Source organism: uncultured Gilvimarinus sp. (assembly GCF_963972205.1).
Taxonomy (GTDB): domain Bacteria; phylum Pseudomonadota; class Gammaproteobacteria; order Pseudomonadales; family Cellvibrionaceae; genus Gilvimarinus; species Gilvimarinus japonicus.
On record NZ_CAXAUC010000001.1, the window covers coordinates 922,742 to 980,412 of the forward strand.

The 57,671-nt window shown below is 53.8% G+C and carries 56 protein-coding genes (2 of these 56 running past the window's edge); 18 read left to right on the forward strand and 38 right to left on the reverse strand.

Going from position 1 to position 57,671, the window contains the following annotated elements; translation table 11 throughout:
- Positions 1 to 556, forward strand: the 3' portion of a protein-coding gene (locus AACY82_RS04060) for a CsiV family protein (protein WP_339615482.1). Its footprint begins 305 nt before the window's first position; the window shows 556 of its 861 coding nt (coding positions 306-861); its start codon lies beyond the left edge, outside the window; the stop codon is at positions 554 to 556.
- Positions 557 to 602: 46 nt separating this feature from the next.
- Here AACY82_RS04060 and AACY82_RS04065 read toward each other — a convergent pair whose 3' ends face one another.
- The 3 genes from AACY82_RS04065 to AACY82_RS04075 all read right to left on the reverse strand — a co-directional run bounded on the left by AACY82_RS04065 (position 603) and on the right by AACY82_RS04075 (position 2,704).
- Entirely contained in the window at positions 603 to 815 is a 213-nt protein-coding gene (locus tag AACY82_RS04065; protein WP_339615483.1) for a cold shock domain-containing protein, read from the reverse strand.
- Between the two features lie 204 nt (positions 816 to 1,019).
- Positions 1,020 to 1,577, reverse strand: coding sequence for a hypoxanthine-guanine phosphoribosyltransferase (locus AACY82_RS04070; RefSeq protein WP_339615484.1), 558 nt, complete (start codon positions 1,575 to 1,577; stop codon positions 1,020 to 1,022).
- Positions 1,574 to 2,704 carry a mechanosensitive ion channel family protein gene (locus AACY82_RS04075; protein ID WP_339615485.1) on the reverse strand — a complete coding sequence of 377 codons (1,131 nt, stop codon included), beginning with the start codon at positions 2,702 to 2,704 and terminating at the stop codon, positions 1,574 to 1,576. Before AACY82_RS04075 ends, AACY82_RS04070 begins: the two co-directional genes overlap by 4 nt.
- 237 nt (positions 2,705 to 2,941) lie before the next feature.
- On the opposite strand from AACY82_RS04075, the gene lexA reads away from it, so the two are divergent.
- Positions 2,942 to 3,544, forward strand: coding sequence for a transcriptional repressor LexA (lexA, locus tag AACY82_RS04080; RefSeq protein WP_339615486.1), 603 nt, complete (start codon positions 2,942 to 2,944; stop codon positions 3,542 to 3,544).
- Positions 3,537 to 3,947, forward strand: coding sequence for a hypothetical protein (locus AACY82_RS04085; RefSeq protein ID WP_339615487.1), 411 nt, complete (start codon positions 3,537 to 3,539; stop codon positions 3,945 to 3,947). The genes lexA and AACY82_RS04085 overlap by 8 nt, the downstream gene beginning before the upstream one ends.
- Before the next feature lie 148 nt (positions 3,948 to 4,095).
- Here the strand turns inward: AACY82_RS04085 and AACY82_RS04090 are convergent, their stop codons facing one another.
- The 4 genes from AACY82_RS04090 to AACY82_RS04105 all read right to left on the reverse strand — a co-directional run bounded on the left by AACY82_RS04090 (position 4,096) and on the right by AACY82_RS04105 (position 8,621).
- Complete coding sequence (locus tag AACY82_RS04090; RefSeq protein WP_339615488.1) at positions 4,096 to 4,356, reverse strand: hypothetical protein; 261 nt, start codon at positions 4,354 to 4,356, stop codon at positions 4,096 to 4,098.
- 247 nt (positions 4,357 to 4,603) lie between these two features.
- Entirely contained in the window at positions 4,604 to 5,089 is a 486-nt protein-coding gene (locus AACY82_RS04095) for a DUF6586 family protein (protein WP_339615489.1), read from the reverse strand.
- Between the two features lie 24 nt (positions 5,090 to 5,113).
- Complete coding sequence (gene topA, locus AACY82_RS04100) at positions 5,114 to 7,738, reverse strand: type I DNA topoisomerase (RefSeq protein ID WP_339615490.1); 2,625 nt, start codon at positions 7,736 to 7,738, stop codon at positions 5,114 to 5,116.
- Positions 7,739 to 8,210: 472 nt separating this feature from the next.
- Positions 8,211 to 8,621 carry a hypothetical protein gene (locus AACY82_RS04105; RefSeq protein ID WP_339615491.1) on the reverse strand — a complete coding sequence of 137 codons (411 nt, stop codon included), beginning with the start codon at positions 8,619 to 8,621 and terminating at the stop codon, positions 8,211 to 8,213.
- Between the two features lie 142 nt (positions 8,622 to 8,763).
- Between AACY82_RS04105 and AACY82_RS04110 the strand changes: the two genes are divergently transcribed.
- The gene (locus tag AACY82_RS04110; protein WP_339615492.1) at positions 8,764 to 9,207 is read left to right on the forward strand and encodes a universal stress protein; all 444 of its coding nucleotides are present in this window, start codon (positions 8,764 to 8,766) and stop codon (positions 9,205 to 9,207) included.
- Positions 9,208 to 9,251: 44 nt separating this feature from the next.
- On the opposite strand, the gene AACY82_RS04115 is transcribed toward AACY82_RS04110, so the two are convergent.
- On the reverse strand, positions 9,252 to 11,201 hold the full coding sequence (locus AACY82_RS04115) for an ATP-binding cassette domain-containing protein (RefSeq protein ID WP_339615493.1): 1,950 nt from the start codon (positions 11,199 to 11,201) through the stop codon (positions 9,252 to 9,254).
- A 343-nt stretch (positions 11,202 to 11,544) separates the two neighbouring features.
- On the opposite strand from AACY82_RS04115, the gene AACY82_RS04120 reads away from it, so the two are divergent.
- The gene (locus AACY82_RS04120) at positions 11,545 to 13,545 is read left to right on the forward strand and encodes a transglycosylase SLT domain-containing protein (protein ID WP_339615494.1); all 2,001 of its coding nucleotides are present in this window, start codon (positions 11,545 to 11,547) and stop codon (positions 13,543 to 13,545) included.
- 179 nt (positions 13,546 to 13,724) lie between these two features.
- Complete coding sequence (locus tag AACY82_RS04125; protein ID WP_339615495.1) at positions 13,725 to 14,957, forward strand: HDOD domain-containing protein; 1,233 nt, start codon at positions 13,725 to 13,727, stop codon at positions 14,955 to 14,957.
- 37 nt (positions 14,958 to 14,994) lie between these two features.
- Here the strand turns inward: AACY82_RS04125 and AACY82_RS04130 are convergent, their stop codons facing one another.
- The 3 genes from AACY82_RS04130 to AACY82_RS04140 all read right to left on the reverse strand — a co-directional run bounded on the left by AACY82_RS04130 (position 14,995) and on the right by AACY82_RS04140 (position 17,953).
- Complete coding sequence (locus tag AACY82_RS04130; protein ID WP_339615496.1) at positions 14,995 to 15,240, reverse strand: glutaredoxin family protein; 246 nt, start codon at positions 15,238 to 15,240, stop codon at positions 14,995 to 14,997.
- Positions 15,241 to 15,272: 32 nt separating this feature from the next.
- Complete coding sequence (locus tag AACY82_RS04135) at positions 15,273 to 16,139, reverse strand: FHA domain-containing protein (RefSeq protein ID WP_339615497.1); 867 nt, start codon at positions 16,137 to 16,139, stop codon at positions 15,273 to 15,275.
- Positions 16,140 to 16,201: 62 nt separating this feature from the next.
- Complete coding sequence (locus tag AACY82_RS04140; protein ID WP_339615498.1) at positions 16,202 to 17,953, reverse strand: bifunctional diguanylate cyclase/phosphodiesterase; 1,752 nt, start codon at positions 17,951 to 17,953, stop codon at positions 16,202 to 16,204.
- A gap of 212 nt (positions 17,954 to 18,165) precedes the next feature.
- Between AACY82_RS04140 and cmoA the strand changes: the two genes are divergently transcribed.
- Together cmoA and cmoB are read left to right on the forward strand one after the other, a co-directional pair.
- On the forward strand, positions 18,166 to 18,900 hold the full coding sequence (gene cmoA / locus AACY82_RS04145; protein WP_339615499.1) for a carboxy-S-adenosyl-L-methionine synthase CmoA: 735 nt from the start codon (positions 18,166 to 18,168) through the stop codon (positions 18,898 to 18,900).
- Entirely contained in the window at positions 18,897 to 19,868 is a 972-nt protein-coding gene (cmoB, locus tag AACY82_RS04150) for a tRNA 5-methoxyuridine(34)/uridine 5-oxyacetic acid(34) synthase CmoB (RefSeq protein ID WP_339615500.1), read from the forward strand. The genes cmoA and cmoB overlap by 4 nt, the downstream gene beginning before the upstream one ends.
- A gap of 34 nt (positions 19,869 to 19,902) precedes the next feature.
- On the opposite strand, the gene AACY82_RS04155 is transcribed toward cmoB, so the two are convergent.
- On the reverse strand, positions 19,903 to 20,436 hold the full coding sequence (locus tag AACY82_RS04155) for a flavodoxin (protein WP_339615501.1): 534 nt from the start codon (positions 20,434 to 20,436) through the stop codon (positions 19,903 to 19,905).
- Positions 20,437 to 20,746: 310 nt separating this feature from the next.
- Here AACY82_RS04155 and AACY82_RS04160 point away from each other — a divergent pair, with 310 nt between their 5' ends.
- The 3 genes from AACY82_RS04160 to AACY82_RS04170 all read left to right on the forward strand — a co-directional run bounded on the left by AACY82_RS04160 (position 20,747) and on the right by AACY82_RS04170 (position 24,105).
- Positions 20,747 to 21,472, forward strand: coding sequence for a response regulator transcription factor (locus AACY82_RS04160; protein WP_339615502.1), 726 nt, complete (start codon positions 20,747 to 20,749; stop codon positions 21,470 to 21,472).
- Positions 21,469 to 22,878 carry an ATP-binding protein gene (locus AACY82_RS04165; RefSeq protein ID WP_339615503.1) on the forward strand — a complete coding sequence of 470 codons (1,410 nt, stop codon included), beginning with the start codon at positions 21,469 to 21,471 and terminating at the stop codon, positions 22,876 to 22,878. The genes AACY82_RS04160 and AACY82_RS04165 overlap by 4 nt, the downstream gene beginning before the upstream one ends.
- A 249-nt stretch (positions 22,879 to 23,127) precedes the next feature.
- Complete coding sequence (locus AACY82_RS04170; protein ID WP_339615505.1) at positions 23,128 to 24,105, forward strand: GGDEF domain-containing protein; 978 nt, start codon at positions 23,128 to 23,130, stop codon at positions 24,103 to 24,105.
- On the opposite strand, the gene rluB is transcribed toward AACY82_RS04170, so the two are convergent.
- From rluB to AACY82_RS04195, 5 genes are all read right to left on the reverse strand, one after another.
- Positions 24,102 to 25,043, reverse strand: a complete 942-nt coding sequence (gene rluB / locus AACY82_RS04175; RefSeq protein WP_339615506.1) for a 23S rRNA pseudouridine(2605) synthase RluB — start codon at positions 25,041 to 25,043, stop codon at positions 24,102 to 24,104. The genes AACY82_RS04170 and rluB overlap by 4 nt on opposite strands.
- A 29-nt stretch (positions 25,044 to 25,072) precedes the next feature.
- Positions 25,073 to 26,020, reverse strand: coding sequence for an SMC-Scp complex subunit ScpB (gene scpB / locus AACY82_RS04180; protein WP_339615507.1), 948 nt, complete (start codon positions 26,018 to 26,020; stop codon positions 25,073 to 25,075).
- Entirely contained in the window at positions 26,020 to 26,847 is an 828-nt protein-coding gene (locus AACY82_RS04185) for a ScpA family protein (protein ID WP_339615598.1), read from the reverse strand. Before AACY82_RS04185 ends, scpB begins: the two co-directional genes overlap by 1 nt.
- Positions 26,848 to 27,034: 187 nt before the next feature.
- Entirely contained in the window at positions 27,035 to 27,661 is a 627-nt protein-coding gene (locus tag AACY82_RS04190; protein WP_339615509.1) for an L-threonylcarbamoyladenylate synthase, read from the reverse strand.
- 94 nt (positions 27,662 to 27,755) lie between these two features.
- The gene (locus tag AACY82_RS04195; protein WP_339615511.1) at positions 27,756 to 28,613 is read right to left on the reverse strand and encodes a PHP domain-containing protein; all 858 of its coding nucleotides are present in this window, start codon (positions 28,611 to 28,613) and stop codon (positions 27,756 to 27,758) included.
- A gap of 177 nt (positions 28,614 to 28,790) precedes the next feature.
- Here AACY82_RS04195 and AACY82_RS04200 point away from each other — a divergent pair, with 177 nt between their 5' ends.
- From AACY82_RS04200 to AACY82_RS04230, 7 genes are all read left to right on the forward strand, one after another.
- Complete coding sequence (locus tag AACY82_RS04200) at positions 28,791 to 29,570, forward strand: VC0807 family protein (protein WP_339615512.1); 780 nt, start codon at positions 28,791 to 28,793, stop codon at positions 29,568 to 29,570.
- 28 nt (positions 29,571 to 29,598) lie between these two features.
- Positions 29,599 to 29,898, forward strand: coding sequence for a YciI family protein (locus AACY82_RS04205; RefSeq protein WP_339615513.1), 300 nt, complete (start codon positions 29,599 to 29,601; stop codon positions 29,896 to 29,898).
- Positions 29,899 to 30,003: 105 nt separating this feature from the next.
- A complete protein-coding gene (locus tag AACY82_RS04210) occupies positions 30,004 to 30,705 on the forward strand; it encodes a TIGR04211 family SH3 domain-containing protein (RefSeq protein ID WP_339615514.1) in 702 nt (233 codons plus the stop codon).
- Positions 30,706 to 30,796: 91 nt separating this feature from the next.
- Positions 30,797 to 31,402 carry a peptidylprolyl isomerase gene (locus tag AACY82_RS04215; protein ID WP_339615599.1) on the forward strand — a complete coding sequence of 202 codons (606 nt, stop codon included), beginning with the start codon at positions 30,797 to 30,799 and terminating at the stop codon, positions 31,400 to 31,402.
- On the forward strand, positions 31,399 to 32,157 hold the full coding sequence (locus AACY82_RS04220) for a pyridoxine 5'-phosphate synthase (RefSeq protein WP_339615515.1): 759 nt from the start codon (positions 31,399 to 31,401) through the stop codon (positions 32,155 to 32,157). The genes AACY82_RS04215 and AACY82_RS04220 overlap by 4 nt, the downstream gene beginning before the upstream one ends.
- A 138-nt stretch (positions 32,158 to 32,295) precedes the next feature.
- The gene (locus AACY82_RS04225) at positions 32,296 to 32,712 is read left to right on the forward strand and encodes a CBS domain-containing protein (protein WP_339615516.1); all 417 of its coding nucleotides are present in this window, start codon (positions 32,296 to 32,298) and stop codon (positions 32,710 to 32,712) included.
- A gap of 77 nt (positions 32,713 to 32,789) precedes the next feature.
- Entirely contained in the window at positions 32,790 to 33,554 is a 765-nt protein-coding gene (locus AACY82_RS04230) for an RNA methyltransferase (protein ID WP_339615517.1), read from the forward strand.
- 63 nt (positions 33,555 to 33,617) lie between these two features.
- Here AACY82_RS04230 and AACY82_RS04235 read toward each other — a convergent pair whose 3' ends face one another.
- From AACY82_RS04235 to leuC, 21 genes are all read right to left on the reverse strand, one after another.
- Positions 33,618 to 34,925: an ammonium transporter gene (locus AACY82_RS04235; RefSeq protein ID WP_339615518.1), complete on the reverse strand. Its 1,308-nt coding sequence runs from the start codon at positions 34,923 to 34,925 to the stop codon at positions 33,618 to 33,620.
- A 329-nt stretch (positions 34,926 to 35,254) separates the two neighbouring features.
- Entirely contained in the window at positions 35,255 to 37,252 is a 1,998-nt protein-coding gene (locus AACY82_RS04240) for a DUF3488 and transglutaminase-like domain-containing protein (RefSeq protein WP_339615519.1), read from the reverse strand.
- Positions 37,249 to 38,244: a DUF58 domain-containing protein gene (locus AACY82_RS04245; protein WP_339615520.1), complete on the reverse strand. Its 996-nt coding sequence runs from the start codon at positions 38,242 to 38,244 to the stop codon at positions 37,249 to 37,251. The genes AACY82_RS04240 and AACY82_RS04245 overlap by 4 nt, the downstream gene beginning before the upstream one ends.
- A 45-nt stretch (positions 38,245 to 38,289) precedes the next feature.
- Positions 38,290 to 39,162, reverse strand: coding sequence for a hypothetical protein (locus AACY82_RS04250; RefSeq protein WP_339615521.1), 873 nt, complete (start codon positions 39,160 to 39,162; stop codon positions 38,290 to 38,292).
- Positions 39,163 to 39,277: 115 nt separating this feature from the next.
- Complete coding sequence (locus AACY82_RS04255) at positions 39,278 to 40,207, reverse strand: AAA family ATPase (RefSeq protein WP_339615523.1); 930 nt, start codon at positions 40,205 to 40,207, stop codon at positions 39,278 to 39,280.
- A 12-nt stretch (positions 40,208 to 40,219) separates the two neighbouring features.
- Positions 40,220 to 41,428, reverse strand: a complete 1,209-nt coding sequence (locus AACY82_RS04260) for an O-succinylhomoserine sulfhydrylase (protein WP_339615524.1) — start codon at positions 41,426 to 41,428, stop codon at positions 40,220 to 40,222.
- A 25-nt stretch (positions 41,429 to 41,453) separates the two neighbouring features.
- Entirely contained in the window at positions 41,454 to 42,995 is a 1,542-nt protein-coding gene (purF, locus tag AACY82_RS04265; RefSeq protein WP_339615525.1) for an amidophosphoribosyltransferase, read from the reverse strand.
- Between the two features lie 30 nt (positions 42,996 to 43,025).
- Positions 43,026 to 43,520, reverse strand: a complete 495-nt coding sequence (locus tag AACY82_RS04270) for a CvpA family protein (RefSeq protein WP_339615526.1) — start codon at positions 43,518 to 43,520, stop codon at positions 43,026 to 43,028.
- A gap of 70 nt (positions 43,521 to 43,590) precedes the next feature.
- Positions 43,591 to 44,232, reverse strand: coding sequence for an SPOR domain-containing protein (locus AACY82_RS04275; RefSeq protein WP_339615527.1), 642 nt, complete (start codon positions 44,230 to 44,232; stop codon positions 43,591 to 43,593).
- On the reverse strand, positions 44,229 to 45,560 hold the full coding sequence (gene folC / locus AACY82_RS04280) for a bifunctional tetrahydrofolate synthase/dihydrofolate synthase (protein ID WP_339615528.1): 1,332 nt from the start codon (positions 45,558 to 45,560) through the stop codon (positions 44,229 to 44,231). Before folC ends, AACY82_RS04275 begins: the two co-directional genes overlap by 4 nt.
- A 14-nt stretch (positions 45,561 to 45,574) precedes the next feature.
- The gene (accD, locus tag AACY82_RS04285) at positions 45,575 to 46,441 is read right to left on the reverse strand and encodes an acetyl-CoA carboxylase, carboxyltransferase subunit beta (protein ID WP_339615529.1); all 867 of its coding nucleotides are present in this window, start codon (positions 46,439 to 46,441) and stop codon (positions 45,575 to 45,577) included.
- Positions 46,442 to 46,508: 67 nt separating this feature from the next.
- Complete coding sequence (gene trpA / locus AACY82_RS04290; protein WP_339615530.1) at positions 46,509 to 47,318, reverse strand: tryptophan synthase subunit alpha; 810 nt, start codon at positions 47,316 to 47,318, stop codon at positions 46,509 to 46,511.
- Positions 47,319 to 47,343: 25 nt separating this feature from the next.
- Positions 47,344 to 48,570: a tryptophan synthase subunit beta gene (trpB, locus tag AACY82_RS04295; RefSeq protein ID WP_339615531.1), complete on the reverse strand. Its 1,227-nt coding sequence runs from the start codon at positions 48,568 to 48,570 to the stop codon at positions 47,344 to 47,346.
- Between the two features lie 39 nt (positions 48,571 to 48,609).
- A complete protein-coding gene (locus AACY82_RS04300; RefSeq protein WP_339615532.1) occupies positions 48,610 to 49,227 on the reverse strand; it encodes a phosphoribosylanthranilate isomerase in 618 nt (205 codons plus the stop codon).
- A gap of 75 nt (positions 49,228 to 49,302) precedes the next feature.
- Complete coding sequence (truA, locus tag AACY82_RS04305; protein WP_339615533.1) at positions 49,303 to 50,202, reverse strand: tRNA pseudouridine(38-40) synthase TruA; 900 nt, start codon at positions 50,200 to 50,202, stop codon at positions 49,303 to 49,305.
- A 115-nt stretch (positions 50,203 to 50,317) separates the two neighbouring features.
- The gene (locus AACY82_RS04310) at positions 50,318 to 53,440 is read right to left on the reverse strand and encodes a FimV/HubP family polar landmark protein (protein ID WP_339615534.1); all 3,123 of its coding nucleotides are present in this window, start codon (positions 53,438 to 53,440) and stop codon (positions 50,318 to 50,320) included.
- A 341-nt stretch (positions 53,441 to 53,781) separates the two neighbouring features.
- Positions 53,782 to 54,891 carry an aspartate-semialdehyde dehydrogenase gene (asd, locus tag AACY82_RS04315; RefSeq protein WP_339615600.1) on the reverse strand — a complete coding sequence of 370 codons (1,110 nt, stop codon included), beginning with the start codon at positions 54,889 to 54,891 and terminating at the stop codon, positions 53,782 to 53,784.
- A gap of 111 nt (positions 54,892 to 55,002) precedes the next feature.
- Positions 55,003 to 56,085, reverse strand: coding sequence for a 3-isopropylmalate dehydrogenase (gene leuB / locus AACY82_RS04320; protein ID WP_339615535.1), 1,083 nt, complete (start codon positions 56,083 to 56,085; stop codon positions 55,003 to 55,005).
- 37 nt (positions 56,086 to 56,122) lie between these two features.
- Positions 56,123 to 56,434: a hypothetical protein gene (locus AACY82_RS04325; protein ID WP_339615536.1), complete on the reverse strand. Its 312-nt coding sequence runs from the start codon at positions 56,432 to 56,434 to the stop codon at positions 56,123 to 56,125.
- A gap of 34 nt (positions 56,435 to 56,468) precedes the next feature.
- Positions 56,469 to 57,119 (reverse strand): 3-isopropylmalate dehydratase small subunit, encoded by a 651-nt coding sequence (gene leuD / locus AACY82_RS04330; RefSeq protein WP_339615537.1) that lies wholly within the window; start codon positions 57,117 to 57,119, stop codon positions 56,469 to 56,471.
- 12 nt (positions 57,120 to 57,131) lie between these two features.
- Positions 57,132 to 57,671 carry the 3' end of a 3-isopropylmalate dehydratase large subunit gene (gene leuC, locus AACY82_RS04335; RefSeq protein WP_339615538.1) on the reverse strand. It continues 888 nt past the right edge of the window, so the window shows 540 of its 1,428 coding nt (coding positions 889-1,428); its start codon lies beyond the right edge, outside the window; the stop codon is at positions 57,132 to 57,134.

Genomic DNA, 57,671 nt, shown 5'->3' on the forward strand with positions numbered 1-57,671 from the left:
GGGATTTAAAGTGTTGTTTCACGAGGCGTGGCGGCAAATCGTTGTCGATGAAAACAACTCGCCATCGATACTGGTGTTTGGCGGTAAAGAATTTGGCGAGCACAGCGAGCTAGAAGGCAGCGTCAATATAAACGTATCTCGCTACCTGCACATCAAGACCAACCTGTGGCTAAGCGAGTTTCAAACCAACGCAGGACAAAGCCGCAACCAGTGGCCAGTGCTGCCGCAACAACCACAAAAGCGGTTAGCGCAACAGACGAATAACACCGAGAGCCAATATTTACTGGATAGCAGTCACTCGCCGAGTAACGCAAACTCGTTTAGCTTTAGTGACAAAGACGTAAACTCCGCTTTAAGCGATTTTCTCGCCGCACCCTATGTGCCTCGCGAGATTATCACCATGACCCAAGCACGCCGAATGCGCAGCGACGAACTGCACTATTTGGATCACCCAAGAATGGGCGTACTGATTAAGATACTGCCCTACACGCCACCTAAAAAAGCGCCTCAACGAACAGCTCCGGCGACCCCGCCGACCAGCAACAGCGCCCCCTGATCGGCGGTGAGTCGTGCGGCGACTGCAAAAGCCGCCGCACAGAGCATCAGCACAACTCGACGTCGTTTGCCTGCAGGCCTTTCTCGCCCTGCTGCACCGCAAACAACACACTCTGGCCCTCGGCCAAAGAGCGATAACCCTCACCGCGAATGCTGCGATAGTGAACAAAGACATCTTCACTGCCCTCGCCCCGAGTGATAAAGCCGTAACCACGAGCGTTGTTAAACCACTTTACCGTACCCGATAATCGTTCTGACATAGCTAACCTCTCTTATTTTTATGTCTTGTCAATCTTCAGCACCAGCACCCATTGGGCTACTAGCGGGCAACCCCCACAGCTGCCCTGCTCTTTTGTACGCGACTGGTCGGTTATTGTCCACATCCGGCGGTAAATGTTGTGAAACAAAGCAAGTGAGGCGCGGCTTAAAACACACCAAAGAGAAAACATTAGAGCCCTAGGCGACTAAGGCAGAGCAAAAATTCCGGGGGCGTTGCGCAACCGGCCGCGATAATCCATCCCCCAGCCATAAACGTAGCGATCGGGTATATCAAAAGCGACGTAATCGGCCGCCACAACAGCGGGGGTCGCTGTGTGCTTATGCAATAACACGGCCGAGCGCACGCGCGCTGCACCAAGCTCCAGGCAGCGCTGCGTAACAGCGGCGAGTGTGGCACCGGCATCTAAAATATCATCCACCAATAACACCTCGCGAGCGCGCACCGACTCTGGTGGCTGCCGCTGCCAAATCAGCGCATCAGTGGCCCGGTCATCGCGATAGCGACTGGCGTGAACGTAATCGAGTTCAATATCTACGGCTAGGGCCGGTAATAAATCACCACCAAACACAACCGCGCCATTCATAATAAACAGCACCACCAAGGGTTCCGATAAGTCATTGTAATCGGCGCTAATACGCGCACCGAGTGCCGCAGTAGCCTCGCGTATGGTCGCCGCGTCCAGCAGACACTCGGCACCGTCAACAGCCCAAGGGTAACCACTGGCGTTTAGGGCATTGCTCAACGCTCTGCCCCGGCGTTAAGCGATGCCTCGTTAGCCGCCTCTTGCGCCACCATCTGCACTTGATCCGGAATATGCAGCGTACGGGTTGGAAAGGCACACTCTGCACCGTGGCGCTCAACAATTGCCATAATCTGCAACAGTACATCTTGTTTAACCGAGTGAAAGTGCACCCAGTTAACCGTCTTGGTAAAGGTATAGACAAAGAAATTCAGTGACGAATTGGCAAACTCATCAAAATTAACGATCAGGGTCTGGCTTGCGTCAATCTCGTCATGGGCTTCCAGCATCGCTTTCACATCAGCGACAATGGCGGCGACTTTATCGCCATCTTCGTAACGCACGCCAATGGTTTCGTATATACGGCGATTAAACATACGCGACGGGTTTTCAACCGAGATTTGCGTGAAGGTTTGATTGGGGACATACAGCGGCCTTTTATCAAAGGTACGAATACGGGTTAGACGCAGACCAATCTCCTCTACCGTGCCTTCAATGTTCTGATCCGGTGAGCGAACCCAATCGCCCACTTTAAAAGGCCGATCCATATAAATCATCAGACCGCCAAAAAAGTTAGCCAGTAAATCTTTCGCCGCAAAACCCACGGCAATGCCGCCGATACCGCCAAACGCCAACACCCCCGATATGCTGTAACCGAGCGACTGCAGCAGCACCAAAGCCGAGGTGATCACAATCGCAATTCGCAACAGCTTACCGACTGCCATCACCGTGGTGGGGTCCGATGGCTTACCCTCGACTGGCTCAAGAAAGTTGCGCTCGCTGTACTTAATCAGACGCACCAAAAACCACGTAAGCAGAACAATCACACCAATGCGCAACACAGTGTCGGCAAACGCCAGCAACGACTCCTCAGTGCCGTTTTGCGCCAGCTCTGCGGCTAGACATAGACCCACCAGCCAGATTAAGCAGCGCAGCGGCTTAAGCGCCGATTCGACCACGGTATCGTCCCAGCGATTGCGTGTTTTACTCGCGTGGCGCATCAAATAATTAAGAATCACTCGCGCCAAGGTCGCCAAAAGCAGCGTTGCCAACACCACCGCAAACACCTTTAACACCCACAGGCGGTCGTCATTAACCAGCCCTTCGTACCAGCCTTGCAACTGCTCCATCGATCTCTCTCCTACTCACGCTGACCCTGAAAGGTCTTTTTCGGGCCGCTAGTATAACCAACCGCCCAGATAATTGTCATTGCCAACAACTGGATGCTTGCACAGTAAAATTAACTGTATATAATCACAGATACTGTACAGCCAAACAGTGCGCGGAACGCCGACGAACACTTCGTGCAATGGCACTTGAGGCCACGCACGCTGTTACCGCCATACATCAACCCAAAGGTAAGGGATATGCAAAACCTAACGGCACGCCAACAACAGGTTCTGGAGTTAATTAAAAGCTACTCCGATGAAACCGGCTACCCACCCACCCGGGCCGAGATTGCCCGCATGCTGGGCTACAAATCGGCCAATGCGGCCGAAGAGCACATTAAAGCGCTCGCCCGCAAAGGCGCAATTGAGCTAATCCCGGGGGCCTCTCGCGGCATTAAGCTACCCGAAGGGCAGCAGGGCTTACCCATTGTAGGGCGCGTTGCGGCGGGCAACCCGATACTTGCACAAGAGCACATCGAGAATTACTGCGATATCCCGCCCAGCTTTTTTCATCCCCAAGCCCACTATCTGCTTAGCGTACAAGGCATGAGCATGAAAGACGCGGGGATTCTCGACGGCGACTTACTGGCCGTACACCGGACCGATCAAGTGCACAACGGCCAAATTGTCGTTGCCCGCATCGAAGATGAGGTGACGGTAAAACGCTTTAAGCGCGAAGGCAACCGCGCACAGGTTGAGCTCTGGCCCGAGAACCCCGACTTTGACGTCATTGTCGTCGATCTGCGCGACCAGAGTTTTAGTATTGAAGGTCTAAGTGTAGGAGTCATTCGCCGTGAATAATGCACCGAGTTTTCCCCAACAGCACTCAACGCAAACAGCGTCCACTAACGCCGGCCTTACCGAGCTGGTGTTAGCTCAAGGTGCCGCCAGCAGCTGGAGCATGATATTGCCCATGGTGGCCCACCTATGCCGCCAAGACAGCCAGCGCTGGCTCACATGGGTAACCTCAGAGCCGCTGCCAGCCGAACTACTCATCAGCTTTGGGATCGACCCACTGCGTTTACGCCAAGTACACTGCCGCGATAGTGATCAGCAACTTTGGGTCACCTGGGATGCACTTGAGCTGGGCAACAGCCATACCGTTATCGCCAGCCCCGGCGCTCTTAGTCAAGGGCAAGAGCGCTACCTAGAGCAAGCGGCCTACGCCGGCAACAGCCAGGCGCTGATTTTACGTTATCGCTAGTCAAGCCCGACAAGTAACGCCAGGGCTGAGTAAACGCCGAATTACTGTATAAGGGACAAGGACCTAAGGAAGGGGGAACAACAGGTTAGCTAAAGGCCGACAGGAGTGTTTTGCAAGCTCGCAAAAAGCAGGCAACCGCCAGCGCACCCTAGTGCAGGGTTCGCTCGCTGTACAATTCTGACTCTGGATCGTCCGAAAGCTCTTCAGGGGGCGTGTCGGCCAGGTCGCCGGCCACTTCCATACCTGCCTCAATCATGGCTTTCGCCACATCAAACTTACCATCGCGCATAAATGACAGCGACTCGGCCGAAAACCGAATACTCACCAAAGGCTCGCCATTTTCATCGGCGCGCTGTAGCACAACATCACCATTGGTTAGCTCGACAATTTCATACAAAGAAGCTGACATGGAGTCTCCACCTGAGCAAAAGACAGGTATTCAGTTTTAACGAAATCGAATGATTCGATCATTCTAGCACTTTTGCCCGCGACGATAAATGCAAAGCCACTCCCCACACTGAGCCCACCCCTTGGATGATGGCAAAAACGCTTCGGGCGCGGCTAACCCTAACGCAAGGCTCAGAGGCCTGAGCCGCTGCAAGTGAATTGACGAAAGCTAAGTGAGCGGTAGCCTCAAAACGCCCGCTGCGGACGTGTTAACACTCAGTCGACGACTGCCGATGGCGCTCTATTGTTGCCTGAAGCTCGTCCAGCCATTGCGTCAGATGGGCACGGCTTAAGTCGACTAAAGGGGTATCATCTAAGCGCTGAACTTGAATCAAATGCTCAGAGTTGGCATCGGACGCCCAGCAGGCTCGGTAGCTGGACAACAGCTGACTCAACCAAGCATCTGGCCGCTGCGCCAACTGGCACAACTCGGTGACTTCCGCCGGTTGCTTACCTAGGCGCTCCAATGCTTGACGGGCATCCACCTCAGTATCAATGGCGGCAATAGAACTAACCCCGTAATAACCGCACAGCTCGCGCAGATAATGTGTATAGCCACAACACAAATGAAACAGCCCCGCCTCAAGTATCGCCTGTTCGGCAAACGGGGTACGCTCCGATGACGTTGCCAGCTCGGCCAGTAACACGCGGGTACTGGCCAGCCGGCGATTAACCTGCGCAGTTAGTGAAGCCACTTGCTCTCCTTATCTCGCGCTGAGCTATTTGTTCGGCACCCATTTGCCGCCCTGGTAAAAGGCTTTCCAGCCACTGGCCTTGCCGTCAACCTCTGACTGCACATACTGCTCTTTGGTTTTACGCGAGAAACGAATCACCGTCGGCACACCATCTGGATCTGCCACGGGCGCTGAGAATAAGAACGTATATTTAGGGTCAATCTCTTTTTTATGGGGCAAAATTTCGGCCACCAACGGCGCTCGCGTCTCGCGGTTTTTGGGGAAACCGCTAGCCGCCAAAAACAGACCGGATGCACCATCACGCAAAATATAGGTATCGTCCACTTTTTGACAAGCAAGTTCGGGCATTGGCACCGGGTCCATTTTGGGTGGTGCCGCCTCACCGCTTTTCAGCAGTTTGCGGGTATTTTTACACTCGTCATTCGTGCAGCCAAAATATTTGCCAAAGCGCCCCGTTTTTAGCTGCATCTCACTGCCGCACTTATCGCACTCTAAGGTCGGGCCTTCGTAACCTTTTAACTTAAAGGTGCCTAGTTCAACCTCGTAGCCTGGGCAATCTGGATTGTTGCCACAGATATGCAATTTGCGTTTTTCATCAAGCAAATAGTTATCCATGGCGGTGTTACAAATTTGGCAGCGGCGCTTAGAGCGCAGCTGGCGCGATTCGGCGTCTTCATCACCGTCGACATCCACAGCCTCATCACCCGAGACAAGATTCATGGTGTGCTTACAGCGCTCTTTGGGGGGCAACCCATAGCCAGAACAGCCTAAAAACACACCTGTAGAGCCCGTGCGAATTTGCATGTCGCGGCCACACTTTTCACACTCAATGTCGGTGTTGGTCGGATCATTGTGGCGCATACCGCCCGACTCTTCACTTTGCGCGCTCTGTAACTGACCGATGAAATCTGCGTAAAACTCATCCAAAAGCTGGCGCCAGTTTTTGCCACCCTCGGCCACCACGTCGAGCGATTGCTCCATATTGGCCGTAAAGCTATAACTCATTAAGTCTGAAAAACTTTCACTTAAACGCTCGGTAACAATATCGCCCATTTTTTCTGCGTAAAAGCGACGGTTCTCTAAGCGCACATAACCGCGATCTTGAATGGTTGAAATAATAGATGCGTACGTCGATGGGCGACCAATACCTTGCTTTTCAAGCTCCTTCACCAAACTCGCCTCAGAAAAGCGCGCGGGGGGCTTGGTAAAGTGTTGAGACGGGTCGAGTTTTTCCAGCGGTAGCTCATCGCCAACTTTGACCTCTGGCAACACGACATCTTCGTCTTTTTTTGCGATTTGCGGCATCACTCGGGTGAAGCCATCAAAACGAATAACCCGACCGCGGGTGCGAAGCTCAAAATCGCCGGCCTCAACCACAATCGAGGTGCTGGTGTATTCGGCATTGCTCATCTGGCAGGCGACAAATTGCGACCAAATTAGTGTGTACAAGCGCTCGGCATCGCGCTCCATTCCCTTTAAATGAGCGGTCAACACCGTGACGCTGGAGGGGCGTATCGCCTCGTGCGCCTCTTGCGCACCCTCTTTGCTCGAATAACTTCTGGGCGCTTCAGGCAGGTAGCGCTTGCCGTATTCATCTTGAATATACTCGCGGCAAGACTCCACCGCTTCTTTGCTCAAGTTGGTTGAGTCAGTACGCATATAGGTGATGTAGCCCGCCTCATACAAGCGTTGAGCCAACATCATGGTCTTTTTAACCCCAAATCCTAAGCGGGTGCTCGCCGCCTGCTGCAAGGTTGAGGTAATAAAAGGTGCCGAGGGTTTAGATTGGGTTGGTTTATCTTCGCGCTGGGCGACGTTAAAACTGGCGTCTTTAAGCTTGGCAACCGCCGCCATAGTATCGGCTTCGTTGTCGGGCCTAAAGGTTTTACCGCCCTGCTTTTTAACCTCAAAACGAATTTGATCGCCCGCTTTTGCCACTAAATCGGCAAAGAGGTTCCAGTACTCTTCGGGTACAAAGGCGCGAATTTCACGCTCGCGCTCAACCACCAGCTTAACCGCCACAGATTGCACACGCCCGGCCGATAGTCCGCGGGCGATTTTGGCCCACAGCAATGGCGAGACCATGTAGCCCACCACCCGGTCGAGAAACCGGCGTGCTTGCTGGGCATTAACACGATCAATATCAATGGGGCCGGGATTTTCAAACGCGTTTTGAATCGCTGTTTTGGTAATCTCATTAAACACTACCCGGCGATAACGAGCATCGTCGCCACCAATAGCCTCACGCAAATGCCAGGCAATAGCCTCTCCCTCGCGATCCAAATCCGTCGCGAGATAGATAGTGTCGGCATCGGCGGCCAACTGTTTTAGCTCGGCAACCACTTTTTCTTTACCGGGTAAGATCTCGTAATGCGCAGCCCAATCGTGGGTGGGGTCAATCCCCATCCGGCTAATCAATTGTTGCTGGCTTTTTTCGGCCTTATGCTTGGCTTTGGCTTCGGGGGATAGCTTACGCGTGATAGCCGCTTGGCGGGCCCGCTCTTTTGGGTCGACTTTTTTGCCGCTGCCACTCGTGGGCAAATCGCGAATATGACCGACACTGGATTTAACAATAAAGTCACGCCCCAGATATTTGTTAATGGTCTTCGCTTTTGCCGGTGACTCTACAATAACCAAAGATTTACCCATAAGCGCTCTACTTTCCTTCCGTTACATCGGCAACTGTCTGTACCCCTGCCCAACTGGCAGCTTAGGTTTCGGTGGCGCACTCAACAAGTGCAAACTACGCCTTCAAGGTGGGCATATATAAGTCCTGTGTCCACGCCGGTCAAGCGTGGATGTTTGCCACTACCGTCAATCTTGGCCTATAAGTATGGCTCCCGCGGGGCAAATTCAAGCCCATAGCGACATTCAGCCCGCCCCAACAAACAAAACACAAGCGACTGTTTTTTATAGACTTTTTATAAAAAATAGCGTCATCTTCAGCTATACAACGACACAGCGGCAAAAACACCGCGAACAAACCACGAAAAAAATTTGAAATTTTTACCCGCTACAGCCTTTATTTGGATTGACATCAAGCTAAGTCGCAATGTCTTGCCCACAGCTGGCGCGTACAACGAGCCTAAAAAGAGGGCATCTTGTAACCGAGGGTATATCGCTAGCCGGCAAGATAGTGCAGACACTTCAGCAACTGATCAACCTCTTGCTCGCCGCCCGTTTCCCCCCAAAAAATATCTAACTGGCGCCCCGTCGCACGCAAGCCAATAACACCTTTAGGCAGCATCTCCAGTACACCTTCGATATGGCGCTGAAGCGGCTCTGGAGGCTTTTGCCCAACAAACAGCCACCAGCTGGCCAAATGACTCTCGTGAGCGTAACGCGCTCGCATTAACGTCCAGCGCGTGGCTTGCGGTGTATCGCTCACCAGAGAATATACTGGCATTGCCCCCGGCGCCTGCGCATCGGTGGGCAGTTGCGGCGGCGGCAAAATACGAACGGACAACCCCTTGCGCTGCGCGTAACCTCGCAGCTGCTCGCGCCGACGTTGGCCGCGATTTGGCTGTATCATTGCAACCGGCCCAACAACCATCGCGACAACAAGCACGATTATAATAATGGCGTAGATATTCATAGTATTACCCGCTGGCGAAATCTGGAGAAATCATCCATGCTTAAGACATTAGACACAAGTAGCACGTAAGGAGCCTTGTATGAGTTCATACCAACATATATTGGTGGGCCTTGACCTTACCCGTGAGTGCCCCGATGTTTTGCATAAAGCGGCTATTTTGGCCCACGCGTGTGGCGCTAAACTAACGGTTGCGCACGTCATTGAGCCGCTGACCTTTGCCTATGGCGGCGATATGCCAATCGACTTATCAGAAGTACAAGATCAGCTGCAAATTAAAGCCGAGCAAGAGCTGCTGCGTCTTATTAAGAATGTCGACTGCACAATCGAGCAAGAACACGTTTTGGTGGGACAGCCGGCAACCGAGTTGCACCATTTAGCCAAACAAATCAACGCCGACTTAATCGCCGTAGGCAGCCACGGCCGAAAAGGCTTTGCGTTACTGCTCGGCTCTACCTCCAACAGCGTGCTACACGGCGCCAGCTGCGATGTGCTGGCCATCCGCGTCGAGCGCAAAGAGGACTAAGCACCTTGCAAAGCCCCAGCGCCTAAACGTTAGCGTAGGCGCGCTTAACCACCCATGTCTTCAAGCTCTGCCCAACGCTCAAAGCAATCATCCAATTGCTTTTGTACCTCGGCTACTTGGCGCAAATGCTCATCCACTTGCTCGGCCGGTAAACTGTAAAAATCGGGCTCTGCCATTTGCAATTGCAACTGTTCAATGTGCGCTTCGAGCTTTTCAATTTTCTCGGGCAATGCATCAAACTCCCGTTGCAACTTGTAAGAGAGCTTTTTAGCTGGCGGAGATTTCGCTGGACTAGCACTTGCTGGCGCTGGCGCCGAGCTACTTTGCGCCGCGGGCTGCGCAGTGCCACCACCAGCAGCCGCGCCAGGCTCTACCCACTTGCCACCTTGTCGCAACCAGTCATCGTAACCGCCAATGTATTCGCGAACCTGACCGTGCCCCTCAAGTGCAAAAACACTACTCACCAAGTTGTTTAAAAAGGCCCGGTCGTGACTCACCAACAGCACCGTGCCATCAAACTGACCAAGCACCTCTTCTAACAACTCCAGCGTCTCTACATCAAGATCGTTAGTGGGCTCATCGAGCACTAGGATATTTGCGCTTTTGCTAAACAGCTTGGCCAGCAATACACGGTTGCGCTCCCCGCCTGACAACGCCCGCACAGGGGTTCGGGCGCGCTCACCGGAAAATAAAAAGTCGCTTAAATAAGAGATAACATGCTTCGATTTGCCGTTAATTTCGATACTGTCACGACCCTCCGAGACATTATCGACAGCACTTTTGTTTAAATCGAGCTGATCGCGCAACTGGTCAAAATAAGCCACACTTAAATTAGTGCCAAGCTTTACTGACCCGGCATCCGGGGTTAACTCACCCAGCACCAATTTTAGCAGCGTACTCTTGCCTGCGCCGTTGGGGCCAACCAAACCGATGCGGTCGCCACGGATAATCCGCGTAGAAAAGCGATCAATAATTGTGCGGCCGCCGTAGGCAAAACTTACGTCTTTCAGCTCGGCAACTAACTTGCCCGACAGCCCCGCCTTGCCTAAATCAAAGCTCGCATTGCCCTGTTGCACGCGACGCTGTCGACGCTCATCGCGCATATCTTTTAAGGCTCTAACACGCCCTTCGTTACGGGTACGGCGCGCTTTAATTCCCTGACGAATCCATACTTCTTCTTGCGCTAATTTTTTATCAAACAGTTCGTTATGGCGCGCCTCTTCGGCTAACGCCCGCTCGCGGTACTCTAAAAAACTTTGATAGTTGCCCGACCAAGTGCGGAGGTGTCCGCGATCAAGCTCAGCAATATGGGTCGCCACCGAGCGCAGCAAAGCACGATCGTGGGTGATAAAAATAAGCGCACCAGTATAGGCGATAAGCGCTTTTTCCAGCCATTCAATAGCCGCGATATCCAGATGGTTAGTCGGCTCGTCCATTAACAAAATATCGGGCTCTACCACTAACGCTTGCGCCAGGGCCACTCGGCGGCGCCAGCCACCAGACAGCGACGCCATAGGTGCACTGCCGGTCAGCTCGAGGCGCGTGAGGATTGCATCAACTTTTTGCTGTAAAGCCCAGCCATCGCGTGCCTCGAGCTGTCCCTGAATGCGGGTCAATTCCTCAACCCAAGCATCGGAGGCGGCCGCATCAGCACCCTCGGCGAGCTGCCCAGCCCCTTCTGTCAATTGGTAGTAACGGGCCAGTAACTGCCCGACACCGGGCAACCCCTCGGCCACCACATCAAATACAGTGCGGCCGTCTGCTTCAGGCAGTTCTTGCTCTAAGCGCGCCACCCGCACACCGCGATCCACCGTGACACTGCCGCCGTCGAGTGTGACCTCGCCGGTCAGCACCTTCAAAAAGCTGGATTTCCCCGCGCCATTGCGGCCAATTAAGCACCAACGCTGACCTCTTTCGACGACAAAATCCACTTTGTCGAGCAAGATCTGTAAACCATAATTTAACTGGGCGCCATCTACTGTCAGCAGTGCCATAGTCGTTCTATCACCTGTGTGGTTAGTGCACGTCGCTCATTCCGACTTATAGCCAAAAAACAAACTCTTACCGATTGCAGTTAAGGTAGGGAATAAGGACAGAAATAGTTGCAATTGAGATCAAAAAAGTGGCAGCATGATACCTGTAAATACCGCTGGCAGACAGGGTTCTGTCGGCAAAAACATCATAATAATGAACGATCTAGTACCAATAGAATCCACTTTGGGGGGATCGTAAGCGACGCGATGGCTTCAACCTGCGCCGCTGGGCAGCGGACGCTGCCATCACCCTCACCACAGGACGGTAGCAATCGCAGCGATTTAACGTTTTAGAGGTACCGCTATGCGGTTTTTGCGATCTGGCTTTACTCGATACACCGGCACACTTAACACTGGCCGTCTTGCCGGAGCTTTTGCTCTGGGGATGTTGCTCGGCTGCGGTTATGCCAATGCGGCCCCTGCCAGCATTGCCGCGCCTCCGTCTATTGCCGACAAAACCGAGCAACGCAAACTTTATAATCAAGCGCAAAACGCCATTCGCAGCGGCCGCTATACCGAATACCGCGAATTACTGGCAGAGCTTGAGCACTACCCGCTCAAGCCTTATCTAGAATACAACTATATTAGCCGTCGCCTGTCGCGTCTGCCCGCCGAAGATATTGCGGCATTTCAACGCGATTACCCGGGCTCTTATTTGGCGGACAAGCTCAATCGTCGCTGGGTCGAGAAGCTTGCCTTACAAGGTAAATGGGCCGATGTCGTTGATCAGTACCAGGCCGACAACGCCACCACCGAGTTAACCTGCTACTACTTGCGCGGCCGTATCACAGAGGGCGATAAAACCGCCTATAGCGACGTCGCTGAGGTGTGGAATGTAGGCCACTCACAGCCAAAGGCCTGCGATCCGCTATTTGCCAACTGGATGAAGCAAGGGGGCATGACCGACGCAATCGCCTGGCAGCGATTTGTCAAAGCGATGGATTCGCGTCATCGTTCGCTTGCGCGCTACGTAACCAAACTGATGTCGCCCGACACTAAAGCGCTTGCCGAGCTTTATGACGAAGTGGACCGCAACCCTCGGGCACTGAACGATATGGCGCGCTTTGGCAAACAAAGCGCAGATATGCAGCAAATTATTCTGCATGGCCTGCAGCGCTTATCGCTGCGCGATGCCGAGCTGGCCAACGAGCTCTGGCATCGCTACGACGCTCAGCAGCTGTTTGCCGATAACGCCCGCCTAGAAACCCAGCGTTACATCGCTGTACGGCTTTTGCGGCAAGGTCACACTGCCGAGACCGAGGCGCTGATAAAGGCCACCCCGGCGCTTAACTCAGAAGACTTAGTCGAGTGGTTAGTGCGCGACGCACTGCGCAACCTAGATTGGCATCGGGTAAACAAGTGGATCGCCATGTTGCCACCCAAGGCGCGCGCCTCCGAGCGCTGGCGCTATTGGCAAGCTCGCGCGCTAGAGAACACTGGTGGCGCATCCGAGCAAATTACCACGCTTTATCAGCTGGTCTCGCAAACCCGTAGCTTTTACGGTTTTTTATCCGCTGACCGCCTAAAAGTACCCTACGAGCTGGTAGACAAACCCGCCACAGTAGACGCCGTTACCCGCGACCAGGTTGCAACAATAGGTGGCGTACAGCGTGCCCGCGAGCTGTTTATTCTGGGCAAAGCCCTGGATGCGCGGCGCGAGTGGTACCACACTACCCGCAAACTCGACGAGCCGCAGATTATCGCCGCCGGCAAACTGGCCGAAAGCTGGGGCTGGCACCGTAACGGCATTCAGGCGATGATCCAAATACGCTATTGGGACGACTTGGAGCTGCGCTTCCCGCTGGCCTATCAAGAGCACGTCAACACCACTGCCAAAGACTTGTCGGTAGCACCGCACCTGCTTTTTGCCATCGCCCGCCAAGAGAGCGCCTTTACCGCCGATGCCCGCTCCTCGGCTGGTGCGCTGGGCCTAATGCAGCTGCTGCCCTCGACCGCCAAACAAACAGCGCATCGCTCCGGCATGAGCTTTTCCACCTATGACCTGCTGGAACCGGCCACCAATATCGCCTTGGGTGGGCGCTATTTAAACCAACTACTCGATCAGTTTGACGGCAATCGTATTCTCGCGGCGGCGGCGTACAATGCCGGCCCTAACCGCGTAAAGCAGTGGTTAAGTAAGAGCAAAAGCGCGAGCCTACCTTACGATGTCTGGATCGAGACCATCCCCTATCGTGAGACCCGCGGATACGTGCAAAACGTGCTGTCTTACTCGGTCATTTACGGCTACCGACTGGGCGAAGCAAAGCCTTTTATTACCGCGAGCGAAGCGGGAAGCTCCCTGTAGCAACGCCGTACCCGGCCGCATATTTGCGAGCGGCCGGGTTTATTCCTCTTAAAACGCAAATTCATCTGCCAGCCAGCAGAAAATTGCCCTACAATAACAATTATCAGGCTTATACCTTTGAGTGAACTTATTATCAATATAATAGGGCCCACTGCCCCTAAGGCTACACGGTAGTTTTCATGCCCCAAGAATTTCCGCTGCTGGCACGGCAACCAATTTTTAATCGCGCTATGGAAGTCGTAGCCTACGAGCTGCTCTATCGTGCCGATCACCAAAACCGTGCCCAATTTACCGACGGCAATTCTGCGAGTACCCAGGTATTACTCAATACATTTGCCGAGCTGTCCATCGAAAAAGTGGTGGGCAAGCAACGCGCTTTTATTAACTTTACCGCGGCATTAATGGCAACACGCTACCCATTTGACACGTCACAGTTGGTGATTGAGGTCTTGGAGAGTGAAGTAATTAACGCCAACTTACTCCACCGCCTAAAACAGTTGCGCGAAGATGGCTTTGCCATTGCCCTAGATGACTTTGTGCTAACCGAACAAAGCGCCTCTCTGATCCCCTACGCCGACATCATCAAGCTTGACGTGCTGGCCTTAAGCGAACAAGCGCTCATTGCGCACATTAAATATTTAAAGCCTTTGGGCGTGCAGCTTATCGCGGAAAAAATTGAAACCTTTGAAATGCTGGAACACTGCCGCGCACTGGGCTGTGATATGTTTCAGGGGTACTTTCTGGAAAAGCCTCAAGTCATTAAGGGTCAGCGTTTAAACGAGAGCAAGCAGGCGGTATTGCAGTTACTGGCACGGCTTAACGATCCAAATGCTGCCTTTGAAGATATTGAAGTCATCATTGCCCGCGACCCGGTGCTTAGCTACAAACTGCTGCGATTGGTTAACTCGGCCGCGTTTGCCTTACCGCGCACCATAGAGTCGCTGCGCCAAGCACTAACTCTGCTGGGACTTAAAATTATCCGCAATTGGATCGGTTTGCTAGCCATGGCGAAACTTGGCGACAAACCGGCAGAGCTTTCGGTAAAAGCGCTTACCCGCGCTAAACTGTGCGAATTAATTGCCAGCCAAACCCGGCCGAGTACTCAGTGCGATACTTTTTTTACCGTAGGTTTATTATCAACGCTCGGGGCTTTTATGGACGCCCCGCTACCGAAAGTACTAGAAGACATCCAGCTAAGCACAGCATTGCGTGATGCGCTGTTGGAGCATAGCGGAATTGAGGGGCAAGTACTGGAAACCGTTATTCACTACGAGCACGGCGACTGGAACAAAATTGACTGGGATTTTTTGGTGTCCCAGCAACTGGACCCGCACACATTGTCGGCCCTGTATTTACAAACGCTAGCCTGGGTAGACGACACCATGGCCGCACTGCAATCAGAAATGGCGTAGCTTTAGCTGATACGTTTTAGTTAATACCCACGCCGGCTTACACCTGCTCCAAACGCCGCAACCAACCTCTGAGTTCGGCCGCATCAAACGGCCAATTTAACTCACTGCCACAGGCCGAGCGCAACACCGGGATCCGCAAGCCGTAGCGTTCGATAAGGGCGTCATCCATAGCGATATCCACCTTATTGAGCTGCACCGAATCGCCCAGCTCCGCCAATAGCGCGCAGGCATCGTCACACAGATGACACCCGCTGGTGGTTAATAAAACAATACGTTGCGTCATAAACGTTGTCGGCTTGGCACAGCTAAAGCCCGCTACCCCCGCGTCAAATACAGTGCCGCCACCACAATCGCCGTCAGTGCCGCCAGCACTAACAAGCCGGCTGCCCCATAGCGGGGTTTACTCTCGGGCTCGACCACATCCTGCACCGGGGTAGATACCGCAGCCGCGCGCTCTGGTCGCGCTCTGGGCTTGCCCGTATTAAGCGCAGGCTTACCCGGCTGGCGCACCGTGGTTTGCGACATATCATCGGCTGGGCCAATTACCCCAAAGCTCAGAGTATCAAATCGCAATTCGTCACCACGCTTCACCCGTGCTTCGGTTACTTGCCGGCCATTGACAAAAGTGCCATTGGCAGAGCCCAGGTCTTTTACATACAAAACGCCCTCGACCACACTTAACTCGGCGTGCCGGCGGGATAAATGCGCCGCAGCAAGCGAGATATCACACTCACTGGAACGCCCCACCACATTAGTAGGACGCAGTGGGAACACCCGGTTTTGCAGCGCAGAGTGGTTGGCCTTAAGCGCCCACCCCGTTGACTTTGGCACTCGAGGATTCGTGGTGCCAGGGCTTGTTGCCGGCGCAGTTGGCGCCGCTGCGACCGAGTCAGCGGTTTTGGGGTCAATCACTTCAAGCTCAATACCGGCCAGTGCAATAACATCGCTCGGCAGCAACCGATGAGAGGACTTTACGGCCTTGCCGTTTAACAACACGTCACTATCGGGAACCAGATTGACCAGCTCGAGCTGCTCGTGATTAACATTAATTTTGAGATGTTGATCGGCGACATTGGGAGCACTAACCACCAGCTGATTGCTTTTATCCCGACCTATTCCAACACTGGGCTCAACGAGCCAGACCGCACTGTATTTTTTATTTTTAAAGCGGATTTTCAGCATTCGTCAGATCCTTTTGTCTGCCAATATAAGGATCTTGATAATGCTACACAGACAGAAAGTTTTCAAGCGGCGCCATTGTCAGCCAGTGCTGCAGGAGCGCGCCGACGCGACACAAACAACTGCGACCCGCCCAACTCCTTCGCGCGATGCTTGGCGTCGGCCAGCAACATGGCCACATGGTGATGGGTCATATTGGCGCTTGAATCCGGATGAACACAGCCAATCGCCAAGGTTAACGGCCCAAAGCGACGGCGGCGACCTTCACGATCAGGGCTCCAATAATCACGCTGGTCCGCTGGCAAACTTTGCGCAACAGCGGCCGAAAAACGCTCCAATATATTGCCACAACGGGCTTGCCAATCTTGGCTTTGCAGCACTACGACAAAATCATCGCCGCCCACGTGACCGACAAAATCACACTCTGGATCGACCAGCTCGCACAACAACTGCCCCAGCATGATGATCACATCATCACCACACCGGTAGCCAAACGCATCATTAAAGGGTTTAAAGTGGTTAATGTCGCAGTAAGCAACGATAAAATCCGAGCGCTGACACAACAGCTGATCAATCCACTCGTACAGCGGCACGTTGCCCGGCAAGCCCGTTAGCGGATTGGAGTGTCGCGCCGCGCGCAGCTTTTCATCGGCAATACTACGCAATAGACGCCGCACTTTAGCCACGCCCACATAGCGCCCTTGATCGTGCACCAAAATATCGACACTTAAATTTTGTGCCGGATCTTCGGTGACTAATCGTCCCGCGGCGTGCAACTCTGCATCGATGCTCATTATTAGCGTACGGGGACTGATAAAATCCGCTACTGGCTTATTGGCGTGTAGCTCGTAGGAGTAGCGCCATGAAAAAGTGTTAAGCAGCTCTGAGCGGCTGATCATCCCCACCGGCGCACCGGCATCGCTCACCACCGGCAAACAAGTAATACGTACATCCGAGCGCAATTTATTGACCACATCCCCGGCCGAGAGGGTTGGGCTAATCGTCTCTTCGTATACCGTCACCTCGCGCAGAGTCTGACGAAACGGATCGTGAGAGCGAGGCACCGCGCGGCCAATTTGAATGTGCGCTGGCACCACGAGAGATGGCTGCGCATTAGGCCGCGCCAAATAATAACCCTGCATATACTCGACCCCCAACGCCGCCAACGTGGTAAATTCCTGCTCGGTCTCAATGCCCTCGGCAATCACCTTGTTGCCTATTCGCTGAGCGATATCCAACATAAAGCGAACAAACTCACGCTTGACCGCGCTGCGCTCTATTCCCGTAATAAAATGGCGGTCAATCTTTACGTAATCGGGGTTAATTTCACTCCAAATCCGCAGCCCGGCGTAACCTGCCCCTAAATCATCAATGGCCACAGCAAAACCTTGACGCTGAAAGTGTTCACAGGCATCGCGCAAAATATCGCAATCGTCCATCGGCTGCTTTTCGGTCAGCTCAAACACCACTCGCTCGGGGCTTAAGTTCAGGCGCCGTAAAATAGCCAAAGTTACACCGTCACGGTAGTGACTATCGGTAAACGACAGCGGCGACATATTCAAAAATAACGTTCCCGGCAATTGCTGATCGACAAAGCTCTGACAGGCTACCTCGCGGCAGGCATACTCTAAACGCGCCAGCACCCCAAGCTCGGCGGCCACGCTAAACAATTTATCGGGGCGCTCCAACTCGCTGTTTTTGGGGCCCCGAGCTAGCGCCTCGTAACCGATGATACTGTGACTGATAATATTAATAATCGGCTGAAACACCACCGACAGCTGCTTGGCACTAATAATAGTGTGTAATAGCTCAGCCAACCGAGGCTGACACCCTGGCGGCAGAGAGGATCGATACGAAGTCAGTGGCGGATTTTGCATCCCGGCATTATCGGCACCTGAGGTGACAAATTTGTGACAGAGTAAACATCGGTAATTGAGCCCAGCGGCCGGGCAAGCTAGAATGCTCGCGCCGCATTTTTATCAGCACGTTAGCGGCACTATTGCCGCCACAACCCGAGACTGCTACGCCCATGACTGAGCCGAAAGATACGCTGTATGCCAACCCTCTGGCTCAGGTGGACAGCTTCAGCTTTGACCAGCAAGTGGTCGACGTTTTCCCCGACATGATCAAACGCTCGGTGCCAGGCTACCCCACCATCGTCAATATGATCGGCTCGCTGGCCGAGCGTTATGTAAGCGCTGACAGCAACTGCTACGACCTTGGCTGTTCACTGGGCGCGGCGACACTCGCCATGCGCCACCGGATTCAAAACGCAAACTGCCGGATTGTCGCGGTCGACAACTCGCCAGCCATGATCGCACGCGCGCGACAAGTGATAGCCGCCGACAGCCTAGACGATATCCCGGTGGCGTTTATCGAAGGTCGTATTCAGGATGTCGCCCTAGAAAACGCCTCAATGGCGGTACTGAACTTCACTTTGCAGTTTATCGATGTCACCGAACGGCCAGCGCTACTGAGCAATATTTGCCGAGGTCTCAACCCGGGCGGAGTACTGATCCTGTCAGAAAAGGTCGCCTTCCAAGACCCACCACACCAAGAGTTGATGACTCAGTTGCACCACAATTTTAAGCGCGCCAACGGCTACAGTGATCTTGAGATCGCTCAAAAACGCGCCTCTATTGAAAACGTTTTGATTCCTGAGTCGCTCAGTGTTCATCGTGAGCGCCTGCGCGCAGCGGGGTTTTCCAGCGTCGACGTCTGGTTTCAATGCCTTAATTTTGCCTCAATCATCGCCATCAAATGATCAATTTCGACGCCCTTTTAACCTTTATAAAAGCCCACGAGCGCCTTAATCCGTGGGCCGAAAGCCTGGAGCAGAATATTGCCCGCGGGCTTGACCCGCAACGCTTTGGCGATTTACCCGGCTGGCTCCATACACTCGCACAACTACCCACGATCAAGCCCGAGCAGGTAGTGCTGGACGAGTCAGTCAGCGTCAGCGGTAAGGCCGGTGAGCAGACGCTCGCCGAGGCCCGGGCGGGCTTGCGAGCGCTGATTCCTTGGCGCAAAGGCCCCTACTCCATCCACGGTATCGAGATTGACACTGAGTGGCGCTCGGACTGGAAGTGGCAGCGAATTCGCGACAAGATTGCGCCGCTTAAGCACCGGCTCGTACTGGACGTTGGTTGCGGCAACGGCTACCACGGCTGGCGCATGCTGGGCGATGGCGCCAACAGGGTTATCGGCATCGACCCCTCACCGCGCTTTGTGGTGCAGTTTCAGGCCATCAAACATTTTTTGGGCAAGCATTACCCTATCGACGTCCTACCTTTGGGGATTGAACATTTACCGGCGGAGCTAGGCGCTTTTGATACCACTTTTTCGATGGGCGTGTTTTATCACCGTCGCTCGCCGATGGATCATTTGCGCGAGTTGCGAGCGACTTTGCGCCCGGGCGGGCAACTGGTTTTAGAAACCTTGGTTATCGAAGGTAACGAGGGCGAAGTGTTAGTGCCCGAAGGGCGCTACGCGATGATGCGCAACGTGTGGTTTTTACCCAGCGTCCCCACAATGCTTAGCTGGATGCGTAAGTGTGGCCTGCGCAATCCACGAGTAGTCGACGCCTGCACTACCAGCCTAGAAGAGCAGCGCAGCACCGATTGGATGCACTTTCACTCGCTGGATAAATTTCTCGACCCCGACAACCCAGCGCTTACCGTTGAAGGCCACCCAGCCCCGCTACGCGCGGTATTTTTAGCCGAAGCGCCTTAACGAGAATTAGGCAAACCATGGCCGCCGAACGACGTTAGTCACCTAAAAAAAGAGGTGACTGCAAGCCAAACTCACGATGGATTTGCTCGCACCAGCGGTCGAGCCGCTCGGCGGTTAAATCTTCCTGTTGATCTTCATCGATAGCAAGCCCCACAAACTGACCATCGAGCTCCGCTTTCGATGCGTCATACTCGTAGCCATCCAGCGGCCAATAACCAATCCACGTCGGGTTATGCCGCGCTATTACCTCGTGCATCATTCCCATCGCATCAAGAAAGTAGTCGCCGTAACCGAATTGATCACCCAGGCCAAACAAAGCAATGGTTTTATCGCTAAAGTCGATATCGCCTAAATCGTCCCAAAATTCTTCCCAGTCGGACTGAATCTGACCAAAGTCCCACGTGGGAATCCCCAGAATAATGCGCTCGTACTGAGTAAACTCCAGTTGAGTCACATCAGCAATATCATAGACATCGACCACATCGGCGCCTAAACGCTTTTGAATACGCTGAGCAACCGCTTCGGTATTGCCCTCATCACTGCCAAAAAAAAGCCCTATAATGGCCACAAGAGTACCTTTAATTGCGTCGCCACTCAGCTGCGGAAGCGTTATAAATGCTCATTTACCGGTGTAAAATCGCACATTCGCTTTGCCCAATGCACAGCTCACTGCTACCTGAGCCGGCTGAGTAGTAACTTAATAACAAACACGACGGTGAAAAATCTGGCCGAATTTTCCCAGCTATTTCAAAGTGGTGCAAGCTTGCAATAGAGGTTAAGAAGGGTTAATAAGTAAGACTTAAACATGACAGCACCCGCTCACTGTTGCACACTTGCGGCGGCGCTCATGGCGCCAGACTAAACAGCATGAGGTCACAATGACAGATATCCTACTGATTGACGACGATAAAGAACTCTCGGAACTGCTCCAGGAATACCTCAGCTCAGAAGGCTTTAGCGTCTGCGCCGCCTATGATGGCGACCAAGCGCTAGAAATGGCTCGCGACAATCAGTACTCCGCCATGATTCTGGACGTTATGCTGCCTCGCCACAGCGGTTTTGACGTACTCAAAAAACTGCGCCAACAGCCCGACTTAGGCCAACAAAATACGCCGGTCATAATGCTGACTGCCAAAGGCGACACCATTGACCGCGTCATCGGACTGGAAATCGGCGCCGATGATTACCTACCCAAACCGTGCGACCCGCGCGAGCTGGTCGCCCGATTGCGCGCGGTGCTGCGGCGCACCGCCAACAGCGCTCAGACACTGCCAGAAACGAGCGATCTGGAGGTCGACAAACTTCTGCTGCAAATTGGCAGTCGTTCGGCCTTTTGGCAGGATACGCAACTGCCTTTAACCGGCACCGAATTTAGCGTTTTAGAGCTGCTGGTGCGTCAAGCGGGCCAAGTTATCAGCAAAGACGAACTAACCGAGCAAGCTCTGGGGCGTAAACTAACCCCGTACGATCGCAGCATCGACGTGCACGTCAGCAATATACGCAAAAAACTCTCAAGCGCCGGAGCCGGTAAAGATCAAATTATTAACGTCCGTGGCGCCGGCTATATGCTGACCCGCGCGAGTGAAGCACAGCAGCGCGGATGACTCGACTTTATCTACGGGTATTTCTCACCTTTTGGAGCATCACGGCGGTCATTATTGTCACCACTAATGTGATTGTTCACTGGCAGGGCGACAACCCAGACAACACCCTGCAACAGCTGCGCGGCGGCCAAGAGTACGAGCCCGCGCAACGGTTTCTGTTTCAAATGGCAGGCTCGATCGTCAATCGCAATTCGGCTCAGGTGCTGGCCGATATGCGCGCCATGCCAGAATGGAGCCGGCAATATTTTTATATCGTCGACGCTCACAACGAGGACTTACTCGGCCGCTCCTTGCCCGAAGGCGTGCAGTCGTTAATCCCCAAAATTAACCCCAGCCACCCGTTCAGCAAAATGGTTGATGGCGACAGCAAAACATGGGGACGGCACGTTACTCTTAACGACGGTAAAAGCCTTAAAGTATTTACCATTTCATCCGAGCAAGGCGCGAAATCCTCCGGCGACATTCTCTGGCAGCTGTTTATCAACAACATTTGGCCCCTGTTGCTCGCCTCGATTTTAGTCAGCGGTACCGCCTGTTTTTTTCTCGCCCGCCATTTTGCACACGGCCTTTCGACTCTACAAAAGGCGACCCGCAGTATCGCCAAGGGCGACTTAAGCGTTCGGATCAGTCAGCGCTTTAACAATCGCCGCGATGAAATCGCCTCGCTCGCCCACGACTTCGACCATATGACCGAGCGATTGCAAAAAGCCATGGCCGAGCAAAAGCGCTTGATTAAGGACGTCTCCCATGAGTTGCGCACGCCCTTGGCGCGCCTACAAGTCGCTCTGGCCCTTGCGCAACAGCGCAGCGCCGGTGAGGTTGACCGGGAACTGGCGCGCATTAAACAAGCGGCCGACTACCTCAATGATGTCATTACCGACATTCTGGCGCTGCCAGTGCTCGATGACGGCGGCTGGACTCTGGACGACACCACTGATGTAGTGGCGTTACTTAACGCGCTACACGATAGCTTGCAGCACGAAGCGAGTCGCGGCCGCGTAACGCTGCAACGGCAGATTCCGGTAGACGAGGCATTGCTCGCGACTCACGGTAATATGCTGTACGGCGTATTTGATAACGTAACTCGCAATGCCTTGCGCTATACGCCACCTGGCGGGGCTATCATCACCGAACTCACGGTGACCGATACTGAGTATCAGGTGCGCATTAAAGACACTGGGCCAGGCGTGCCAGAAGATCAGCTCACGGATATCTTTCAACCGTTTTACCGCACCGATCAAGCCCGTGATCGCGAGAGCGGAGGCTATGGCTTGGGCCTTGCCATCGCCCAGCGCACGGTCGCCCTACACAGCGGCCAGATCGAAGCCGAGAACCTCCCCGAGGGCGGTTTGTGCGTGACGATTCGGTTGCCTTACGAAAATGACGATAGCCAGTCATCCCCATAAATTCCCTCGCGTGCCGCCAGCGACAAACATTTGACTGGCGGCAAAACTCTGCCGCTAAGCACAGCAAATACCGCCAACATCCTGACAAGTCAGGTTTTTCTAGACACCCCAGAAGCACCTCAACCTATTGTTTTTAAAGCACAAAAAGTAAAACCGTGACGTCTGGCACAAAAATCGCAACAGCCTCCTGCATGAATCCTAAAATGGCAAGCCGGGCGTATCGCCCGAGCAGGAACTGAGCGCACTATTATGCGAGATCTGTCCCTAACAGGCGGTGTTGAGGCACTCGCCAATGGTCCATCGGCCGGCGCCGCCACCGAGCTGTTGCAACTGCGCAACAAGCTCGCGCATGCGCTGCAGACTTCACTGGATACCGACACGCTTATCGGCCTGTTTTTCAACCATTCGCGCGCACTGGTCACCTACAACGGCTTACGCTTTAGCACCAGCCCTGGGGACAATCATCCAATCGATTTTGGCCGCCAGGCAACACATCAGTGTCACTACACGTTGCGCCTGCCCGACCACTATTTGGGTGAGATTACGTTTTATCGCCGCCGCCGTTTTAGCGATGACGAGCAACAAACGTTAGAGACGCTATTGGCCTCTCTCGCCTTTCCTCTGCGCAACGCACAGCAGTATCAAAAAGCGCTGCAGCTGGCGCTTATCGACCCGTTAACCTGCGTCGGCAATCGTGCCGCGCTCGATAATGCACTGGAGCGCGAGCGACAATTGCTGATGCGCAAAGGCGAACCGTTTGCGTTAATTTTGTTGGACATCGACCACTTTAAAGACATTAACGATCAGCACGGCCACCGTCGTGGCGACAAAGTGATTCGCGCTGTTGCTGATACGATTGATCAAGTCAGCCGCGGTACCGACATGACCTTTCGCTATGGGGGGGAAGAATTTGCCCTGCTACTCAGCGGCACAGGCGCGGCGGGAGCACTGATTACGGCCGAGCGTTTACGCCGTGCCATCGAGGCGCTTTATATCGCCCACGACGACGCCATTATTCGGCCCACCGTTAGTCTGGGCGTCAGCGCTTGTTTTAACGCCAACGAATCTGCCGGATGCTTGATTGACCGCGCCGACCTTGCGCTATACCGAGCCAAAGCAACCGGCCGTAATCGCACCAGTTGCGAGCCGCCAATCCCGGAGGTTGGCCTAGCGATGAACACCGAGGTGGCCGCCACTAAGCTGACACCTCTAAACAGCAGAAGCTAACGGCGCGGTTTTTTGGGCGGCGCTTTTTTAAGACGAGGCGGTTTACGCCCTTTGCCTGCACGTAACTTGCGCTCGTGGCGTTCACGCAAAGTGGCCGCTTCACGGCTCGATTTAGGTTTCGCCACCCGCTCGGTTTCCAGCCCGGCGGTTTGACACAAATCGGCAATTTCACGGTAATCGAGTTCCAGCCACTGACCCACACGAACGTGGGACGGAATAAAAATATTACCATAGCGAACTCGCTTGAGCCGGCTTACACGCACACCTTGGCTCTCCCACAAGCGCCTTACCTCGCGGTTGCGGCCCTCCATTACGACACAATAAAACCAGCGGTTACGGGACTCGCCAGCACCGTCGACAATATCCGTAAAACGCGCAACGCCGTCCTCAAGAAGCACGCCCTCTAGTAGGCGCTTGCGCATATCGTCATCGACATCACCCTGAATCCGCACCAAGTACTCGCGATCAATCACCGACGAGGGGTGCATCAACTTATTTGCCAGATCACCATCGTTGGTAAATAACAACAAGCCACTGGTATTAAAGTCCAAGCGCCCGACCGATATCCAGCGCTCGCCGGAAATCTTAGGCAGGGCCTGATAAACGGTGCGGCGACCTTCTGGATCTTGTCGTGAACAAATTTCACCTTCGGGCTTGTTGTATAAAATCACACGGCGCTTGGACGTATCTTTTTGCGCCGACACCGGCTTACCGCGCAGGGTAATTTTATCTTTTTCGCTCACCCGATCACCCAGAGTAGCGGTGCGATCGTTGACACTGACATCGCCCGCCACAATGGCGCGCTCCATTTCACGGCGCGAACCGCAACCGGCGCGGGCTAATACTTTTTGCAGCTTTTCATCAGCTGGCGGCGATACCGCAGCGTCAGTTTCAGCGCTCGCATCGGAAGGGGTTTGATCTGGTGTTCGTTTTGCCATAAATAATTCGCTGGGTAGGCGCCGCAGGTTTAAACCTCGCGGTCGCGCTCTTGGGTGTCAGTAAAATTCGTCTCAGCGCTTTCGCTGTTGTCATCGGGCTCAACCGCAGAGTTTACAGGCGGCACGTCTGGTGTTGGCTCAAGCTCATCATCGGTTGCGGCGGCCGTCGCTGGCTCTGCGGCAAGGTCGCCGCGCTCATCTGGCTCTTGTTCGGCGCCTTGCTCAGTCTCTGATTCACTGACAAAGTCGCTCTTTTCGCTTTCGACGTTTTCGGCCTCGCTATCTACCGGCGAATCAGCGTCTGAAGCAACATCATTGTCATCTGCCAATTCGTCATCACTGGCCTCACCTTCCGATTCCGGCGTCTCGCCCTCTTCCGGGCTTGTGGCCGATGACGCACCAGCACCAAGTGCCGCGCCTAAATCCAGCTCGGCATTTAACTCATCTAAATCGCGTATCTCGCTTAAGGTTGGCAGCTCATCTAAGCTTTTTAAATTAAAGTAGTCGAGAAACCCCCGGGTCGTGGCATACAGCGATGGTCGCCCCGGCACGTCGCGCTGGCCAACCACTTTGACCCACTCGCGCTCGAGCAAGGTTTTAATAATGTGCGAACTCACCGCCACACCGCGGATCTCTTCAATATCGCCACGCGTGATCGGCTGACGATAGGCGATTAGCGCTAAGGTTTCGAGTGATGCGCGCGAGTATTTTTGTGGTTTTTCTTCCCACAAACGGTTAATCCAAGGCGCCAACTCCTCGCGCACTTGAATACGCCAACCACTGGCTACCTCTTTAAGCTCAAAACCACGATTCTCACAGGCCTCGCCGATGGCGGTTAATGCCTCGCTAAACGCGGCCGTATCGGGCGCATCGCCATCCTCTTCAAACAAGCTCATCAAACGCTTAATGGTGAGCGGTTCGCTGGACGCCATCAACGCGCCCTCGATGATCGCTTGCAGTTGTTGGTTTGCTATCATTATTGTGTTCTTGCCTTAACGTGTATCGGGCCGAAGTTCTCACTTTGGACGATCTCGACCAGTGACTCTTTGATGAGCTCCATAATAGCCAAAAAAGTGACCACCACGCCCAAGCGCCCTTCCTCTATGGTAAATAAACTCACAAACGGCATAAAGTTACGCCCGGCAAGCCGGTCCAGCACTTGAGCCATACGCTCGCGGGTCGAGAGTCGCTCTTTTTCGACGTGGTGGCTTTCAAACATATCGGCACGGCGCAGCACTTCTGACAACGCCAGCAGTAACTCTTGTAACTCGACATCCGGATCTGGTCGGGTCAGATTGCGATCGGGCGGCTCGGCACTGGCGGCGAACACATCGCGCCCTACACGTGGTAGCTCGTCGATGTCCTCTGCGGCGGTTTTAAAACGCTCGTATTCCTGCAAACGTCGAATCAAGGAGGCGCGCGGATCTTCGCCCTCCTCTTCTTCCTCGACACTGCGCGGCAGCAGCATGCGCGATTTAATCTCGGCTAACATCGCCGCCATCACTAGGTATTCAGCCGCCAGCTCAAAGTGGGCTGCGTCCATCAACTCGACATAGGACATATACTGCGAAGTGATCTCAGATACATCGATTTCGAGAATATCTAAATTCTGTCGCCGAATAAGATACAAGAGTAAATCCAGCGGCCCCTCAAAGGCCTCAAGAAACACCTCCAACGCATCCGGCGGAATGTAGAGATCTTTCGGCAGGTCGGTATAGGCTTTGCCTTGCACCATTGCAAATGGCATCTCGGCTTGGCTTGGCGCAGTTTTCGCCTCAGTGGGTGCTTCCGCAGCAGTCTCCAGCGCAGCGGCTTCAGATCCGGCAAGATCATCCGCCTCGCTATTGGCCAGTTCAGGGTCTAGGTTTTGCTGATTCACACAAGCCTCCCCTGTGTCCGGTAGCGATTGGCACACGCAGAGCTCGGCCCACATGCAACGTTTGCGGCATTATAAAGAGGAACCGGCGCGGGGGACAGCAGCATAACAGTACTCAACCGGCTAACAGGGCCGAAAAGTCGCCCTTACCTTGCCGGATAAGCTCTGGCGCACCTTCAGTCAGGTCGACCACGGTGGTCGGTTCCAGGCCGCAGTAACCGCCATCAATGATTAATTCAACCTGATGCTCTAATAAATCGCGAATATCGTACGGATCAGTCAGTGGGTATTCATCGCCGGGCAGCAACAATGTGCTACTCATTAAAGGCTCATTAAGTTCTTCTAAAAGCGCCAGGGCAATGGGGTTATCCGGCACCCGCAGACCAATGGTTTTGCGTTTGGGGTGACGCAAGCGTCTGGGAACCTCTGAGGTGCCCTCTAAGATAAAGGTGTAAGGGCCTGGCGTATGGGCTTTTAGCAAGCGAAACACCTGATTATCCACCCGCGCGTAGGTCGCAATCTCAGATAGATCGCGGCACATTAAGGTGAAGTTATGGTGTTTGTCTAGCTTGCGCATCAAGCGAATACGGTCGAGCGCCATTTTGTCGCCAATATGACAGCCTAGGGCGTAGGCCGAGTCAGTGGGGTAAGCCACAATCCCGCCGCGCCGAATAATATCGACCGCCTGTGAAATTAAACGCGCCTGAGGCGTTTCGGGGTGTATCTGAAAAAACTGTGCCACTGCGCCTTCCTTTGTTGCCAGCTATGGGGCCTCGCGGCCCGATTAACGCCATTATAATTTTCACGCGAATGACTTACAAACATCATACGCCTCGCTATTTATTCGCCTCTACCGTCCCTGCCAACTCTGGCCACAAAGACCAAACCGGCCGGGCATTGGGTGGCATAGGCTCAAACCGGCCCAACTCTTGCCAGATCCCGCCAGGACGATGAAAATCACTGCCACAGGAACTCGCCAGCCCAAACTCATTGGCCATGGCGGCTAAATCTTTCGCCAAGCCGCTGGGTTGATAACCACTAATCACCTCTATCGCTCCGCCGCCGGCCTCGGCAAAATCGGCCGTCAGTGCGCGCAATTTCGTGCGGGTTAAGCGATATTTGGCCGGATGGGCCAATACCGCCACGCCGCCTGCGGCCAATATAGTCGCGACAATTTCATCCAGCGACGGCCACTGCTGCTTAATATCGCCGACTTTACCGGCACCTAAGTACTTTTTAAAGGCACTGGCGACCGTTTTAACCAGGCCGTCTTCGACCAACAGCTGCGCAAAATGGGGGCGGCCTATTTGCGAGCCGCCGGCAAGCTCGGTCGCACGCTGGTAGATATTGCGCGCGCCAAGCTTTTCTAGCTTGCCCGCGATGGTCAGGTTACGGTCAATACGCGCTTGCTGCTGCGCTGCGATCGCCTGCTGTAACTCGGCGCTATCGGCACTCAATCCAAGCCCCACGACATGCACACCAATTTTTCCCCAGCGTGTCGAGAACTCAATGCCGTTGATCAATGTCATACCTTCGTGCTCGGCCGCGCAGCGCGCGCGCGCCAAACCTGCGATCGTGTCGTGGTCGGTCAGCGCAATAGCGTCGAGCCCTGCCTCTTTAGCCCGTGCGACTAGGGCTTCTGGGGTCAGCTCACCATCTGAGCAGTTACTGTGCATGTGCAAATCAATCTTCAAGCCAAGCCTCGATCAACATTAAAGGGGATGAATACCGTATAATTGCGCTTTTGCGCCACAGTCGTGCCGTAGGCGGCCGCGGCACTAACATTTTTAAGGTACTGACAGCGCTCGTGCGCTGGGACGGCCATAACCTCACAGCCCATTAACCGGCAAATAAAGGCGAATACCATCAGTATGAATGACTCAGCCCCTTCCAATGGTGAGCAAAGCCGCCCTCAGGATGATAACGTAACGGCAAGATCATCGAACCTCAGCGAACCATCAGGCAAGAACCCGAAAAAGCGCGAAAGCCTACTGGGTAACATCCTGCTAAACATCGTTATCCCGACCTTAATCCTAACCAAACTCAGTGGCGACGAATACTTAGGCACACGCTGGGCACTGGTCGTAGCCCTCGCCTTCCCATTGGCGTACGGTTTGCGAGACTTCCTCGTTAGACGAGAGTTTAACGTGTTTTCCGCTCTCGGCGCGATCAGTATCTTACTCACCGGCGGCATCAGCTTGCTAAAGCTCGACCCGCAGTATATCGCCATTAAAGAAGCGGCGATCCCCGGCCTGATTGGGCTGGCAACGCTATTGTCGATGAAAACCCGCTTCCCGTTGGTAAAAACCTTTCTGTACAACGACAAGGTGCTTAAAGTAGACCTCATCGCCACACGCCTAGAACAGCACCAAAACACCGCTAAATTCAGTCAGGCTTTACGCAATGCCTCGTACTTGGTGGCGCTATCGTTTTTTCTGTCGTCGTTTCTCAACTACGCCTTAGCCAAATGGCTGTTGGTCAGCGAGCCCGGCACAGTAGCGTTTAACGAGGAGTTAGGCAAAATGACCGCCCTAAGCTTTCCCGTTATCGCCCTACCGGCCACCATTGTTATGGCGGTCGCACTTATGTATTTGTTCAAGCGAATCAAACAACTGACTCAGCTCGACTTTGAAGAAGTCGTCAACAGCTAAACAAACAAGATCGAAAGGACACCAACCCATGCTTTACGCCATTATCAGCGAAGACGTTGCCGACAGCCTGGCAAAGCGCAAAAGCGCCCGTACCGACCACATTGCCCGACTAAACGAGCTGTATGATAAAGGACGATTAATACTCGCAGGCCCACACCCCGCCGTCGACAGCAACGATCCGGGCGACGCCGGATTTACCGGGTCGTTGGTCGTGGCAGAGTTTGACTCATTAACACAAGCGCAAGCATGGGCGGATGCCGACCCTTACATCGCCGCCGGGGTTTATGCCAAAGTCACGGTAAAACCCTTTAAGCGAGTTCTGCCCTAACCCCTTAACCGGTGTTGCCCCAACCCGTGAACCGGTTGACACGTGCTAACAATCCCTTAGGGTACAATAATGCGCTTTTGCAACTTAGATCCAATAGGTAATTCCGTGATAAAACCAACCGCTTATCTTAAGACCTTGGTCATTGCCGCCACCATCAGTGTCAATCTGATCGGGGTGCAAGCTCACGCTGAGACACAATACGTTGCCGACACTTTGCAAGTGCCGCTACGCAGTGGCATGGGCAACCAGTATCGAATCGTCCACCGCGGGCTACCAAGTGGTACTAAACTTGAATTGGTCAAACGCGACAGCGATGACTCAGGCGGAGACTGGGCATTGGTGCGCACCAACGACGGGCTTGAAGGCTGGATCCGAGCGCAATATCTATTGGGTGAGCCAACCGCCGCGATAAAGCTCGCGGAGCTGGAGAAAAAAATGGGGCAACTGGACGGCGACCAAACCGAGCTGCTCGACGCCAACGAAGAGCTTGAGAGCAATAACGCCGAGCTCCAACAATCTTTGGCACAATTACAAGATCAGTACCAACAAACCAGTAGTGAATTTGCCGAGTTGCGCAAACTATCGGCTAATACCGTGGCCCTCAACAAGCAGTACAAAAAGCTCAACGAAAACTATCAACTGTTGCAAACACGCGCTGAGGTCTTAAAAACCGATAACGAACGTTTAAAAAACAGCCAGCGTTATCAAGAGTGGATTGTCGGTGCGGGCATTTTACTCGGCGGCGTTATCTTATCGCTAATTTTACAGTCATTTGGTCGGCGCAAGCGTCGCTCAGAATGGGGCTGAATCGTTATTTAAAAACCGAGTCTTTGTTAACCGAACTTTTTTATTATGGGATACCATCATGATACGACGCTCTTTTAAATCTATTGCATTAATGGGCGCTTTAGCGATCGCACTTATTGCCAGCGGCACAAGCTTAGCCGCCGATAAAAGCTCGGAAAAGTACGTCACCTTTGAGACTGACCTAGGACGGCTGGTCATTGAGCTGTACCCAGAAAAAGCCCCCGTTACCGTGGCGAACTTTTTAGCCTATGTCGATAACGGCTTTTACGACGGCACCATATTTCACCGCGTCATACCAGGCTTTGTCGTACAAGGCGGCGGTTTCACCTTCGATTTTAAGCGCAAAGAAACGCTGCCCCCCATTGTTAACGAATCGGATAATGGTTTAGAAAACCAATACCTAACCTTATCAATGGCGCGCACTAACGCTGTCGATAGCGCTACCAGTCAGTTTTTTATTAACCTAAAACATAACCCCTCACTCGACGCATCCGAAGATAAACCAGGTTATGCGGTATTTGGCAAAGTCATTGAAGGCGAAGCGGTCGTTGAAAAAATTGTCGCCGAGCCACGGGGCGTATTTCGCTCATACCCCGATGCTCCCAACGCCGCCGTACGAATTTTAAAGTCCAGCCGCGGCAAAGTAAAAACCGAGGCAAGCTCGGGCTCTAAACTGAAGGACATGATTGCCGAATGAGCACTGCGCTGAGTGTTAACCTGAATAAAATTGCCCTGCTAAGAAACTCACGCGAGGGCGACTTTCCGAGTGTTTTAGCCCACGGCAAAATCTGCCTGGATGCCGGCGCCGACGGTCTTACGGTACACCCGCGACCAGACCAGAGGCACATCCGTCCGAGCGATGTCTACCAACTGGCCGAGCTAGTCGCCGGTCAAGAGGGCGTAGAGTTTAATATTGAAGGCAACCCCTTTGCCCCGGCCAAAGGCAGTTACCCAGGGCTGCTTAAACTGGTTGAGGATACTCGTCCACATCAATGCACCCTTGTGCCCGACGCTAACGACCAGCTGACCTCCGATCACGGTTTTGATCTGACCAACAGCACCGAGCAACTACAACCCATTATTCGCCAATTGCACAAGTTTGGGGTGCGTATCAGTTTGTTTATGGACCCGGACCCCGAGCAAATTCGCCTAGCCAGCGCTCTTGGGGTCGAGCGTATTGAATTGTATACCGGCCCCTACGCCGAGCGGTTTTTGCAGGGCAGCCAACAGACGCAAGATGACCTTGAACGCTATCGCCTAGCGACCGAGGTAGCCAATCAATGCGGCCTTGAGGTTAACGCCGGTCACGACCTCAACCTGCAAAACTTACCCGCTTTTTTAGCCATTCCCAACATCGCGGAAGTCTCCATTGGCCACGCACTAACCGTGGATGCTCTGCACATGGGGCTGGTCAACGCCGTTGCCGCCTACCGCCGCATTTGCCAATCGTAACGCCCAATCTAGTCTACACTTAAACTAGCGGTTGGGGCGGTAGCCCTCCTGCAACCGCTAGTTTGTCGCCGCGCACTAACAGCCACTGCGGTGGCGATCTGGCATATTCAGAAGTAGACACATTGTTGGGAGAGTCGTATGCACTCAATTCTCGTTCAAGACTATATGCAAACTGCCCCACTGGCATTTGAACAGCACACCAACTTACTGCAAGTCGTGCACAAACTTTTAGCCGGCAAGGTCACAGGTGCGCCGGTAATCGATACCGAACGTCAGGTGATTGGCTTTGTCTCAGAGCGCGACTGCATAAAAGAGATTTTACACGGCGCGTTTTACTGTGAGGAGCCAGCGGTTGTGGGCCGAGTCATGCAAACCGATGTGATCAGCTTTTCTCCCAGCGACAGTATCGTCGAGATTGCCGAAATCATGCTCCAGAACCTGCCAAAAAATTATCCCGTTATAGAAAACGGTAAATTAGTAGGCCTGATTACCCGTAGCGATGTTCTGGCCGCGCTACTGGATAACGACGAAGATTGCTATTTACGGCAAAGTTGAGGGGCGGTTATGGTATCCTCTCGTCGCTGCCTTCGAGCAGCGACACCCCTTTGCGGATCGACCAGCGGATTAATACCATGCAGCGCGACAGCGACGCCTACCTCGCCAAAAAACAATTCTTTAACACCCTTCTAACCGTCTACGGCCGCAAGCCTGTACTGGAAGCATTGCAGCAACCCGGGGTCGAGGTCTACCGGTTGCATCTGGCGCAAAGCAACAAACGCGGCGGCATTATTGATGAGATATTAGCCGAGGCAGAAAAACGCAATGCTGAGGTGGCATACCACAACCGGGCAGCCCTGTCGCGTATATCTAAAAATGCCAAGCAAGATCAAGGGGTGGCCGTCGATTTAATTTGCCAAAAATTTACCACCGCAACAGATTACCTCACCCGGCCCAGCAGCGGCAGCTGTAACCTACTGGCCTTAGATGGCATCACCAACCCGCAAAATCTGGGAATGATTATTCGCAGTGCCTGCGCAGGTAATATTGACGGTATTATTTTGCCCGAAAAAGGCTGTGCCCAGATCGACCCGCTGGTGATAAAAGCCAGTGCCGGCACGGTATTTAGGGCGCCAATACTGCGTACCACCGAACCTCTCGCACGCACCCTGAATAAATTTCGCGACAGCCAATACAGCGTGGTTGGCTTATCCTCTCACGCCAAGCAGACCTTACAGGCCTACTCCGGCGAGCGAACGGTTTTTGTGTTGGGAAATGAAACCGATGGTGTATCCAGCGCGACACAGAACGAGTGCAACCACTGGCTAAAAATCCCCATGAACAACCAAGTCGAATCTCTTAACGTTGCCGTTACTGCGGCGCTGATTGCGTTTCGTTAGCACACCCGTATCCAAAAAAAACGCCACCGTGCGGTGGCGTTTTTTTGACTCACTGCAATCCACTTACAGCTTGTAGCCCTCTTCTTCGTGCATGGTGATATCAAGCCCTTGTAGCTCGTCATCCCTAGAAACTCGCAGACCTCCGGTCAGTACACCCGTCAGTTTCAAAATTACGTAGGTGACAACAGCCGTGTAGCCAAAGGTAATAATTACCCCTAAAAACTGTACCCAGACTTGGCCCGACATACCATCGACCGCATCGGAGAAGCCATGGCCGCTAAAGACACCAAGGTTGGGCGAGGCAAACACCCCGGCCAGTAACGTCCCTAAAATGCCTCCAATTCCGTGTACCGGAAAAACATCTAATGAGTCGTCAATTTTCCATACCCGCTTCATTAACTGCGTCATCACAAAGCAAACACAGCCGGCCACCAAACCAATTACCAGCGCACCACCTGGGCCAACATACCCCGAAGCCGGGGTAATCGTACCTAAGCCTGCGACCATACCGGTGACAATACCCAGCACGCTGGGTTTTCGAAATTTAATCCACTCGATGGCCATCCAGGCCAGCGAGCCGGCGGCCGCCGATATATGGGTCACTAACATTGCCATTGAGGCATCACCATTAGCTGCCAAAGCACTACCGCCATTAAAACCAAACCAACCCACCCAAAGCATACCAGCGCCGGTAACGGTCATGGTCATGTTGTGGGGCGGCATAGCGACGGTCTCAAAGCCATCGCGATTACCCAGCACCAGAGCCGCCACCAGCGCGGCAACGCCCGCAGTGATATGCACAACAGTACCGCCGGCAAAATCCAGCAGTCCCCAACTGCCGAGAAAGCCGCCGCCCCACACCCAGTGACATACCGGCACATAAACCGCCAACAACCACAGGGCCGAAAAAATCAACATCGACGAAAACTTCATTCGCTCGGCAAAGGCACCCACAATCAAGGCCGGCGTAATAATGGCAAACGTCATCTGAAACAAAGCAAACAGTGATTCAGGGATATCGCCCGACAGGGTATCTTTACCAATACCGCTGAACATCGCGTGACTAAAATCCCCAATCCACGCATTGCCCTCACCAAACGCTAAACTATAGCCAACAATCATCCACAGCAACGAGGCAATACAAGCAATCGCAAAGCACTGCATCAGTACCGATAAGATATTCTTACTGCGCACCAAGCCGCCGTAAAACAACGATAATCCGGGCAGCGTCATAAACAACACCAGCGCCGTCGCCGTTAATATCCACGCCGTGTTAGCACCGTTTGCCTCTTGGGCAAACGCGGCGGGTGACGCCAACAATAAAGTGGCAAGCGGCGCTCCCAACGCCAGATTGCGAGTAAAAAGTGTCATGGTACTCCTATCATTCTCAAGGTTTGGCTATCATTATAATGGTGCGGCAACGCGTGCGAGATACAGAAAAGTCGCACAAAACGCACTGTAAAGTGCCAACATTTGGCGCCGACAACGCACCCGCATCACGCGAGTGCACATAGCGCACTTATGCACTTTTTATGCCCACGAATCTTTGATATAAATATCAAATACTTAGATAAAAACAATGACAAAACTGAGAAAAGGCAAGCACCAACTTGGAACAATAAAAATAAAAATGCTTATTATTGGTGCAGACCAAAGGGGCGCCGCACCAGCGACGCGCACAGTGGCATAAAAGAATATAACTATGACCGCCGCCGAGGGTGAAAGCGTCGCGCCGCCCCTTTCAGCCGCACCAATGCGGATTCAGAGCCGCCGTAACTGGCACGCTCAAACAACGCGGTTAGAGTCTCTAGCTCAGCCGCCAGTTCTGGCCTCTCCCGGGCAACCCGAGCGGCATATTGTCTGGGTGCCTCCCCTACGCGGCGAGCCAACCCAAGGCGAGCCAGCTTGCCGCACAATTGAGCATACGCCAGCTCTGCCGGAGGTAACCGGCGCCGAGAATGGCGCAACAATAACGGCAACAAAATAAGCATCGCCACAGTGAAGACCACCGCGATGACGAGCAATGCCAACTGCCAACCACTAACACGGCCCAACCATTTACTTAAAAAAGCTTGCTGTGCATCCGTATCGTAGCCCATCACCCACAACTGCCAGCGATAGTTAAGGGCGTCCCAACGCAACTGCAGGTTATCTAACAGCGCAAAACGGCGGCTAAACGCATTGCCCAGCAAACGGTTATCAGTATCGCTCAAAGAGTACTCCACGCCCTGCTCAATACGTTCTGGCGCAACGGCAGCCGTGGGATCGACTCTGACCCAACCTCTTCCCGCCAGCCATACCTCGGCCCAGGCGTGAGCGTCGTACTGTCGCACCACCAAATAACCCTCATCCGGGTTGATCCGGCCGCCTTGATAACCCACCACGACCCGCGCGGGGACACCTGCCGCACGCATAAAAAATACAAAGCTACCGGCAAAATGCTCACAAAACCCCGTTTGCGATTGCCACAAAAACTCATCCACGGTGTGTTCACCTAACCTCGGGGGCTGCAAGGTGTAATGAAAATGCTCGTGGTAAAAGCCCAACAACCGCTCCAGTAAAGCCTCATCGCTCTCGGCGTCATTGCGCCACTGCTGCGCCAAGCGTTGAGTGACCGGATTAGCGCCTGCCGGCAGCTCGGTGTTTACTGCCCGCTGGCGCTCGGAGAGCCCATCAGCCTGCAGCCGATAATCGAGCACTGAGCGAACGCTATATTGCTTGCGCTGGTTAACCGGACGCGACTCATAGAGCGTTAAGCCTGGGCTGACCCGCGTGTTATCAGGCACCTCAGTAAAAGCTGCCAGCGCATACAGCCAGTTTTTTGCCGTGGGTTCAAGCAACACTTGGTAAGCCAGTGGCTCGCTCCCTAAGGCCAGTGAATCTCGCCACTGCGGCCACTGAGGGCTCCGCCTACCCCGCTTAACATCCAGCGCGCCACTTTGCTCCCACGTGCGCCCGTCAAACGAGTCAAATACCAGTGCGCGCCAATAAAGCTGTCGCACGGGAGGTACGTCATCGTCAAAGGTAACTCTAAAAGCCAAGTCGCCCGAGCGCATTAAATTACTAAAATCGCCCGGCGCCATTGAGTCGCTTACTCCAGTACGCGCCGCCGAGCTGTTTAACGGCACAGTCCATAGCGACCCAAGCCTTGGCACCACCAAAAACAGTATCAGCATAATGGGCAAGGCCTGCAGCGCTAACACACAAATGCGCTTGCATTGTTTGGCAAAACTTACCTGAGTCGCCGAGCCGTTTAGAACCAGCAAGACACCGGTAACCGCCAATAGCGACACCAGCCCGTACAGCGAACTCGGTAACGAGGCTGCGAACAATAGCTGGGTGCCGGTAACGAAGTAGGCGAGATAACAGAGTAAGTGCAAATCGCCCGGCCGTTTAAGCTCAATTAATTTCAGCACAAAACCGGCGACCAACAAGCTCAACATTGCCTGCAGACTAAAGCTGCCGTAAAAACTAAACAGCAAGCCCGCGCATACGCCCACCACCAACAAAAACCGAACCCACTTACTCGGAAAAGGCCAACCTTTTAAGGCAATTTGCCAGCGCCAAACACCACTGGCAAACGCCAGCAGAGTCAACCAAACCGGCACCTCAACAATCAGCGGTAAGATGACAATGAGCTGAGCCATTAACATCCAAAGTAAACTCTGGCGGGAGAGTTGACTGTCGGGCTGGCTCATCGCGCGCCCCTCTCGGCCTTGGTTGCACTTTTCGGGGTAATCTCAAATAAGGCCAGCGCACGCAATACGTGAGCAAGATGTTCGCGGCCGCTCGCCGGCTCAATCCGCTGTTTGGGCAGGCGCAAACCAAATACACGGCCAGCCTTGTGCCACTGCAGCGCGAGATAGCACAAGCCCGACAAACGGGTTTCACGATCGCCAGACAATGCACGAAAATCTAACCAGAGGTCATCCTGCTCTGGACTGGCAAACTGCTTAGTGTGCAAACCGGCACCACGCGCATAGAGCTTCCAGGCAATATGGGTAAGCGCTGCCCCCGGTTGATAACGCTTAAAACCTTCAAAATCATCACCGTGCGTCAGGGCGAGCTTTTTTTTACCCTCATCACTGTCACTTAGCCGGTCCGCTAACGCCACGCTCATCGGTCGCGGGTACACCAGTAAACGCACATCAAAACGCACCCACGACCAAGCTCTGACCAATCCGAGCGGATAGTAGCTTTTTACTAAAATACGCTCGGGTGTATGCCAGCCCCGCTGACTGGTAGGCAGGCTCAGCTCAATTTGCGTCTCATCACCCTCGGCGACATCCGTTAACACTGAGCGCTCGGTATCGCTCGCCAGTATTAGCCGGCCCGCGCTTGTGCGGCCTTTGGCTTTTATACGCACTGGCATAATGAGCTGCTCGCCGGCAAATACCGGCTCGGAGGCAAGCGCCGTAAGCTCCAGCCCGATTAAGTTGCGAAACCCGTGAACAATAGTGACAACAAACAAACTGATCAGAAAGAAGCTCGCCGCCAACACTAGATTATTTTCGTAGTTGGTGCCGAGCAGCCAGAGCAAAATAACCGCTATAAAAAAGCCAAGCCCCGCTTTGCTGGGCAACACATATATAGCGCGATGACGTAAAACAACGGAGGTTTGTGGCAAAGTGCGGCGCTTGGCCCATTGCCAAAACCAACTCTCCAGCCGTTTATTAAGCGACGAACTCACCACGGATACCGCTGAAAAACTAAATGGGAGGGAGCAAACCAGGTATTACGGCGCGCAAAAGTAAACATCAAACAATTCGCCCTCGACACTGTAGCAGCAACGCAAGCAGTCCGATTCAGACCGTGTGCTGACAGCTGTGGTCGCGTTGTCAGAGCCAATCTGGCGTATGGCCTGACCGCCCATATCGGCCAGCAGTAAATGCAGTAAACTGGCAAAAAACTGCGCCGGCGTCATCGGCGATGGAATATCCCCCAGACCCTCTCGGTGGGCATCAGAAAGTGCGGGCAAATCTAACGAGCCAATCAGCTCGGCACGTTCAAGCAAGCGCACTACTCCAGCCCCGGTGTCAGGGACGACAATGTTGAGGCGGTTATCAGACAAGTCTATTTGCCACACCCAGCAAGGCCCTTGCGGTGGCAACCCGTGCTCAGCGCAGTCCGGCTTTACATGCAAGCCATACACTTTAAGCATGTGTTGAGTCAGGGCAAAACTAAACGTATCAACCTCGCTGGCAAAATCGCTGGCCGATACCTCTGCGCCAAATTGTTGTAGATTGCGAAGGTTCCAGTAGTGGTAGTCTGTCAACAGGTTCGGCAAGTTGTTATCGCTGAGATAACCGTGCTTAACCAGCGCCTCCCCTAAAGTCAGCTGTACTTTGCGCTGCTGAGCGTGAAGGGCTTCTAAGGCAGTGCGACTGATCCAGCCTAAATTAATCACTATCTGGCTGAACAAGGTATCGTTTTCACAGCCCGAGAGTGGTAATTTTTGTAATTGTTGCTGAGACAGCACCCCGGCCACTAAAGCGATTTGCGCCAGCGTCTGATTTGCCTCGACTTGCAGAGCAATCGCTTCGCGCAACTGGGAGCGACTTACAATGCCTTTTAGCAGTAAATATTGGCCAAAAAAGCTTGTGGTCATGAAGGCTCCCCGATCAACACCCATACCCCGACAGCAGGGTACTTACTCATGGTATAGGTTGTCTTGTAGTGTTTGTCGACTATGTTTGTCATAGATATGTTAACCCAAGCGCCGATCAAATATTAGCGCTACCGGCAACAACCTCAACGCGCTCGAGTAATTCGGCTATTATCCGCTGTGAACCACCGGTCACATCGGCGCCGCTCACCCGATGAGCAATAACCGCCGGTGCCACAGCTTGCAAATCATCCGGTATAACGTAATCTCGCCCTTCGACAAAAGCCCACGCTTTAGCAGCTTGCAATAGTGCCAGCGCCCCCCGCGGCGACAAACCGTGGGTAAAGCCCTGCTCGTAACGAGTCGCGTGAACCAGTCGCTGTAGGTAATCGATTAGGCTATCTGAGGCTTTCAGCGCACGCACCTGCTGTTTTAACTCAGCCAGCTGCTCGACATTAATACAACGAGTCAGCTCGGGGATATGCCGGCGCGGATCACCGCCTAAAAAAATCAACCGCTCGGCTTCGGCCGAAGGGTAACCCAAGCTAATACGCATTAAAAAACGGTCGAGCTGAGATTCGGGCAAAGCGAAGGTGCCCATTTGCGATTCGGGGTTTTGCGTGGCAATGACAAAAAATGGTTGCGGCAGAGGCCGGGTTTCGCCATCGATGCTGACTTGCTGCTCTTCCATGGCTTCAAGCAGCGCACTTTGCGTTTTAGGTGTAGTACGGTTAATCTCATCGGCCAGCAACACCTGCGTAAACACCGGCCCGGGATGAAAGGTAAACTGACTCGATGCGGCGTCAAAAATTGACACGCCGATAATATCCGCCGGCAGCATATCGCTGGTAAATTGCACCCGCTGATAATCCAAGCCAAGTACTTTAGCCAAGGCGTGTGCCAGCGTGGTTTTGCCCATACCGGGCAAATCCTCGATCAGCAAATGGCCGCCGGCTAGCAAGCAGGCAAGCGCTAGCTTCACCTCGTGCTCTTTTCCGAGCAGCACTTTGCCGATCTCGCGGCACGCTTTGTTTATATTGTCACGCATAAGCGCTTTGCCTTAGGCGATAGCAGTAAGGCCGCGAGCCAAATCTGCCTTTAGATCAGCGACATCTTCTAGACCAACGGCAACCCGAATAAGGTTTTCCGATATACCCGACGCCATTTTTTGCTCATCGCTAAGCCGACCATGAGTGGTCGTCGCCGGGTGGACAATAGTCGTTTTTGCATCGCCCAGATTTGCGGTTAACGACATAATGCGGGTTTTATTAATCACCTGCCACGCTTGCTCACGCCCGCCTTTTACACAAAACGACAACACACCACCAAAGCCACGCTGCTGTCTCGCCGCCAACTCATGGCCGGGGTGATCGGGCAAACCGGCATAATAAACTTTCTCGACCTGGGGATGACCATTTAACCACTCGGCCAGTGCTTGCGCACTCGCCGAGTGGGCGTCCATGCGCAGGCGCAACGTCTCGAGCCCCTTTAAAAAGACCCAGGCATTAAACGCGCTCATGGTTGGACCGGCACTGCGAATAAAGCCGAGCACTTCGTCGACCAAATATTTGGGACCTGCCACCAAACCACCCAGGCAACGGCCCTGCCCGTCAATGTATTTGGTGGCCGAGTGAACAATCAAATCGGCGCCAAACTTAACCGGTAGCTGCAAGGCTGGCGTACAAAAGCAATTATCGACGACAAACAGCGCATCGTGCTTGTGAGTTAAATCGGCCAAGCGCTGCAAATCCACTACATCACACAGCGGGTTAGAGGGCGTTTCGACAAACACCAGCCGGGTATCAGCGGTAAAAGCTTGCTCCCACGCTACAAAATCGACCGGGTCGACAAAGGTAGTGGTAACGCCAAAGCGCGCCAAGTACTTGGTAAACAATACCGTGGTGGTACCAAATACACTACGGGAACACACGATATGATCGCCAGACTTTAGCAGTGCGACGCAGGTAGACAAGATGGCGGCCATACCCGAGGCAGTGGCGACCGCACTCTCGGTACCTTCCATTGCCGCAATACGCTCTTCTAACGTGCGCACTGTGGGGTTGGTATAACGCGAGTAAACATTACCCGGCTCGTCGCCACCAAAGCGAGCGGCGGCTTGCTCGGCACTGTCAAACACATAGCTCGAGGTGAGGTACAGCGCCTCGGAGTGTTCTCCTTCGGCGCTTCGAGCCTGACCGGCCCGCACCGCGAGCGTATCAATAGCCGCATCAGCCAGTGCCTGTTTGCGCAACTCGTCTAAATCACTCATATCCGTTTCCGCGGTTTACCTGTGCTTAATGTATATGCAGGTCTTCGTTGTCGTTGTGCAAGCCGATGGGGCTTTCTTCCTCTTTTTCGCGCAACGCTTTTTTCTTTTTACTTTTGCCCTCTTGGCGATCCGCCTCGATTTTTTCTAAATACTCTTTGCCAACATCGCCCGTAATATAATGGCCGTCAAACACCGCACAATCAAATTCCGTTACGCCATCGGCACCCTCGGCCGAGGCGGCGACCAGGTCGTCCAACTCTTGATAGATCAACCAGTCCGCGCCAATCTCTTTGCAGACTTCTTCCTGCGTGCGACCGTGAGCAATCAACTCTTTGCTGGTCGGCATATCAATACCGTAGACATTGGGGTAAATCACCGCTGGCGCTGCCGAGGCAAAATACACCTTTGCCGCGCCCGCCTCACGGGCCATCTGGATAATCTGCTGACACGTCGTGCCACGCACAATGGAGTCATCGACCAGCAATACGTTTTTACCGCGAAACTCCAGCTCGATCGGGTTGAGCTTTTGCCGTACCGATTTTTTGCGCATCTGTTGGCCGGGCATAATAAAGGTACGGCCGATATAGCGGTTTTTGATCAACCCTTCGCGAAATTTAACACCGATCTTGTAAGCCAGCGCCTGACCCGCCACCCGTGAGCTATCGGGGATGGGCACCACTACATCAATATCGTGGTCGGGGCGCTCGGCAAGAATCTTCTCGGCAAGCTTTTCGCCCTGACGCAAACGCGCTTTATAAACGGACACACCATCCATAATAGAGTCGGGACGCGCAAAGTACACATGCTCAAAAATACAGGGGGTTAAGCGCGTGTTTTTAGCGCACTGTTTGCGGTGCAACTGGCCGTCAAAAGTGATGTAAATTGCTTCACCCGGCGCGACATCACCGATTAAGTCAAAGCCAAGTACGTCGAGTGCCACGCTCTCGGAGGCCACCATGTACTCCTCGCCCTTATCGGTCTCGCGCTTACCGTACACTAAAGGGCGAATACCGTTGGGATCGCGAAACGCGACAATACCATAGCGAGCAATCAGGGCCACAACGGCGTAACCACCGCTGACGCGTTTGTGCACACCTTCTACTGCGGCAAAAATATCATCTTGATTGGGTGCCAGTTTGCCTTGCAGCTGCAGCTCGTGGGCAAACACATTTAACAGCACTTCGGAGTCAGAGTCGGTGTTAACGTGGCGCAAGTCAGTTTTAAATAACTCTTCACTGAGGCTATCGGCATTGACTAAGTTGCCGTTGTGGGCTAGCGCGATGCCATAGGGCGAGTTAACGTAAAACGGCTGCGCGAGCGCGGGGCCCGAGCTGCCAGCCGTAGGGTAACGCACATGACCAATGCCCACATTACCCACCAAGCGCTGCATATGGCGGGTGCGAAATACATCACGCACCAAACCATTGGCTTTTTGCTGGGTCATTTTGCCATCTTGGCAAGTCATAATACCGGCTGCGTCCTGGCCGCGATGTTGGAGGATAGTCAGCGCATCATAAAGCTGCGTATTGACGTCGCGTTTACCCACTATACCAACAATACCGCACATATTTGCCTCACCTTCGTGTAATGCGAACCATTAAAAAAATGACGTAATCCATTCGAGCGCTTGGTCCGTTGTGGCGCGAGCCCAAGCTTCGAATACTAAAAATCGGGGTATCAATACCGACTCTTGCCACCAACCGTCTTCGTTCACAGGAACAAGCGAGGGCAACAAAATAACAACGGCCAATACGACCAGCGCGCCGCGAACCAAACCAAACACCATCCCAAACAGACGATCGGTCCCGGATAGCCCGGTCATTCGCACCAGCTCGCCAATCAAGTAGTTCACCATGGCCCCTACTATTAGCGTCGCAGCGAACAAAATTGCAAACGCGGCCATAGCCCGCAATGAGGGAGTAGGAATCAAGTCGGTCATCAGAACGGCCAAGCGATCGTCAAAGATCGAGGCAATAATAAAGGCAGTCACCCAAACTACCAGCGACAAAGCTTCTTTTACAAAGCCGCGCTTGATACTAATCAAGCAGGACACAGCCAATATGCCGACGATGGTCCAATCTGCCCAATTCATGGGTTCAAGTGACTCCGGTTTTCAGAAGGCGCTGATTCTAACAGAGCAGCCACTGTGGGCATACCCCGACTCACGGTTTGAATGGCAACACCATAGAATTGACTTTAAACACCGGATCGACTTCTTGCTTAACCTCTAATGCTAAGGCCTTATCAAGCTTGGGGCCGATAAACACGCGGCTGACCTCCCCTTGTGAGGTTTGTGCCGAGCGCACGTACGCTTTGTAGCCGCGATCCTGCAAACGTTTGCGCAACTGCTGGGCCGACTCCGACGAGCGCAAGCTCGCCACCTGGACTACCCAGGCATCGACTAAAAGGTGGTCATCGCCAGCGACCGGCGCTTCTGGCTCGGCCACTCCCGACTCAGACGCAACAGACGGTGTCGGCTTGGATGCCGCACTTGAGACAGAGGCCAACTCTGAAGCGGCGCTGCGCGCAGAGCTCGATGAGCCCGATGTCGCAACCTCAGAATCGCCGACCGGCTGCTCATTATCGGGCACGAACATCGTCTCGGGCGCGGGTGCCGCAGGTGTCGTGACACGAGCCTGAGGCTTATCAATTACCACCGGAGTAATATTGGGGCGCGGTGGAATCTGACTGCGAGTATTCACCTGATAAGGCGCGTGTTGCTTAAAAAAACCGGGCAAAAAAATTACCGCAATACCCGCGAGCACCAAAGCGCCAATTAACCGTTGTTTTAACCCGCTGTTCACTTAATCTCCCCCAGGCTGCCCGCACTGGACACTCGCGTCACATCTGGCGCTAATATAGCCAGTGCAGCGGCCACGGTAAAGAAGGAGCCAAAGACTAACAGCAGATCGTCCTCACCTAAGCTCAAAGGCTCGCCGGTATTTAGACCACTTAAGGCATCGGCGAGACTCGCAAATGGCGTTACATTGGCACCACTTGCGCTAATAACGGCGGCCAGAGACTCTGGGCTCGCAGCGCGCGGCACATCGGCCAAGCCTACAGGCAACCAACAATCCACCAATCCCATTAGCGGCTGCAAGGAGCCGGCAATGTCCTTGTCGGCCATCATTGCCACCGCCGCCACAACCCGGCCAGAGGTTTGCCGCGCCGCCACCACTTGTGCCAAATAGGTTGTCGCGGCGGGGTTATGGGCAACATCAATCAGTACCGGGGTACCGCCAAAGCGAGCGTTTTGCATGCGCCCGGGCAAAGTCAGCCCACCAAGCACATCAGCCAAATCCAATGCCGCCACATCCACACCCAGGGCTTTTACCGCCTCAATGGCGGCCGCAACACTACTCGACACCAAAGATACCGGGGGCACAGAGAGCGCAACGCCACTGTGGTTATCGATCAAACGCCACGGGGTCTTATCAGGTATAGGGTTATTCTCAGACGACGCTGTATCAATAACAAAGTCGCGTCCTATTAAACGCAGCGACGCACCAATATCATCGGCGTATTGCAACAGCGAAGCCGGCGGATCCGTATCGACACAAATGGCGGTTTTGGCCGCGCGCATAATACCGGCCTTTTCACGGCCAATACTTTCGCGGTCATTGCCAAGCCACGCTTCGTGATCAATAGCGATGCTGGTAATCACCGCCACGTCCGGATCGATAATATTGACAGCGTCCAGACGCCCGCCCAAACCCACTTCGAGCACCATAACATCGACAGCCTGCTGGCCAAACAGCACCAGCGCCGCGAGCGTACCAAATTCAAAGTAGGTTAAAGAGACATCGCCCCGGGCTTGATCGACAATATCAAACGCCCGGCACATAGCCGCCTCGCGTACCGGTACCGCGTTAATCTGGACCCGCTCACAGTAATGTTGAATATGGGGAGAGGTGTAACTACCGACACAAAATCCTGCCGCTTGCAGTAGCGCGCTAGCCGCGCTCACGCAAGAGCCTTTGCCGTTGGTGCCGGCGACCGTAATCACCGGCGGTAAATCGGGCAGTACCAGGCGCGCAAGCACCTGCCGCAGGCGATCGAGACCTAGGTCGATCTCGGTAGGATGCGCCTGCTCAAGCCACGTGAGCCAATCGTCGAGTTGCGTAAAGCGCATAGGGCGAGCGCCGTCTAGCTCGCCTCCGCTTGACGAGTAAATTTAGCCAACAAACCGGCCACTTTATCGCGCATTTGTGCGCGATGAATAATCATATCGATGGCGCCGTGCTCCAATAAAAACTCAGCGCGCTGAAAGCCCGGCGGCAGCTTCTGTCGAATGGTTTGTTCAATAATCGCGGGGCCGGCAAAACCGGCACGCGAGCCAGGCTCGGCCGCGTTAATGTCGCCCAATAGCGCCAGCGAGGCCGAGACACCACCGTACACCGGATCGGTCATGATAGAGAAATACGGCGTACCCTGCTGCTTTAAACGCTCGATAACGGCCGACGTTTTGGCCATTTGCATCAGCGAGATCAACGCCTCTTGCATACGGGCGCCGCCGGTAGCCGAAAAGCATACCAACGGGATATTCTCTTCTAGGGCGATTTTAGCTGCACGGGCAAAACGCTCGCCCACGACATACCCCATAGAACCACCGTGAAAAGCAAATTCAAAGGCGACCGCGACAACCGGCATGCCCTTTAGTTCGCCCTTCATGGCAACCAACGCATCTTTCTCACCAGTGGATTTTTGCGCGGCGCTCAGGCGATCTTTGTATTTTTTTACGTCTTTAAACTTTAAGCGATCAATCGGCTCGACATCGGTACCGATCTCTTGGCGACGATCTTCATCGAGAAAAATATCTAATCTACGCCGCGCACCAATACGCATATGGTGATCGCACTTAGGGCAGACATCGAGGTTTTTTTCCAGCTCTGGGCGGTACAGCACGGCAGAACACTTAACGCACTTCTTCCAAAGGCCTTCGGGCACTTTACTTGAGCCCTTTTTACCATCGGCACGCACAACGCTGGGAACCAGTTTCTCTAGCCAACTCATGGTTTAATCTCTTAATTGGGTTGCTTGTTTTGCAGGTATTTACCTAGCATCCGGACCGACATAACCTTTACAGGCGATCGAGGCCACGGCGAATATCACTAATGATAGCACCGACTGCGTCCGCAATCTTCTCGGGCGGCTGACCGGCGTGTTTACCCATCGCATCGACCAGCACACTACCGATCACGACACCATCAGCTAATCGCGCCACATTCGTGGCGGTCTCGGCATCTTTAATACCAAAACCAACACACAGCGGCAGTGACGTTAGCGCGCCAAACTCGTCGAGCTTGGCCTTAACGGCGTCAACATCCAAATGCCCGGCACCGGTAACGCCTTTAAGAGAGACGTAGTATAAAAAACCACTGGCGTTACTGGCCAAATGACGAGCCCGTTCGGGCGCGGTGGTCGGCGCCAACAAAAAGATATTATCAATATCACGCTGGGCCAGCTCAGACTTTAGCTCACCTAGCTCTTCCGGTGGTAAGTCGACCGTCAAAAGCCCATCAACGCCTACAGCCGCTGCACGCTCGGCAAAACGACTGTACCCCATGCGCTCAACCGGGTTGGCATAACCCATTAAAATAACGGGGGTAGTCGTATCGGTTTTGCGAAACTCGGCAACCAAATCAAGGGTGCCGGTTAAGCTTGTGCCAGACTCTAGGGCTCGCTCATGGCCCTGCTGAATCACTGGCCCCTCGGCCATTGGGTCAGAGAACGGCACACCTAGCTCAATAATATCGGCGCCAGCTTCGACCATTTTATGCATAGTGGGCAAACTGGCTGCCGGACTTGGGTCACCATTAACGATATAGGCAACCAGCGCTTTGAGGCCACGCGCTTGCAGTGCTTCAAATTGTTGACTGATTCGACTCATTAACATTTATCCAGTTGCGTTTGGGTCACACCGTGATGCCATCGATCTCGGCGACAGTGAGGATATCTTTGTCACCACGACCGGACAGATTAACGATAATAATCTGATCTTTGCTCATGGTCGGTGCGAGTTTTTCGGCATAGGCTAAGGCGTGCGAGCTCTCAAGTGCAGGCATAATCCCCTCGACTCGAGTGGTTTTACGGAAAGCATTAAGCGCCTCATCGTCGTTAATCGCGACATAATCTACCCGCCCTAAATCTTTCAACCAAGAGTGCTCTGGGCCCACCCCTGGATAGTCAAGACCTGCCGATACCGAGTGAGTCTCGATGATCTGACCGTTTTCATCTTCCATTAAGTAGGTGCGATTGCCGTGCAACACACCGGGCACGCCTTCATTTAGCGGTGCGGCGTGGCGTCCAGTCTCGACACCGTCACCACCCGCCTCGACACCGTACATGGCGACCGACTCATCGTTTAAAAACGGGTGAAACAATCCGATCGCATTCGAGCCGCCACCAACACAGGCAACCAGTGCGTCGGGCAAACGCCCGGTACGCTCCAGACACTGAGCGCGAGCTTCGCGACCAATAATAGACTGAAAATCACGCACTAACTGCGGGTACGGATGCGGACCCGCCACAGTACCAATAATATAAAAGGTATCGTCAACGTTGGTCGCCCAATCGCGCATCGCCTCATTCATGGCGTCTTTTAAAGTTTTTGAGCCAGAAGTGACCGGAATGACTTCAGCGCCCAACAGTTTCATACGATAAACATTCAGCGCCTGTCGGCGAACATCTTCGGCGCCCATATAAACTTGGCATTTAAGACCGAGCCGTGCCGCCACCGTTGCCGTGGCAACCCCGTGCTGTCCGGCGCCGGTTTCGGCGATGACTCGGGTCTTGCCGGTTTTTTTTGCCAGTAACGCCTGACCAATCGTGTTATTAACTTTATGTGCACCAGTATGATTGAGGTCTTCGCGCTTAAAATAAATTTGCGCGCCGCCTAATTCACGGCTCATACGCTCGGCGTGGTACAGCGGCGACGGCCGGCCAACGTAATGGGCCAGATCGCGGTCAAACTCTGCCTGAAATTCGGCATCGTCCTTTAAGCTGCTGTATATCTCCTGCAGCTCATCCAGTGCATAAATCAGCGTCTCGGAGACAAAGCGGCCCCCAAACTGGCCAAAGTGACCCGTCGCATCAGGAAAAGCGCTGTAATTTACCGCAGATTTCTGCTCTTTATCACTCACAGTTCAACTCACTTTTTACAGGGCGCCAGCGTGGCGCGCTTAATGTTTGGCGTTGGAGATAAATTCTGCAACTTTGGTTGGATCTTTAATACCGGGGCTCGCCTCGACGCCGCCGCTAACGTCAACGCCATAGCAGCCCGTAGCCGCAATGGCCTCGGCAACGTTAGCCGGACTCAAGCCGCCGGCCAGTACCACAGGGCGAGGGGGATTTGCCGGAACCCGCTGCCAGTCGAAGGTGGCACCGGTACCGCCGGGAACCCCCTTCTGATAGGCATCGAGCAGCAAACCTGCCGCCTGAGTATAGGGTTGCATCGCAGCCACAACATCCAAGTCTGGGCGCATTCTAATCGCCTTTAAATAGGGGCGTTCAAATTGCTCGCAAAACTCGGGGGTTTCACCGCCGTGAAACTGCAGCAGCTGCAGCGGTACTTCTCGCAACACTTGGTAGACCGTTTCTGCACTGGCATTGACGAACAGCCCAGTGACCGTCACTAACGGCCCCACGGCATAGGCAATCTCGCGGGCGCGGGCAATACTAACCGCACGCTTGCTGGGCTCGTAAAACACCAAGCCAATAGCGTCGGCGCCACAGGCAAGTGCATGCTCGGCATCGGCCACCTGAGTAATACCACATATTTTTACGCGCGAACTGTTCAACCGGATTACCCGCTATACAACCTTAATCGGTCAGCTATCGATAAGCTGCCGCAAAGGCCTGAATACTACCAGATTTTAATCATTTTTGCTGCCACCCGCGCGCGCCGCAAGCGCGCCCACAGGATCGACAAGAAACAACGGGCCCGGATTACCTCGCTCCAGTGCAAAACGATTTTCGTAATCCACCGCTACCAGGTACAAACCATTGGGGCGCGCGGTTGCTGCCGCCGCTGAGCGCTGTCGCGCCGCAAGCACATCGGCGGGCCAGGTAACGGGGCGAGCGCCCCGCCCCACCTCAAGCAGCACACCGACGATATTGCGCACCATATGATGCAAAAACGCATTGGCTTTTATTTCTAAGATAATTAAGTCACCCCGGCGAGACAGGTGCAAATGCTCGACCGTGCGTACCGGGCTGTGCGCCTGACACTGGGCAGCCCGGTAGGAGGTAAAATCGTGGGTGCCCACCAAGTACTGTGCGGCAATAACCATAGCGTCCACATCCAGCTTGTGGCGCACCCAGGTAACCTGATCGTGCAATAGCGCCGGCCGTGCATCGGCGTCACTCAACAAGTAGCGATAAGCCCGCGAGTGAGCACTAAAGCGGGCATGAAAATCATTGGGCACGGTACGTGCCCAGCGCACACCAACGCCATTAGGCAAATGGGGCCGGGCACCCAACACCCAGGCTTTGTCCGGCCGGCTTGCCTGAGTATCAAAATGCACCACCTGCCCGGTGGCGTGGACGCCGGCATCTGTTCTACCGGCACAGACTAACGTTACCGGTTCACAGGCGACTTTAGATAACGCTTTTTGCAAATAATCTTGCACCGTGGGCACGCCACCAGGCTGTACCTGAAACCCACGAAAATCGTAACCATTGTACTCAACACCCAACGCAACACGCTGCATCCCCTCGGGCCAAGGGGTACCGGGGGAGATCTCACAGTTGCGAGTATAATAGCGTTCGGGCATAGCGGGATTCTGCGATCAAAGGGTTAATGCGTAATGTCACAGACTTATGTCTGTACAAAAATAAAAAAGGCCCTGCGCACATAAGTGAGCAAGGCCTTAGTAACGATATCAGTGATTAGCTTTGCGCTTTATCCAGCAGGCTAAGCGCTTCGGCTTTTTGCTCTTCGTTACCCTCCTCCGACACTTCAGAGAGAATATCGCGAGCGCCATCTAAATCACCCATATCAATATAAGCACGAGCCAAGTCCAACTTAGTGGTGACCTCATCGCTATCTGTCAGAAAATCAAGATCTTCATCGTCGAGATCGGCATCGTCCGCATCCAGCTCTGGCAAGTCATCCAACTCTGACGCGTCGGCGGACGCTTCAGTATCCAAATCGCCCAGCGCCTGCTCGAACGTGTCGTCATCATCAAGACCGGCAGGCTCAGCAACAGTGTTATCAGCTGCAGCATCTAAGTCCGCCATATCTTCGTCCATCGAGGCCAGGTCAAAATCGTCCATAGCTTTATCTAAATCGAAGTCATCCGCATCGTCCTCGGCCAGATCTAAGGTGGGCACCTCTTCTTCGTCAGCGGCACCTTCGGCAAGTTCATCGCCTAGGTCAACCGATGCATGGCCGGCTTCCTCAGAGCTCGGATCATAGGGCTCGGGCTCAGAGTAGCTGGTCGCGGGCTCTTCTTCCGGCTCCAAATCGAGTGTTGTATCAAAGCTAAAGTCTTCATCTAACAGTGGTGCTTCATCGGTCAAAGACACACCATCTTCAGCGGATTTATCAGATTCATCGCTAATAGAGTCTAAATCGAACTCCAAATCATCAAGCTCGTCGGTGCTGGCGGTACTGCCAGATTCCGACTGTGACGCAAAAGAGTCTTCGACCGGCACCGTACTTCCTTCCGTGTCGCCTAACGTAAACTCAATATCGTCAAGGGGCTGCGAATCCTGCTGATCATCCTCCAGATCGAGAGCAAACACATCATCAGACTCGGCACTTTCGGGCTCATTGGCCACGGCGTCATCGTCTAAATCCAAATCAAATTCCAGCAGTGCGTCGTCAGTCGCACTGCCATCCTCGGACTCGAACGACAAATCGTAACGGCTAGACGATTCGTCCAGCTCTAACTCATCACTGGCCGCCGGGCTTGAGTCCATATCATCCAGCTGCAGCTCTTCGTCATCTTTTAACGCCGAGTCGTCTAGCTCGTCGGAAAGATCGAAATCGAAATCATCATCCAGGTCATCCGAGTTTGCACCGCCATCGGCAAGCGGAGCACTGTCATTAAGATCGAAGCTCTGGTCAAAATCAGACTCGACCACACTATCTTCTTGCTCTGTAGCGGACGAGGCCAGCCCGGTTGCCAAGGCGGCACCAGCGGCTGGCGCAACAAAATCGGCGGCACCTGGGAAGTACTGCACCCGCAAGCTGCTAGCGCGAGCAATACTGGCTTCATCGCCCTGCTCGACAATAGCGGCAAAGCGCGCGTCAAAGGAGTCAAGGTTATTGCTTTCGCCGTATGTTTCCAGCAATTTCAAGCTGATGGGCATAGAGCCCGGCTCGCGCTCAAGGGCCGACAACAGCATATCTTCGGCCTGCTCGTACTTGCCGAGAGCAATATAAATATCGGCTTCGCCAACCACATCGCCGGTTTCTGGCTCAACACTTTCGGCTGACTCATCGGCATCCGTTTCATCAAATAACGAATCGTCTAGAGCTCCCGCATCCATGTCACTGTCGGCCAGCTCGTTCTCAGGCTGAGTCTCGGCCTCTTCATAGGCGATAGGCTCATCGTAGTCTGGGGTGAAATCGTCACTCTCATCAACTGTAGAGCCGCGCTTACGCAACGCCAGCACAACCAATAGCCCGATTAACACCACGGCCAGAACAATCCACAAAAGATTATCCATGAGGGTGTCCATCAACGTGGGCTCAGGCGCGCGTCGCACGACCTTATTGGTATTGCGAACCGGCTCTTTCGCTTCAGGCTCAACTTTATCAGCTGGCTTGGCTGCCGTTTTTTCCGGCGCCGGCTTAACCGCAGAGCTGGATTCGGCAACACCGGTATCTTCAGCCGGCTTGGCGTCGTCAGTTACTGGCGTCGCAGCAGCGTCACTGAGATTCTCGTCAGCGTCGTTTTTCTGTTGCGCAGCCACTTCCAGTGCCCGCATTTGCTCGTTGCTGACCTCCAGCAAACGCTCCATGGTTTCGATTTGCTCTTCAAGGTCGCCCACCCGCGAGCGCAGCTCTGTGTTCTCACCGCGAGAGCGTGCAAGCTCGTCTTTAGTATCCGTCAGCTCACGCTCAAGCGCGGCGCTTCCAGCCGAGCCAGCGCCACCATTGCGGGCGGCATCATCAGAGCTATCGCTACCCGAGGCCAAACGCAATCGACCACTGACTTCGTCAGACGTGCGATTACTCGCACTATTGCGACCCGAGCCGTCAAGCTGAGCACCCATGGCGTTACCAGACCACTCGCGGTTCTGTTCGGCAACACGGCTAATCGCTTGGCGGTTATTGAGCTCGCGAACTTCACGCTCTGAGGGAATGCGCAACACCTGCCCTTTTTTCAGCAGGTTGATATTGTTGCGGATAAAAGCATCGGGGTTGGCTTTTTGAATCGCCAGCATCGTCTGATGAATAGAGGCGTTACCGGGGCGGTGATCGCGGGCGATCTCCCACAGGGTATCGCTGGCTTTAACCGGGCCGTAGACATCGCCTCCGGCACTGTCAGCCGATACGGCGCCGGAGTCGCTGCGCTGCCGTACCGGCTCATTCTTTACCGGTCGGCTTTTAGATTCTATTGGGGTAACACTGCCCTGAACCGGCGCAGCACTCTCGCCCGAGAAGGTAGGCAGATCAAGCAACAGGGTGTACTCGCGCATTACCCGACCACTGGTCCAGCGCATGTCGACCACAAAACTTAAGTAGGGCTCACGCACAGGGTCGCGGCTGGTAACCGCCACAAATGGGCCATTAGGACCATCGGTTACCACATTAAAGCGCAATTGTGTGTAAAAGAACGAACGCTCCAGACCAACTTTATCAAAGTCTTCTTGCGTCCCCAGCTTAATGACAATCTGCTCAGCGCTGAGATCACCAAGATCACGCAGGCCAATGTGAGCGTCAAGCGGCTGATTGAGAGACGAATTTAGCGATATGTCACCGAGCCCCAACGCCAACACAGAGCGCGAAACCAACAGTGATAAAACCCCAAGCAGTATTACCAGCTTACGAAGATGCATAGCATTTTCCTTTTATTGTCTCCCCCGGCCTCCTGACGACCACCCGCCATTGGACTTCCTGTCAGCCACATAGCTGTGGCGCGGCATACCCGAAAAATTGTTGTAATGAGGCTTTGCAACCTCGAATATTTCTTCACTAATAGCCGTAAGTATTCATTATAAATAGCTTTTTATCAATACTTAACCCAATCGCAGCCCTAGCTATTCACTCGCTTTTTACGCAAATTAGGCTCGCATTATTAAAAATGCATAAAAATGCGACGCCGTTCAACAAAAAAACCCCGACCCTATCTCAGATCGAGGCTTTGCTGGAACAGCCGAGATTAACCTCGGTGTCAGGATTAGCCGCTGCGTAGCACTTGCAACATGCGGCGCAGCGGCTCGGCCGCACCCCACAACAGCTGGTCACCCACAGTAAAGGCGTTGAGGTACTCGCCCCCCATGCTAAGTTTACGCAAACGCCCTACGGGAACGGTCAGCGTGCCCGTTACCGCGGTGGGAGTCAGATCGCGCAAAGTTGACTCTTTATCGTTAGGCACCACTTTAGCCCACTGATTGTGGCCGGCAATCATTTGCTCGATTTCATCCAGCGGCACGTCTTTTTTCAGCTTAATGGTCAAAGCCTGCGCGTGACAACGCATGGCGCCAATGCGCACACAGGTTCCATCCAGCGGGATCGGATTGCCATCGTTACCTAAAATCTTATTGGTTTCGGCTTGAGCCTTCCACTCTTCGCGGCTCTGGCCGTTTTCGAGCTGGCTATCAATAAACGGTAAAACACTGCCGGCCAATGGTGCGCCAAAGTTTTCGGAGGGGAAGTCACCCGAGCGCATAGTGGCCGCCACTTTGCGATCCAACTCTAAAATAGCCGAGGCCGGATCGGCCAATTCGCTGGCAACGCCATCGCGAATAGTGCCCATTTGCTCGATCAGCTCGCGCATGTTGCGCGCGCCAGCACCCGATGCGGCCTGGTAAGTCATGGACGTTGCCCACTCAACCAGGTTATTGGCAAACAAGCCGCCAAGGCCCATTAGCATTAAGCTCACAGTGCAGTTGCCGCCGATGTAATTTTTAACGCCGCGAGCCAAACCATCTTTAATCACGTCGAGGTTGACCGGGTCGAGAACAATCAGCGAATCTTTATCCATGCGCAAGCTTGAGGCGGCATCAATCCAATAGCCATCCCAGCCAGCACCACGCAGATCGGCAAATACAGCTTTGGTGTAATCGCCACCCTGACAAGAGATAATCGCATCCAGTTGCTTCAGATCATCAATAGAGAAAGCGTCTTTTAGCGGTGGCAAACCCTCGGCCACGTTAGGCGCTTCGCCACCCACATTAGAGGTGGTAAAGAATACCGGCTCAATACCGTCAAAATCGTTTTCCGACTGCATGCGCTCCATCAGGACAGAACCGACCATGCCGCGCCAACCTACAAAACCTACTTTCATCATTTGACTCTCTTTTTAACTCTTTGTTGAATTAAAGCGTTCATCGGGCGCCTTGTGAGCACCCGCGAAGGCCCTATATTTTGCCGCAAATAGCCACTGGCTGCAAATTGATCAATTCTGATACAGCGCCGCTAACACCGCATCACCCATTTCACGAGTGCCAACTTTGGTGCTACCGGGGGTGTAAATATCGGCCGTGCGTAAACCCTGATCCAGCACCTTACCAACCGCGGCTTCAATGGCATCCGCGCTCTGGGTAAAGCCCAGCGAGTAGCGCAACATCATCGACGCTGACAAAATAGTCGCCAGTGGATTGGCGATGCCCTGCCCGGCTATATCCGGTGCCGAGCCGTGACACGGCTCGTACATACCGCGTCCTTGTTTATCCAGTGAGGCCGAGGGAAGCATGCCGATCGAACCTGTCAACATTGCGGCCGCATCAGACAAAATATCGCCAAACATATTGCCCGTTACCAGCACGTCAAACTGCTTGGGCGCGCGCACTAACTGCATCGCGGCGTTGTCGACGTACATATGCGACAGCTCAACATCCGGGTACTCGGGCGCCAATCGGTCCATGACTTCACGCCACAAAATAGTGGCCTCTAGCACATTAGCTTTATCCACCGAGCAGACTTTTTTGTTGCGCTTGCGCGCCATTTCAAACGCGGTGCGCCCAATACGTTCGATTTCACTCTCGGAATATTTATAGGTGTTATAGCCTTCTCGTTCGCCATTTTCTAATGTACGAATCCCCCGCGGCTCGCCAAAGTAAATACCTCCGGTCAGCTCCCGCACGATTAAAATGTCCAACCCGGAGACAACCTCAGGCTTTAAGCTCGACGCCTCGACCAACTGCGGATACAAAAGTGCGGGGCGCAAATTGGCGTACAACTCCAGTGACGAGCGAATTTTCAGCAAACCGCGCTCGGGCCGAATCGCGCGATCAATAGTATCCCACTTGGGGCCACCGACAGCGCCTAGCAAAATGGCGTCGCACTCGCGAGCGCTGGCAACTGCCGCATCGGTTAACGGCTCGCCGTGGGCATCAATAGAGGCTCCGCCAATCAACTCGTCAACAAATTCCAGCTGCAATTTATCGTGTTCATTGACTGCATCCAGCACACGACGCGCCTGGGCAACAATCTCGGGGCCAATGCCGTCACCCGGCAAAATCATAATTTTTTTAGTCACGCTTACTCCTGGTTATTTTGGGCTCGCCTGAGGGCAGTTACACCACCGACGCGCCGTAAATCTCAACAATTTTGTCGTCTTGCGCCACTGGCGAAAACAACTCCCACTCAATCCCGTTTGCGTCTATCTCACTGGAAAAGCCCTGGGCCTCATCACACTCAAACCCAAGGTGACGCAACTGACCGGCCCGCTCGGGAATTTCATTAATAGAAAAATTTAAGGTATCGGTACGCCACATAGCGTACTTGCCGGGCACCACGGCGCTAGGCTTACCACCTAAGCGCCGGGAGTAGTCGGCAATCGACGCGGTTAAATCTTTTACCGCCAAAGCAATATGAAAACGCTTCACAGAACACTCCTTTGTCATTATTTAAACGCCAGCGTCAATTTTTAACTGCATCAAACAACCAGGGCGCACTGGCGCGGCGCTCGGCCTCGTATGTTTTAATACTGTCGGCCTGTTCGAGAGTGAGGCCAATATCATCCAACCCTTGCAGCAGGCAGTGCTTGCGAAATTCGTCCACCTCAAAACTAAACGCTTCGCCGCCAGGGGTTACAACCTGTTGCGCCGGCAAATCGATGGTTAACTCATAGCCTTCACAGGCGTACAACTCGTCAAACAGGCGATCGACCACAGCTTCACTTAACACCAGCGGCAAAAGGCCATTTTTAAAACAATTGTTGTAAAAAATATCGGCAAAGCTCGGGGCTATTACACAGCGAAACCCGTAATCGTCCAGCGCCCAGGGCGCGTGTTCGCGCGAGGAGCCACAGCCAAAGTTTTTGCGCGTCAACAAAACACTGGCACCTTGGTAGCGCGCCTGGTTTAACGCAAACTCTGGGTTAAGTGGCCGGCCGGTACACTCTTGGTCGGGCTGACCTTCGTCTAAATAGCGCAACTCATCAAACAAGTTTTTGCCAAACCCAGTGCGTTTAATAGACTTTAAAAACTGCTTGGGAATAATCATATCGGTATCGACATTGGCGCGATCCATAGGCGCCACAACACCGGTTATTGTCGTAAAGCTTTTCATGTTTCTCTCCGGTTAGCTACGCACAAATTCGCGAACATCAACAAAGTGGCCGGCCACACCAGCGGCCGCGGCCATTGCCGGACTGACCAAATGGGTGCGCCCGCCGTACCCCTGGCGCCCTTCAAAGTTGCGGTTTGAAGTAGAGGCACAGTGCTCACCGGCACCGAGCTTATCGGCGTTCATGGCCAAGCACATTGAGCAGCCCGGCTCGCGCCACTCAAAACCGGCCGCCTCAAAAATTTTATCCAAGCCTTCGGCTTCGGCTTGAGCTTTCACCGTACCCGAACCCGGCACCACCATCGCCTGTTTAACGCTAGTGGCTTTTTGGCGGCCTTTTACCACCTCGGCGGCGGCGCGAATATCTTCGATGCGCGAATTGGTGCAAGAGCCAATAAACACACGGTCGAGTTTAATGTCGGCAATTGCCTGGCCAGCAGTCAGCCCCATATATTCCAACGCGCGCTGCATTCCCTCGCGTTTTACCGCGTCGGACTCATCGGCGGGATTAGGCACCGCCGCACTCACATCCACCACCATATCGGGCGACGTCCC

Bases quoted from the DNA above. Each gene is read 5' to 3' on its own strand.
- AACY82_RS04200 (WP_339615512.1), top strand. From the start codon at position 28,791: ATGAATGACTCAGCCCCTTCCAATGGTGAGCAAAGCCGCCCTCAGGAT.
- AACY82_RS04120 (WP_339615494.1), top strand. From the start codon at position 11,545: ATGCGGTTTTTGCGATCTGGCTTTACTCGATACACCGGCACACTTAAC.
- AACY82_RS04065 (WP_339615483.1), bottom strand. From the start codon at position 815: ATGTCAGAACGATTATCGGGTACGGTAAAGTGGTTTAACAACGCTCGT.
- AACY82_RS04270 (WP_339615526.1), bottom strand. From the start codon at position 43,520: ATGAATTGGGCAGATTGGACCATCGTCGGCATATTGGCTGTGTCCTGC.
- asd (WP_339615600.1), bottom strand. From the start codon at position 54,891: ATGAAAGTAGGTTTTGTAGGTTGGCGCGGCATGGTCGGTTCTGTCCTG.
- AACY82_RS04090 (WP_339615488.1), bottom strand. From the start codon at position 4,356: ATGTCAGCTTCTTTGTATGAAATTGTCGAGCTAACCAATGGTGATGTT.
- AACY82_RS04215 (WP_339615599.1), top strand. From the start codon at position 30,797: ATGGGCGCTTTAGCGATCGCACTTATTGCCAGCGGCACAAGCTTAGCC.
- cmoA (WP_339615499.1), top strand. From the start codon at position 18,166: ATGACTGAGCCGAAAGATACGCTGTATGCCAACCCTCTGGCTCAGGTG.
- scpB (WP_339615507.1), bottom strand. From the start codon at position 26,020: ATGATAGCAAACCAACAACTGCAAGCGATCATCGAGGGCGCGTTGATG.
- AACY82_RS04230 (WP_339615517.1), top strand. From the start codon at position 32,790: ATGCAGCGCGACAGCGACGCCTACCTCGCCAAAAAACAATTCTTTAAC.
- folC (WP_339615528.1), bottom strand. From the start codon at position 45,560: ATGCGCTTTACGCAACTCGACGATTGGCTCACGTGGCTTGAGCAGGCG.
- AACY82_RS04165 (WP_339615503.1), top strand. From the start codon at position 21,469: ATGACTCGACTTTATCTACGGGTATTTCTCACCTTTTGGAGCATCACG.
- leuD (WP_339615537.1), bottom strand. From the start codon at position 57,119: ATGAAAAGCTTTACGACAATAACCGGTGTTGTGGCGCCTATGGATCGC.
- AACY82_RS04205 (WP_339615513.1), top strand. From the start codon at position 29,599: ATGCTTTACGCCATTATCAGCGAAGACGTTGCCGACAGCCTGGCAAAG.
- AACY82_RS04130 (WP_339615496.1), bottom strand. From the start codon at position 15,240: ATGACGCAACGTATTGTTTTATTAACCACCAGCGGGTGTCATCTGTGT.
- purF (WP_339615525.1), bottom strand. From the start codon at position 42,995: ATGTGCGGTATTGTTGGTATAGTGGGTAAACGCGACGTCAATACGCAG.
- accD (WP_339615529.1), bottom strand. From the start codon at position 46,441: ATGAGTTGGCTAGAGAAACTGGTTCCCAGCGTTGTGCGTGCCGATGGT.
- AACY82_RS04075 (WP_339615485.1), bottom strand. From the start codon at position 2,704: ATGGAGCAGTTGCAAGGCTGGTACGAAGGGCTGGTTAATGACGACCGC.
- lexA (WP_339615486.1), top strand. From the start codon at position 2,942: ATGCAAAACCTAACGGCACGCCAACAACAGGTTCTGGAGTTAATTAAA.
- AACY82_RS04135 (WP_339615497.1), bottom strand. From the start codon at position 16,139: ATGCTGAAAATCCGCTTTAAAAATAAAAAATACAGTGCGGTCTGGCTC.
- AACY82_RS04240 (WP_339615519.1), bottom strand. From the start codon at position 37,252: ATGAGCCAGCCCGACAGTCAACTCTCCCGCCAGAGTTTACTTTGGATG.
- cmoB (WP_339615500.1), top strand. From the start codon at position 18,897: ATGATCAATTTCGACGCCCTTTTAACCTTTATAAAAGCCCACGAGCGC.
- trpA (WP_339615530.1), bottom strand. From the start codon at position 47,318: ATGAGTCGAATCAGTCAACAATTTGAAGCACTGCAAGCGCGTGGCCTC.
- AACY82_RS04170 (WP_339615505.1), top strand. From the start codon at position 23,128: ATGCGAGATCTGTCCCTAACAGGCGGTGTTGAGGCACTCGCCAATGGT.
- rluB (WP_339615506.1), bottom strand. From the start codon at position 25,043: ATGGCAAAACGAACACCAGATCAAACCCCTTCCGATGCGAGCGCTGAA.
- AACY82_RS04255 (WP_339615523.1), bottom strand. From the start codon at position 40,207: ATGCGTGACAATATAAACAAAGCGTGCCGCGAGATCGGCAAAGTGCTG.
- AACY82_RS04220 (WP_339615515.1), top strand. From the start codon at position 31,399: ATGAGCACTGCGCTGAGTGTTAACCTGAATAAAATTGCCCTGCTAAGA.
- AACY82_RS04250 (WP_339615521.1), bottom strand. From the start codon at position 39,162: ATGACCACAAGCTTTTTTGGCCAATATTTACTGCTAAAAGGCATTGTA.
- topA (WP_339615490.1), bottom strand. From the start codon at position 7,738: ATGGGTAAATCTTTGGTTATTGTAGAGTCACCGGCAAAAGCGAAGACC.
- AACY82_RS04160 (WP_339615502.1), top strand. From the start codon at position 20,747: ATGACAGATATCCTACTGATTGACGACGATAAAGAACTCTCGGAACTG.
- truA (WP_339615533.1), bottom strand. From the start codon at position 50,202: ATGCCCGAACGCTATTATACTCGCAACTGTGAGATCTCCCCCGGTACC.
- AACY82_RS04260 (WP_339615524.1), bottom strand. From the start codon at position 41,428: ATGAGTGATTTAGACGAGTTGCGCAAACAGGCACTGGCTGATGCGGCT.
- AACY82_RS04105 (WP_339615491.1), bottom strand. From the start codon at position 8,621: ATGATACAGCCAAATCGCGGCCAACGTCGGCGCGAGCAGCTGCGAGGT.
- AACY82_RS04310 (WP_339615534.1), bottom strand. From the start codon at position 53,440: ATGCATCTTCGTAAGCTGGTAATACTGCTTGGGGTTTTATCACTGTTG.
- AACY82_RS04225 (WP_339615516.1), top strand. From the start codon at position 32,296: ATGCACTCAATTCTCGTTCAAGACTATATGCAAACTGCCCCACTGGCA.
- AACY82_RS04235 (WP_339615518.1), bottom strand. From the start codon at position 34,925: ATGACACTTTTTACTCGCAATCTGGCGTTGGGAGCGCCGCTTGCCACT.
- AACY82_RS04110 (WP_339615492.1), top strand. From the start codon at position 8,764: ATGAGTTCATACCAACATATATTGGTGGGCCTTGACCTTACCCGTGAG.
- AACY82_RS04115 (WP_339615493.1), bottom strand. From the start codon at position 11,201: ATGGCACTGCTGACAGTAGATGGCGCCCAGTTAAATTATGGTTTACAG.
- AACY82_RS04125 (WP_339615495.1), top strand. From the start codon at position 13,725: ATGCCCCAAGAATTTCCGCTGCTGGCACGGCAACCAATTTTTAATCGC.